Origin of the sequence: Streptomyces sp. x-19, assembly GCF_046549115.1 — a bacterium.
Classification (GTDB): Bacteria; Actinomycetota; Actinomycetes; order Streptomycetales; family Streptomycetaceae; genus Streptomyces; species Streptomyces albulus_C.
In genome coordinates this window covers 675,125-731,416 of record NZ_JAJPWK010000001.1, presented here as the reverse complement: position 1 = coordinate 731,416, position 56,292 = coordinate 675,125, and the positions used below count along the sequence as shown (strand labels likewise).

Annotated in this window: 52 protein-coding genes and 1 riboswitch (2 of these 53 only partly in view); of the genes, 20 read left to right on the top strand and 32 right to left on the bottom strand. The window is 73.8% G+C overall.

Annotated features, from left to right (window positions below; all coding sequences use genetic code 11):
* The 3 genes from ACLJT4_RS03430 to ACLJT4_RS03420 form a co-directional block, all read left to right on the top strand.
* Window positions 1–501 carry the 3' portion of a TetR/AcrR family transcriptional regulator gene (locus ACLJT4_RS03430; RefSeq protein ID WP_411120914.1) on the top strand. The gene continues 114 nt to the left of window position 1, outside the view, so only the last 501 of its 615 coding nucleotides appear in the window; the start codon falls outside the window, past its left edge; its stop codon occupies window positions 499–501.
* A gap of 358 nt (window positions 502–859) precedes the next feature.
* On the top strand, window positions 860–1,480 hold the full coding sequence (locus ACLJT4_RS03425; protein ID WP_411120913.1) for a DUF4126 domain-containing protein: 621 nt from the start codon (window positions 860–862) through the stop codon (window positions 1,478–1,480).
* An 81-nt stretch (window positions 1,481–1,561) separates the two neighbouring features.
* Entirely contained in the window at window positions 1,562–3,085 is a 1,524-nt protein-coding gene (locus tag ACLJT4_RS03420) for a phytoene desaturase family protein (RefSeq protein WP_411120912.1), read from the top strand.
* A gap of 153 nt (window positions 3,086–3,238) precedes the next feature.
* Here ACLJT4_RS03420 and ACLJT4_RS03415 read toward each other — a convergent pair whose 3' ends face one another.
* The 5 genes from ACLJT4_RS03415 to ACLJT4_RS03395 form a co-directional block, all read right to left on the bottom strand.
* A complete protein-coding gene (locus tag ACLJT4_RS03415; protein WP_411120911.1) occupies window positions 3,239–4,351 on the bottom strand; it encodes a hypothetical protein in 1,113 nt (370 codons plus the stop codon).
* Between the two features lie 36 nt (window positions 4,352–4,387).
* Window positions 4,388–5,305 (bottom strand): methylenetetrahydrofolate reductase [NAD(P)H], encoded by a 918-nt coding sequence (metF, locus tag ACLJT4_RS03410; RefSeq protein ID WP_044374950.1) that lies wholly within the window; start codon window positions 5,303–5,305, stop codon window positions 4,388–4,390.
* Window positions 5,306–5,438: 133 nt separating this feature from the next.
* Window positions 5,439–6,089: a thiamine phosphate synthase gene (thiE, locus tag ACLJT4_RS03405; RefSeq protein ID WP_411120910.1), complete on the bottom strand. Its 651-nt coding sequence runs from the start codon at window positions 6,087–6,089 to the stop codon at window positions 5,439–5,441.
* 109 nt (window positions 6,090–6,198) lie between these two features.
* Entirely contained in the window at window positions 6,199–6,564 is a 366-nt protein-coding gene (locus tag ACLJT4_RS03400; protein ID WP_016575220.1) for an Rv2175c family DNA-binding protein, read from the bottom strand.
* A gap of 101 nt (window positions 6,565–6,665) precedes the next feature.
* Window positions 6,666–7,925 carry an NAD(P)/FAD-dependent oxidoreductase gene (locus ACLJT4_RS03395; protein WP_411120909.1) on the bottom strand — a complete coding sequence of 420 codons (1,260 nt, stop codon included), beginning with the start codon at window positions 7,923–7,925 and terminating at the stop codon, window positions 6,666–6,668.
* 143 nt (window positions 7,926–8,068) lie between these two features.
* Window positions 8,069–8,181: riboswitch (TPP riboswitch) on the top strand.
* On the opposite strand from ACLJT4_RS03395, the gene thiO reads away from it, so the two are divergent.
* The 3 genes from thiO (at window position 8,179) to ACLJT4_RS03380 (ending at window position 10,528) form a co-directional block, all read left to right on the top strand.
* Complete coding sequence (thiO, locus tag ACLJT4_RS03390) at window positions 8,179–9,411, top strand: glycine oxidase ThiO (RefSeq protein ID WP_411120908.1); 1,233 nt, start codon at window positions 8,179–8,181, stop codon at window positions 9,409–9,411. It overlaps the preceding riboswitch by 3 nt.
* A 65-nt stretch (window positions 9,412–9,476) precedes the next feature.
* Entirely contained in the window at window positions 9,477–9,677 is a 201-nt protein-coding gene (gene thiS / locus ACLJT4_RS03385) for a sulfur carrier protein ThiS (protein ID WP_317623459.1), read from the top strand.
* A gap of 8 nt (window positions 9,678–9,685) precedes the next feature.
* Window positions 9,686–10,528, top strand: a complete 843-nt coding sequence (locus tag ACLJT4_RS03380; RefSeq protein ID WP_411120907.1) for a thiazole synthase — start codon at window positions 9,686–9,688, stop codon at window positions 10,526–10,528.
* On the opposite strand, the gene ACLJT4_RS03375 is transcribed toward ACLJT4_RS03380, so the two are convergent.
* Window positions 10,525–10,935 (bottom strand): MerR family transcriptional regulator, encoded by a 411-nt coding sequence (locus tag ACLJT4_RS03375; protein ID WP_411120906.1) that lies wholly within the window; start codon window positions 10,933–10,935, stop codon window positions 10,525–10,527. The genes ACLJT4_RS03380 and ACLJT4_RS03375 overlap by 4 nt on opposite strands.
* Window positions 10,936–11,126: 191 nt before the next feature.
* On the opposite strand from ACLJT4_RS03375, the gene pknB reads away from it, so the two are divergent.
* Together pknB and ACLJT4_RS03365 are read left to right on the top strand one after the other, a co-directional pair.
* Complete coding sequence (pknB, locus tag ACLJT4_RS03370) at window positions 11,127–13,100, top strand: Stk1 family PASTA domain-containing Ser/Thr kinase (protein WP_411120905.1); 1,974 nt, start codon at window positions 11,127–11,129, stop codon at window positions 13,098–13,100.
* A gap of 58 nt (window positions 13,101–13,158) precedes the next feature.
* Entirely contained in the window at window positions 13,159–14,058 is a 900-nt protein-coding gene (locus tag ACLJT4_RS03365; protein ID WP_411120904.1) for a deoxyribonuclease IV, read from the top strand.
* Window positions 14,059–14,098: 40 nt separating this feature from the next.
* Here the strand turns inward: ACLJT4_RS03365 and ACLJT4_RS03360 are convergent, their stop codons facing one another.
* Window positions 14,099–14,719 carry a sulfite oxidase-like oxidoreductase gene (locus ACLJT4_RS03360; protein ID WP_038518856.1) on the bottom strand — a complete coding sequence of 207 codons (621 nt, stop codon included), beginning with the start codon at window positions 14,717–14,719 and terminating at the stop codon, window positions 14,099–14,101.
* Window positions 14,720–14,874: 155 nt separating this feature from the next.
* On the opposite strand from ACLJT4_RS03360, the gene bfr reads away from it, so the two are divergent.
* Window positions 14,875–15,351 carry a bacterioferritin gene (gene bfr / locus ACLJT4_RS03355; RefSeq protein ID WP_016576282.1) on the top strand — a complete coding sequence of 159 codons (477 nt, stop codon included), beginning with the start codon at window positions 14,875–14,877 and terminating at the stop codon, window positions 15,349–15,351.
* A 40-nt stretch (window positions 15,352–15,391) separates the two neighbouring features.
* Here bfr and ACLJT4_RS03350 read toward each other — a convergent pair whose 3' ends face one another.
* On the bottom strand, window positions 15,392–15,700 hold the full coding sequence (locus tag ACLJT4_RS03350) for a bacterioferritin-associated ferredoxin (RefSeq protein ID WP_016576283.1): 309 nt from the start codon (window positions 15,698–15,700) through the stop codon (window positions 15,392–15,394).
* 155 nt (window positions 15,701–15,855) lie between these two features.
* The gene (locus ACLJT4_RS03345; RefSeq protein WP_174505024.1) at window positions 15,856–17,199 is read right to left on the bottom strand and encodes a class II 3-deoxy-7-phosphoheptulonate synthase; all 1,344 of its coding nucleotides are present in this window, start codon (window positions 17,197–17,199) and stop codon (window positions 15,856–15,858) included.
* 263 nt (window positions 17,200–17,462) lie between these two features.
* Here ACLJT4_RS03345 and ACLJT4_RS03340 point away from each other — a divergent pair, with 263 nt between their 5' ends.
* On the top strand, window positions 17,463–19,430 hold the full coding sequence (locus ACLJT4_RS03340) for an anthranilate synthase family protein (protein ID WP_411120903.1): 1,968 nt from the start codon (window positions 17,463–17,465) through the stop codon (window positions 19,428–19,430).
* Here ACLJT4_RS03340 and ACLJT4_RS03335 read toward each other — a convergent pair.
* The 5 genes from ACLJT4_RS03335 to ACLJT4_RS03315 all read right to left on the bottom strand — a co-directional run bounded on the left by ACLJT4_RS03335 (window position 19,396) and on the right by ACLJT4_RS03315 (window position 24,586).
* Window positions 19,396–20,412, bottom strand: coding sequence for a 2-hydroxyacid dehydrogenase (locus tag ACLJT4_RS03335; protein ID WP_411120902.1), 1,017 nt, complete (start codon window positions 20,410–20,412; stop codon window positions 19,396–19,398). The two genes, ACLJT4_RS03340 and ACLJT4_RS03335, sit on opposite strands and share 35 nt — an antisense overlap.
* 149 nt (window positions 20,413–20,561) lie before the next feature.
* Window positions 20,562–21,590 (bottom strand): 6-phosphofructokinase, encoded by a 1,029-nt coding sequence (locus tag ACLJT4_RS03330; protein ID WP_411120901.1) that lies wholly within the window; start codon window positions 21,588–21,590, stop codon window positions 20,562–20,564.
* 189 nt (window positions 21,591–21,779) lie between these two features.
* A complete protein-coding gene (locus ACLJT4_RS03325) occupies window positions 21,780–22,424 on the bottom strand; it encodes a response regulator (protein ID WP_411121071.1) in 645 nt (214 codons plus the stop codon).
* Between the two features lie 23 nt (window positions 22,425–22,447).
* On the bottom strand, window positions 22,448–23,668 hold the full coding sequence (macS, locus tag ACLJT4_RS03320; RefSeq protein WP_411121070.1) for a MacS family sensor histidine kinase: 1,221 nt from the start codon (window positions 23,666–23,668) through the stop codon (window positions 22,448–22,450).
* A 210-nt stretch (window positions 23,669–23,878) separates the two neighbouring features.
* A complete protein-coding gene (locus ACLJT4_RS03315; protein ID WP_020929482.1) occupies window positions 23,879–24,586 on the bottom strand; it encodes a lysophospholipid acyltransferase family protein in 708 nt (235 codons plus the stop codon).
* Window positions 24,587–24,829: 243 nt separating this feature from the next.
* Here ACLJT4_RS03315 and ACLJT4_RS03310 point away from each other — a divergent pair, with 243 nt between their 5' ends.
* Both ACLJT4_RS03310 and ACLJT4_RS03305 read left to right on the top strand, forming a co-directional pair.
* On the top strand, window positions 24,830–25,627 hold the full coding sequence (locus ACLJT4_RS03310; RefSeq protein WP_233661318.1) for an alpha/beta hydrolase: 798 nt from the start codon (window positions 24,830–24,832) through the stop codon (window positions 25,625–25,627).
* On the top strand, window positions 25,614–26,252 hold the full coding sequence (locus ACLJT4_RS03305) for a hypothetical protein (protein WP_411120900.1): 639 nt from the start codon (window positions 25,614–25,616) through the stop codon (window positions 26,250–26,252). Before ACLJT4_RS03310 ends, ACLJT4_RS03305 begins: the two co-directional genes overlap by 14 nt.
* 17 nt (window positions 26,253–26,269) lie before the next feature.
* Here the strand turns inward: ACLJT4_RS03305 and ACLJT4_RS03300 are convergent, their stop codons facing one another.
* From ACLJT4_RS03300 to ACLJT4_RS03275, 6 genes are all read right to left on the bottom strand, one after another.
* Entirely contained in the window at window positions 26,270–27,061 is a 792-nt protein-coding gene (locus tag ACLJT4_RS03300) for an endonuclease/exonuclease/phosphatase family protein (RefSeq protein WP_411120899.1), read from the bottom strand.
* Between the two features lie 32 nt (window positions 27,062–27,093).
* The gene (locus tag ACLJT4_RS03295; protein ID WP_411120898.1) at window positions 27,094–28,035 is read right to left on the bottom strand and encodes an ROK family glucokinase; all 942 of its coding nucleotides are present in this window, start codon (window positions 28,033–28,035) and stop codon (window positions 27,094–27,096) included.
* 123 nt (window positions 28,036–28,158) lie between these two features.
* Entirely contained in the window at window positions 28,159–28,632 is a 474-nt protein-coding gene (locus tag ACLJT4_RS03290; RefSeq protein ID WP_411120897.1) for a DUF5304 domain-containing protein, read from the bottom strand.
* Between the two features lie 137 nt (window positions 28,633–28,769).
* Window positions 28,770–29,978, bottom strand: coding sequence for an ArsA family ATPase (locus ACLJT4_RS03285; RefSeq protein ID WP_411120896.1), 1,209 nt, complete (start codon window positions 29,976–29,978; stop codon window positions 28,770–28,772).
* Window positions 29,979–29,980: 2 nt separating this feature from the next.
* Window positions 29,981–30,472: an SRPBCC family protein gene (locus tag ACLJT4_RS03280; RefSeq protein ID WP_411120895.1), complete on the bottom strand. Its 492-nt coding sequence runs from the start codon at window positions 30,470–30,472 to the stop codon at window positions 29,981–29,983.
* A 182-nt stretch (window positions 30,473–30,654) separates the two neighbouring features.
* Window positions 30,655–31,431 (bottom strand): metallophosphoesterase, encoded by a 777-nt coding sequence (locus ACLJT4_RS03275; RefSeq protein ID WP_016573912.1) that lies wholly within the window; start codon window positions 31,429–31,431, stop codon window positions 30,655–30,657.
* A 262-nt stretch (window positions 31,432–31,693) separates the two neighbouring features.
* Between ACLJT4_RS03275 and ACLJT4_RS03270 the strand changes: the two genes are divergently transcribed.
* Window positions 31,694–33,490 carry an AMP-dependent synthetase/ligase gene (locus ACLJT4_RS03270; RefSeq protein ID WP_411120894.1) on the top strand — a complete coding sequence of 599 codons (1,797 nt, stop codon included), beginning with the start codon at window positions 31,694–31,696 and terminating at the stop codon, window positions 33,488–33,490.
* Between the two features lie 90 nt (window positions 33,491–33,580).
* Here ACLJT4_RS03270 and ACLJT4_RS03265 read toward each other — a convergent pair whose 3' ends face one another.
* On the bottom strand, window positions 33,581–34,723 hold the full coding sequence (locus tag ACLJT4_RS03265; RefSeq protein WP_411120893.1) for a glycosyltransferase family 4 protein: 1,143 nt from the start codon (window positions 34,721–34,723) through the stop codon (window positions 33,581–33,583).
* A 198-nt stretch (window positions 34,724–34,921) separates the two neighbouring features.
* Here ACLJT4_RS03265 and ACLJT4_RS03260 point away from each other — a divergent pair, with 198 nt between their 5' ends.
* Window positions 34,922–36,289, top strand: coding sequence for a glycosyltransferase 87 family protein (locus ACLJT4_RS03260; RefSeq protein ID WP_411120892.1), 1,368 nt, complete (start codon window positions 34,922–34,924; stop codon window positions 36,287–36,289).
* Here ACLJT4_RS03260 and ACLJT4_RS03255 read toward each other — a convergent pair.
* From ACLJT4_RS03255 to ACLJT4_RS03235, 5 genes are all read right to left on the bottom strand, one after another.
* Window positions 36,246–37,640, bottom strand: coding sequence for a hypothetical protein (locus ACLJT4_RS03255; protein ID WP_411120891.1), 1,395 nt, complete (start codon window positions 37,638–37,640; stop codon window positions 36,246–36,248). The two genes, ACLJT4_RS03260 and ACLJT4_RS03255, sit on opposite strands and share 44 nt — an antisense overlap.
* Before the next feature lie 52 nt (window positions 37,641–37,692).
* On the bottom strand, window positions 37,693–38,781 hold the full coding sequence (locus ACLJT4_RS03250) for an NlpC/P60 family protein (RefSeq protein WP_411120890.1): 1,089 nt from the start codon (window positions 38,779–38,781) through the stop codon (window positions 37,693–37,695).
* A 236-nt stretch (window positions 38,782–39,017) separates the two neighbouring features.
* Window positions 39,018–40,043: an NlpC/P60 family protein gene (locus tag ACLJT4_RS03245; protein WP_411120889.1), complete on the bottom strand. Its 1,026-nt coding sequence runs from the start codon at window positions 40,041–40,043 to the stop codon at window positions 39,018–39,020.
* Window positions 40,044–40,349: 306 nt separating this feature from the next.
* On the bottom strand, window positions 40,350–41,723 hold the full coding sequence (locus ACLJT4_RS03240; RefSeq protein WP_411120888.1) for an NYN domain-containing protein: 1,374 nt from the start codon (window positions 41,721–41,723) through the stop codon (window positions 40,350–40,352).
* Between the two features lie 18 nt (window positions 41,724–41,741).
* A complete protein-coding gene (locus ACLJT4_RS03235) occupies window positions 41,742–41,981 on the bottom strand; it encodes a hypothetical protein (RefSeq protein WP_016573920.1) in 240 nt (79 codons plus the stop codon).
* A 203-nt stretch (window positions 41,982–42,184) separates the two neighbouring features.
* Here ACLJT4_RS03235 and ACLJT4_RS03230 point away from each other — a divergent pair, with 203 nt between their 5' ends.
* Together ACLJT4_RS03230 and ACLJT4_RS03225 are read left to right on the top strand one after the other, a co-directional pair.
* Entirely contained in the window at window positions 42,185–42,916 is a 732-nt protein-coding gene (locus ACLJT4_RS03230; RefSeq protein WP_411120887.1) for a rhomboid family intramembrane serine protease, read from the top strand.
* Window positions 42,913–43,194, top strand: coding sequence for an Lrp/AsnC family transcriptional regulator (locus ACLJT4_RS03225; RefSeq protein WP_016573922.1), 282 nt, complete (start codon window positions 42,913–42,915; stop codon window positions 43,192–43,194). Before ACLJT4_RS03230 ends, ACLJT4_RS03225 begins: the two co-directional genes overlap by 4 nt.
* Before the next feature lie 745 nt (window positions 43,195–43,939).
* Here ACLJT4_RS03225 and ACLJT4_RS03220 read toward each other — a convergent pair.
* Window positions 43,940–45,040 carry a citrate synthase 2 gene (locus ACLJT4_RS03220; protein ID WP_411120886.1) on the bottom strand — a complete coding sequence of 367 codons (1,101 nt, stop codon included), beginning with the start codon at window positions 45,038–45,040 and terminating at the stop codon, window positions 43,940–43,942.
* 473 nt (window positions 45,041–45,513) lie between these two features.
* Here ACLJT4_RS03220 and pdxH point away from each other — a divergent pair, with 473 nt between their 5' ends.
* Window positions 45,514–46,149, top strand: coding sequence for a pyridoxamine 5'-phosphate oxidase (gene pdxH / locus ACLJT4_RS03215; protein WP_411120885.1), 636 nt, complete (start codon window positions 45,514–45,516; stop codon window positions 46,147–46,149).
* A gap of 424 nt (window positions 46,150–46,573) precedes the next feature.
* A complete protein-coding gene (locus ACLJT4_RS03210; RefSeq protein ID WP_411120884.1) occupies window positions 46,574–48,100 on the top strand; it encodes a PAS domain-containing protein in 1,527 nt (508 codons plus the stop codon).
* Between the two features lie 62 nt (window positions 48,101–48,162).
* Here the strand turns inward: ACLJT4_RS03210 and ACLJT4_RS03205 are convergent, their stop codons facing one another.
* Window positions 48,163–48,930 (bottom strand): SIS domain-containing protein, encoded by a 768-nt coding sequence (locus ACLJT4_RS03205; RefSeq protein WP_411120883.1) that lies wholly within the window; start codon window positions 48,928–48,930, stop codon window positions 48,163–48,165.
* Window positions 48,931–49,186: 256 nt separating this feature from the next.
* On the opposite strand from ACLJT4_RS03205, the gene ACLJT4_RS03200 reads away from it, so the two are divergent.
* Entirely contained in the window at window positions 49,187–49,879 is a 693-nt protein-coding gene (locus tag ACLJT4_RS03200; RefSeq protein WP_016578558.1) for a metal-dependent transcriptional regulator, read from the top strand.
* A gap of 553 nt (window positions 49,880–50,432) precedes the next feature.
* Window positions 50,433–51,308, top strand: a complete 876-nt coding sequence (locus ACLJT4_RS03195) for an alpha/beta fold hydrolase (RefSeq protein WP_411120882.1) — start codon at window positions 50,433–50,435, stop codon at window positions 51,306–51,308.
* A 173-nt stretch (window positions 51,309–51,481) separates the two neighbouring features.
* Here the strand turns inward: ACLJT4_RS03195 and ACLJT4_RS03190 are convergent, their stop codons facing one another.
* From ACLJT4_RS03190 to ACLJT4_RS03175, 4 genes are all read right to left on the bottom strand, one after another.
* The gene (locus ACLJT4_RS03190; RefSeq protein WP_411120881.1) at window positions 51,482–52,126 is read right to left on the bottom strand and encodes a hypothetical protein; all 645 of its coding nucleotides are present in this window, start codon (window positions 52,124–52,126) and stop codon (window positions 51,482–51,484) included.
* Window positions 52,127–52,551: 425 nt separating this feature from the next.
* A complete protein-coding gene (locus ACLJT4_RS03185) occupies window positions 52,552–53,811 on the bottom strand; it encodes a hypothetical protein (protein WP_411120880.1) in 1,260 nt (419 codons plus the stop codon).
* Window positions 53,801–55,756 (bottom strand): hypothetical protein, encoded by a 1,956-nt coding sequence (locus ACLJT4_RS03180; RefSeq protein ID WP_411120879.1) that lies wholly within the window; start codon window positions 55,754–55,756, stop codon window positions 53,801–53,803. Before ACLJT4_RS03180 ends, ACLJT4_RS03185 begins: the two co-directional genes overlap by 11 nt.
* A 269-nt stretch (window positions 55,757–56,025) precedes the next feature.
* Window positions 56,026–56,292 carry the 3' end of a transporter gene (locus tag ACLJT4_RS03175; protein ID WP_411120878.1) on the bottom strand. The gene runs 1,356 nt beyond the window's last position, so 267 of the gene's 1,623 nt are visible here — the last part of the coding sequence; the start codon falls outside the window, past its right edge; it ends in the stop codon at window positions 56,026–56,028.

Sequence of the window (56,292 nt, the reverse complement as noted above, 5' to 3'; positions counted from 1 at the left end):
CGGGCGGGGGTCGCGAAGGGCACCGTGTACTACAACTTCGCGAGCAAGAACGTCCTCTTCGAGGAGCTGCTGCGGCACGGCATCGAGTTGCTGGCGTCCTCCCTCCAGACGGCCGCCGACGAGGTCACCGACCGGGGCGGCACCCGGGTCGACGCTCTGGACGCGATGATCCGGGCCGGCCTGGACTTCATCGCCCGCTACCCGGCCCTCACCCAGCTGTACGTGGCCGAGCTGTGGCGCACCAACCGGGCCTGGCAGTCCACGCTCATGGTGGTCCGGGAGCGGGCCATCACCGTGGTGGAGAACGTGCTGCGGGAGGCTGTCGCCGGCGGCGAGCTGAGCGAGGAGATCGACATCCCGCTGACCGCCTCGGCGCTGTTCGGGATGGTCCTGGTGGCCGCGCTGGACTGGCAGTCGTACCAGCCGGACCGGTCGATCGACGACGTGCACGCGGCCCTGTCGCGGCTCTTGCAGGGACGGGTCACCGGCCGCCCTGCCTGAAAGGGAGCGGCGGCCCGTCCCGTCCTCGGGGCGGACCCTGCGAAAAGGCTGCGGCCCCAAAAAGACATGAGCGCTGCCCTGGCACAGATCGTTCCCCCGAACCGATCCGACCAGGGCAGCGCCGCCCCCGTACTCCCCCGTCGTTCCCCCGTTCCGTCCGGGGAGCCGCACCGTTCCGCCGCCCCGTGTCGGCGGTGCGGCGCTGCTTCCCGTCCGTGGCCCCCACTCTTCCGTCCGGGCGGATCCCGGCCCATCCGCGCACCTACTCATCTCGGCGTCTGAGTACGGATACTCAAAGCTGAGCACTCCGCCCCATCGGGCGGGCGGTGGGCCCCGCGGACCGCCTACGATCGGCGGCGTGTCCGTACTTCCCCTGGTCTTCACCAGCGGCTGGGCGAGCGGGATCAACGCCTACGCCGTCGTCCTGCTCCTCGGCCTGCTCGGTGCGACCGGTGTCTCCGACGCGGTGCCCGCCGCCCTGGAGCGGCCCGACGTGCTGATCGCCGCCGGGCTGCTCTTCGTGGCCGAGGCGATCGCCGACAAGGTCCCGTACGTGGACTCCGTGTGGGACGCCGTGCACACCGTGGTCCGGCCGATCGCCGGCGGCGTGGTGGCGGCGCTGCTGGCCGGGCACGACGGATCGCTGCCCCAGCTGGCCGCCGGTGCCGTGGGCGGCTCCACCGCGCTGCTGAGCCATCTGGTCAAGGCGGGCACCCGGATCGCGGTCAACACCTCGCCCGAGCCGGCCAGCAACGTCCTGCTGAGCCTGGTGGAGGACCTGGGCGTCGCCGGGCTCGTCGCGTTCGCGCTGTTCCACCCGTGGATCGCGGCGGGCATCGCGGCGGTGCTGCTCATCGCGGGGATCGCCACGGTGGTCTTCCTGTGGTCGCGGATCCGTCGGTACCTGCGGCGACGGCGGGAGCGGCGCGCGGAGGAGCGGCTCGCGGCGGCGAGCGGCGGCGCGCCGCCGCTCGGCTGATTCCGGCCGCCCGGCGGGACGGGGGCGGGCGGGCACCGGCCGTCGGCGGCGCTGTCAGTACCGCCGGATACAGTCGCAGGCATGGCAGGAATTGCGGTGATCGGCGCCGGGATGGGCGCGATGGCGGCCGCCGCCCGGCTGGCCGTGGCGGGCCACCGGGTGACGGTGTTCGAGCGCGGGGCGACGTACGGCGGCGCACTGGGCCGGTTCGAGCGGGACGGCTTCGCCTTCGACACCGGCCCCGGACTCCTGCACCTCCCGGCGGTCTACCGCGACCTGTTCGTCAAGACCGGCCGCGAGCCGCTGGAGCGCTGCGTGGAGCTGACCCAGGTCGATCCCGCCAGCCGGCACGTCTTCCCCGACGGCAGCTCCGCGACGCTGCCGAACGCCTCGCGGGCCGGTGTCCTGACCGCCCTGGACGAGGCGCTGGGCGCGGGCGCAGGCGAGCGCTGGAGCGCCCTGCTGGTGCGCGCCCGCGAGGCGTGGGACGCCACCCGCCGGCCGCTGCTGGAGGAGCCGCTGCGGGCCGACTGGCGGGTGCTGGGGCGCGACCCGTACCCGGCGGTGCGCCGGCGCGGCTTGTTCGGACGGGGCGGCGGCAAGGGCCCGACCACCGCCACCCTCGCCGAGGTCGCCCGCCGCGAGCTGACCGACCCCCGGCTCGTCGCCCTGTTGGAGAGCCACGCCCTGGCGTACGGCTTCGACCCGCGCACCGCCCCGGCGAGCGCGACCGTGCTGCCCTACATGGAGCAGACCTTCGGCAGTTGGTACGTGACCGGCGGCATGCGCGCGCTGGCCGACGCGCTGTACGCGCGCTGCCGGGCCCGGAAGGTGGAGTTCGCCTTCGGCGCCGAGGTGACCGGGATCCTGGCGAAGGACGGGCGGACCGCGGGCGTGGAGCTGGCCGACGGCCGCGTCGCCGACGCGGAGTTCGTGGTCGCGGGTATCGATCCGGTCCGGTTGCCGGAGCTCTGCGCCGCTCGCGAGCCCTGGAGCGAGGAGGACGTCCGCCCCGCCCCGGGCCCGGGCGACCGGGCCGCCGCGCGACTGACGGTCTGTCTGGCCCTGCGCGGCGCCCGCCCGGCGGACGCGGTGCACCGCACGGTGGTCCATGCCGCGGACCGCACCGCGGAGCTCACCGGCGTCTTCGGCGACGGGCACGACCTGCGGACGCCGTGCGCCCGCCCGACGGTGACGGTCCTGCGCCCCGACGATCCCGCGGCGCGCCCCGACGACGACCACGAGGCGGTGACCCTCACCGCCTCCGTCGCCCCGCACGGTCCGGTCGACCGGCTGGACGGCGAGGCCCTGGAGCAGGACGCGGACCGGCTGGTGGCGAGCGCCGAGGCGGCCGTGCCCGGCCTGCGGGAGCGGGTGTTGTGGCGGAAGGTGCTGCCGCCCACCGACGGCGGGCCGGTGCCGGGCCCGGCGCTCGCCGGCCAGGAGGGGCGCTTTCTGCGGCCCGGCAACCGCACGCGGATACCGGGGCTGTACGTCGTCGGCGGCTGGTCCCACCCGGGCGGCGGGCTGGCGCACGCCGGGATGTCCGGGGCGATCGTCGCCGGTCTGATCGTGAACGGCGACGACTGGCACGGCTCGGAGTGAGCGTGCGGGGCGGACGGGACGGGGGCGGGTGAGCGCCGGCCGGTCCGGGCCGCCCCGCCGGCGTAGGAGCGGCCGCCTCCGAAATGGTCGCCCGACTCCTCCCGGGGCGGCGTCAGTTGGCGTCCTGCCCGGCTCACGGCCGGGCGTCGCCGCTCAGTAGGGGTACCGCTGCTCGTCGTACCCCGGCTGGTGCGGGGGCGGGTAGGCCGGCTGCTCCGCCGGATGGCCGGTGTCGCGCTGCTGCGGCACCCAGACGCCGTCGGGCGGGGTCTGCGGCGGGTGGTACTCCTGTCCGTAGCCCTGCCCTTGGTCCTGTCCGTAGTACTGCCCGTAGCCCTGTCCGGGGTCCTGCCCGTAGCCCTGTCCGGGGTCCTGCCCGTAGTGCGGTGCGGGCTGTCCGCCGAGGTCGTCGTAGTGCTGCCCGGCCTGGTACGGCGCCCGGCCGAACGGATCCGGCTCCTCGTACGGGTCGTGGTGCGCGGCGTACTGCTGGGTGCCGATGTACGGGTCGGAGTAGGGCGCCTGCCCGCCCTGGTAGGCGCCGTCGTCGTAGGCGGGATAGGGGTCGGCGTAGCCGCCCTGGCCGGCCGTCGGACCGTATCCGTCGCCGTACCCCTGGCCGTGGCCGTCGCCGTCCGGGGTGACGTTGCCGAAGACGTCGTACGAGGCGGGGGCGACCATCGGGTCGGGGCGGGCGTCGAAGCTGTAGACGCCGTAGGCCCCGGTCTCGTCCGGCAGCGGCTGCGGGGCGTAGACGGTGGGGGCGTCCGCCTGGGCGTAGGCGAAGAAGTCCTGGTGGGCGGGCGGTTCGCCGGGGCCGGGCGGGTCCGGCACCGGCTGGTAGGGGTCCGGGTTCCCGAGGCCGTCGGCGCCGTGGCCGACCGGCGCGGCCTCCCCAGCCGCGTCGGCGGCCACCGGGGCGGTCTCCTCGGCCAGTTGGGAGACCTGGAGGTTCGGCCCGTCGGCGGGGCCGCGGGAGGAGCGGGCGCGGCGCCGGCGCTTCGGCTTGGGCCGCCCGCCGATCGTCCAGCCCTCCGTGAACCCGCGGCGTACGGAGAGCGTCACGTAGGTCTGCCCGAGCGCGAAGGCGATGGCGCCCAGGGCGATCACGATGACCGACGGGATGGCCACGCCGGCCACGACGCCGAGGAAGCCGCCCAGGGCCAACGCCCGCCAGCGCAGCGGCGCCTTGTTCTGGAACAGCACCTCGCCGAGCAGCCACAGGGCGACCAGGGCGAACGCGATGTAGAGGATCGTCCAGCCCATATGCGCCCCTCTTCCGCCGGATGCCGGCCGCCGTGGTCAGGGCCGCTGGTGCAGCCCCAGGTTCTCGTAGATTTCCAGGGTCGCCGTGGAGTGGTTCAGGGTGATGAAGTGCAACCCGGGCACGTCCTCGGCCATCAAGCGCGCGCACAGGTCCGTCGCGTACTCGATGCCAATGGAGCGTACCGCCGCCGGGTCGTCCTTGACCGCGAGGATGCGCGCAGCGAGCTCGGGCGGGAAGGCGGCGTTGCTGAGCTGCGCGAAGCGCTCGATCTGACGCACGTTGGTGACCGGCATGATCTCCGGAATGATCGGCGTCGAGCAACCCGCGGCGTGCACCCGGTCCCGCAGCCGGAAGTAGTCCTCCGGGTAGAAGAACATCTGCGTGATCGCGAAGTCGGCGCCGGCGCGGCACTTGTCGACGAAGTGCCGGACGTCGGTGTCCCAGTCCGTGGAGCGCGGGTGCATCTCGGGGAAGGCGGCCACGCCGACGCAGAAGTCGCCGGACTCCTTGATCAGCTGGACCAGCTCGGCGGCGTAGCCGATGCCCTCGGGGTGCCGGATCCAGTCGCCCATGGGGTCGCCCGGCGGGTCGCCGCGCAGCGCGAGCATGTTGCGGATCCCGGCGTCGGCGTACTGGCCGATGATGTTGCGCAGCTCGGCGGTGGAGTGGTTGACCGCGGTCAGGTGGGCGACCGGGGTGAGGGTGGTGTCGGTGGCGATCCGCTCGGTGGCACGGACCGTGCCGTCGCGGGAGGTGCCACCGGCCCCGTAGGTCACGGAGACGAAGGTCGGGGCGACGGCCTCGATGCGGCGGATGGCGTTCCACAACGTCCGCTCGCCCTTCTCCGTCTTCGGGGCGGCGAACTCGAACGAGAAGGATCGCTTGCCGGAAGCAAGCAGGTCGCGCACAGTGCGTGCGCGATCAGTCCTGGTGGAAGCTGTACCTAGGGCCATACGGGCAGGTTAACCACAGGTCGGACGGACACCAACCGGCATCGACGTAATGCCTGGTTGGTGCAGTTCCTGTCCACTAGGTGGACATCCCGTGGCCATCCGGTGCTCTCCGGCCGGCGCCGACCGGAGAGCGTCAGGCGGACCAGCTCCGGACCCGCTTGGCCAGCTCGGCGGTGGCCGCGCCCGGATCGTCGGCCTCGGTGATCGCGCGGACCACCACCACTCGACGGGCGCCGGCCGCCAGCACCTCGTCGAGGTTGCCGGCGTCGATCCCGCCGATGGCGAACCAGGGGCGCTCGGGGTTCCGCGCGGCGGTGTAGCGGACGAGGTCCAGGCCGGGGGCGTGCCGGCCGGGCTTGGTCGGGGTCGGCCAGCAGGGGCCGGTGCAGAAGTAGTCCACGCCGGGCTCGGTGAGGGCGGCGTCCACCTCGGCCTCGGCGTGCGTGGAGCGGCCGATCAGCGGCTCCGGTCCGAGCAGGGCGCGGGCGGCGGGGACCGGCAGGTCGCCCTGGCCGAGGTGGAGCACCCCGGCGCCCGCGGCGTGGGCGACGTCCGCGCGGTCGTTGACCGCGAGCAGCGTGCCGTGCCGTCGGCAGGCGTCCGCGAAGACCTCCAGGTGGCGCAGCTCCGCGCCGGCCTCCATGCCCTTGTCGCGCAGCTGCACGATGTCCACGCCCGAGGAGAGCACCGCGTCCAGGAACTGCGGGAGGTCGCCCTGCCGGGTGCGCGCGTCGGTGCACAGGTAGAGCCGGGCGTCGGACAGGGCCTGTCGAACGGTGGTCATCGGGCGGCTTCCCCCTCGTCGGCGGCGTACGGACCGGCCGGAACCGGTCCGTACGCCGCGTGGATGCGGTTGCGGATGCGTGGTGCGGTTGCTGCGGGACGCGGCTGCGTCAGACGGCCAGCGCCTGGGCCCGGCGCTTGACCTCCGTGCCGCGATTCTCGCGCAGCGCCTGCGCCGGGGTACCGGGCAGGGTGTCATCGGCGGTGAAGAGCCACTCCAGCATCTCCTCGTCGGCGAAGCCGTCGTCCCGCAGGAGCGTCAGCGTCCCGACGAGTCCCTTGACGACCTTGCCGTCCTGGATGAATTCGGCGGGCACCTGAAGCACACGGTTCTCCCCGCGGCGCACCGCGATCAGCTGGCCCTCCTTCACCAGCTGCCGCACGCGGGTCACCTCGACGTCGAGTTCTTCGGCGATGTCGGGGAGGGTGAGCCAGGCGGGAACGAGTCCATCGATCTTTGCGTCAATCTCGGTCACAGGACAAGCCTGCCACCTCCCACTGACAGCCGGTACCCGGGCATCGCCGCCGGGCAACGCGTGTCCCCCGCCGGGTGGGCGGCGGGGGGCCGCGCAGCGGGTCAGCGGACCGCCGACTTCAGCGGAACGGCAGCGTCCGCCGCCCGCTCCCGGTCGAGCAGGGCGCCCCGCTCGATGAGCCGGCGCCCCTGGGCCAGATCCCGCGGGCGCCCCACGGCCAGCAGCGCGACCAGCCGTCCCGCTCCGCCGGCGCCGTCGCCGCGGAGCCAGAGGACCGACCAGGCGGCGCCGGTGGGATCACCGCGCCAGACCAGTTCGTCGGCGTCCCCGTGGTGGCCGGCGTACTGCACGAACCGGCCGAACTGCTCGGACCAGAAGTACGGCACCGGGTCGTAGACCACGCCCTCGGCTGCGCCGCGGGCGATGTTCTCGGCCACCGTGCGGGGCCCCTGGAGGGCGTTGTCCCAGTGGTGGACCAGCAGCCGGGTGTCGTAACGGGCCGACGGGAAGGAGGCGCAGTCGCCGACCGCGTAGACGTCGGGAACGGAGGTGCGCAGCCGCTCGTCGGCCTGCACCGAGCCGTCCGCGGGCGAGAGGGCGACGCCGGAACCGGCCAGCCAGCCGGTGGCGGGCCGGGCGCCGATGCCGACGACGACGGCGTCGGCGGGCAGGGCGGTGCCGTCGGCGAGGGTCACCGCGCCGGGCGCGACGGAGTCGACCCGCACGCCGGTGCGCAGATCGGCCCCGGCGTCCGCGTACCAGCCGGTCATGTGCCCGGCGACCTCGGCGGGCAGGGCGCCGGCCAGCGGGTGGTCGGCGGCCTCGACGACGGTGACCTCGCAGCCCGCCTCACGGGCGGCGGTGGCGAACTCCGCACCGATCCAGCCGGCCCCCACCACCACGATCCGGTGCTGGGCGGCGAGCACCGGGCGCAGCCGCTCGGCGTCGTCCAGGGTGCGCAGCAGGTGCACGTCGGGGCGGCCCTCGCTGCCGGGCAGCCGGATCGGTTCGGCGCCGGTCGCCAGGACCGCGTAGTCGTAGCGGACCGGGCCCCGGTCGGTCTCGACGAGGTGCTCCTCGGGGCGCAGTGCGGTGACCCGGCGGCCGAGGTGGAGGTCGATGCCGAGACTGGCGAAGTCGATGTCGAACGCGGAGCCGTCGGCCTTGCCGAGCAGCACCGCCTTGGACAGCGGGGGCCGGTCGTAGGGCTGGTGCGGCTCGTCGCCGAGGAGCGCGATCGCTCCTCGCCAGCCTTGTTCGCGCAGGGCCACGGCGGTCTGCACACCTGCCATCCCGGCGCCGACGATCACCACGCGCGGCGTGCGGTCAGGGTCCTGGGGAGACTTGCTCTGCTCGCTCACCCGCTCACTCTAGGACGGCACCCGACGCGGCCCGCAGCAGCGCGCAAGGAGATCTCTGACACAGCGTCACGCCCCGTGACGGCCGGCCCCGCTCCCCGGGCGCTCCCTTACGACGCGTCGCGACCCGTATTAGGGTGGCGGATGCACGCACTCGCGGGAGCCCGGACGGACCGGGCTGAGAGGGAGGCTGGCCGGCCTCCGACCGTACGAACCTGATCCGGGTCATGCCGGCGAAGGGAGGGGCTGGACGCCCATGCATCCATCCACCACACCAACGGACCCGTCGCGGCCCGCGGACCGGCACCCCGACGTGCTGGTCATCGGCGGCGGCATCATCGGACTGGTGACCGCCTGGCGGGCGGCCGGCCGCGGACTGCGGGTCGCGCTGGCGGACCCCGCGCCCGGCGGCGGCGCGGCGTTCGTCGCGGGCGGCATGCTGGCCGCGGTCACCGAGCTCCACTACGGCGAGGAGACCCTGCTGGGCCTCAACCTGGCCTCGGCACAGCGGTATCCGCGCTTCGCGGAAGAGCTGGAGGAGGCCAGCGGGCAGCGGATCGGCTACCGCCGGTGCGGCACCCTGGCCGTCGCGCTGGACGCCGACGACCGCGCCCACCTGAGGGAGTTGCACGCCCTCCAGGTCCGCTCGGGCCTGGACTCGCAGTGGCTGACCGGACGCGAGTGCCGGCGCCTGGAGCCGATGCTCGCCCCGGGGGTGCGCGGCGGCCTCCGGGTGGACGGTGACCATCAGGTCGATCCGCGGCGGCTGGCGGGCGCCCTGCTGGCCGCCTGCGAACGGGCCGGGGTGGTCTTCCACCGAACGGCGGCGGAGCGCCTGACGACCGCCCGGGGACGCGCCACGGGCGCCGAACTCGCCGACGGGACGCGGCTGGCGGCCGGTCAGGTCGTACTGGCCGGGGGCAGTCGCAGCGGGCTGCTGGCCGGCGTCCCGGAGGCCGTGCGGCCGCCGGTGCGGCCCGTCAAGGGGCAAGTGCTGCGGCTGCGGCTGCCGGACCGGCTCCCGGGCGGCCAGGCGTTCCTCTCCCGCACCGTGCGGGCCGTGGTCCGCGGCAACCCGCTCTACCTGGTGCCCCGGGAGAGCGGCGAACTGGTCCTCGGCGCCACCAGCGAGGAGTTGGGCTGGGACACCACGGTGACCGCGGGCGGCGTCTACGAACTGCTGCGGGACGCCCACGAACTTCTCCCGGGCCTCACCGAACTGCCGCTGGTCGAGAGCCTCGCCGGGCTGCGTCCCGGCTCCCCCGACAACGCACCGCTGCTCGGCCCGACCGGGCTGCCCGGCCTCCACCTGGCCACCGGCCACTTCCGCAACGGCGTGCTGCTGACGCCGGTCACCGGTGACGTGCTGGCCGAGGTGCTGGCCACCGGAACCGTCCCGGAAGAGGCCCGCCCCTTCTCCCCCACGCGCTTCTCCCCCACCACCGTGGGGACCGAGCGCGTCCGTGCCCTTGAGGAGCAGCCCGTATGAGCGCCCCCGGTACGCCCGGTACTCCTGCCGGCCCCGTCGCCCCCGATGCCCCTACCGGCCCCACGGTGTCCGTCTCCGTCAACGGGGAGGCCCGCCGGATCCCGGGCGGGCTGACCCTGGACCGGCTGGTCGCCACGCTGTCCCGGGCGTCGGCCGGGGTGGCCGCCGCGGTCAACGAGACCGTCGTGCCGCGCACCCAGTGGTCCACCACCGCGCTCGGCGACGGCGACCGCGTCGAAGTGCTCACCGCCGTGCAGGGAGGCTGATCACGGTCATGACCGACACCGCAGTGGAACCGGCGGACGCCGTCGCGGCGCCCGCCCCCGACGCCGACCCGCTCACCATCGCCGGCACCACGTTCCGGTCCCGGCTCATCATGGGCACCGGCGGCGCGCCCAGCCTCGGCGTCCTGGAGCGCGCCCTGCTGGCCTCCGGCACGGAGCTGACGACGGTCGCCATGCGGCGGCTGGACCCGACCGTGCAGGGCTCGGTGCTGTCCGTGCTCCAGCGCAACGGGATCCGGGTGCTGCCGAACACCGCCGGCTGCTTCACGGCGGGCGAGGCGGTGCTCACCGCCCGGCTCGCCCGGGAGGCGCTCGGCACCGACTGGGTCAAGCTGGAGGTCGTCGCCGACGAGCGGACCCTGCTGCCCGACCCGGTGGAGCTGCTGGACGCCGCCGAGACCCTCGTGGACGACGGTTTCGTCGTCCTGCCGTACACCAACGACGACCCCGTCGTCGCCCGGAAGCTGGAGGACGTGGGCTGTGCGGCGATCATGCCGCTCGGTTCGCCGATCGGTTCCGGCCTCGGCATCCGCAATCCGCACAACTTCCAGCTGATCACCGAGCGTGCGGGCGTCCCGGTCGTCCTGGACGCCGGCGCGGGCACCGCCTCGGACGCGGCGCTCGCCATGGAGCTGGGCTGTGCGGCGGTGATGCTGGCGTCGGCGGTGACCCGCGCGCAGGAGCCGGAGCTGATGGCGGCGGCGATGCGGCACGCGGTGGAGGCGGGCCGGCTGGCGCACCGCGCCGGTCGGATCCCGCGCCGCCACTTCGCGTTGGCGTCCTCGCCCACCGACGGCGTCGCGGAGCTGGACCCGGAGCGGCCGGCGTTCTAGGGCGTGTCCGCGGGCCCGGCCGCCCCGGCGGGCTGGGCCGTCAGCTCCGGCGGGGCCGCGGTGATCACCTCGTCGAGGAGGTTCCGGGAGGCCATCAGGGCGTCGATGGAGCCGGTGAGCCGGGCCCGCTCCCGATGGAGCTCGCCGACCAGCTGCGGGCAGGTGGGCACCAGCCGGCCGTCGTCGTCGCGCAGACAGGGCAGCACCTGGGCGATGGTGGCGGTGTTCAGCCCGGAGGTCAGCAGCGTCCGGATGCGACGGACCTGGTCGACGTCGGCCTCCTGGTAGACGCGGTATCCGGCGGCGGTCCGCGCGGGGCTGAGCAGCCCCTGTTCCTCGTAGTAGCGCAGCAACCGCTCGGTGGTGCCGGTCCGCCGGGCCAGCGCCCCGATCTGCAGCGTCGTCATCGGATCCCCCTGTGGTGCGGTGTGGCGTCGGGGCCGCGGGCGCCACCCCTTCGGGTGCGACCACGGCCGGGTCCGGATTATTCCGTGCCGGACCGGTTCCGGCCGCCCCCTTGTCACGGTTCCGCTGCGTTCCCCGTCGGCGGCGGCCGGGACGTCGGGGCTGTCGGCGCGGGCTCGTAGACTCGTCTGCCGTGGATACGACGTTGCAGGACCCCCTCGTGGGCCAGCTGCTCGACGGTCGCTATCGCGTCGAGGGGCGCATCGCCGCCGGAGGCATGGCCACCGTCTACCGGGCCGTGGACACCCGGCTGGACCGCGTGCTCGCGCTGAAGGTGATGCACCCGAGCCTGGCCGTGGACGGGGCGTTCGTCGACCGCTTCATCCGGGAGGCCAAGTCCGTCGCCCGGCTCTCGCACCCGAACGTGGTCGGCGTCTTCGACCAGGGCACCGACGGCACCTACGTCTACCTGGCGATGGAGTACGTCGCCGGCTGCACCCTGCGCGACGTGCTGCGCGAGCGCGGCGCCCTCCAGCCGCGGGCCGCGTTGGACATCCTGGAGCCGATCCTGGCGGCGCTGGGGGCCGCGCACCGCGCCGGCCTGGTGCACCGCGACATGAAGCCGGAGAACGTCCTGATCGGCGACGACGGCCGGGTCAAGGTCGCCGACTTCGGGCTGGTGCGCGCGGTCGACACGCACACCACCGCCTCCACCGGCTCGGTCCTGGGCACGGTCTCCTACCTCGCCCCCGAGCAGATGGAGCACGGCACCGCGGACGCCCGGGTCGACGTCTACGCCTGCGGCGTGGTGCTCTACGAGATGCTCACCGGCAGCAAGCCGCACACCGGCGGCTCCGCGGCGCAGATCCTCTACAGCCACCTGCACGACGACGTCACCCCGCCCTCCGAGCTGGTGCCGGGCCTGGCGCCCGAGCTGGACGAGCTGGTCGCGGCGGCCACCGCCCGCGCCCCCGAGCAGCGCCCGCAGGACGCGGTGGCGCTGCTCGCCCGGGCCCGCTCGGCCCGCGCCCGGCTGACCGACGCCCAGCTCGACGTGGTCCCGCCGCAGGCCAGGGAGGCGGCGGCGAGCGACGACGAGCGGACCGACGTGATACCGCGCCCGGCGGGCGTCCAGCTCGCGCTGCCGGTCGAGGCCGGGGCGGAGCTGAACCGCACCAGTCGGCTGGAGGTGCCGCCGGCGGACGCCGCACCGGACGGCCGGACCACCCGGCTGCGGCCCCCGCCCGCACCGCACGCGGCACCGACCGGCGGGCGGCTGCGGCACCGGCGGATCGCCACCATCGTGGCGGCGGTGCTGCTGGTCCTGGGCGTCGGTGGCGGCCTCTGGTACATCAACGTCGGCCAGTTCACCCACGTCCCGGCGGTGCTGGACATGACACAGGCCGAGGCGCAGAAGTCGGTGCAGGACGCGGGGCTGCGGATCAAGGTGGAGCGCGGTTTCAGCGCCAACGTCCGACGCGGCCACGTGATGGCGACGAAGCCCGGCACCGGACAGCGGATCCGCGGCAACGGCACGGTCACCCTGGTCGTCTCGCGCGGCCCGGACAAGGTCGCCGTCCCCGATCTGGCCGGCACCCCGCTCGCGGACGCCCGGCGCAAGCTGCGCGATCTGGGCCTGGTGCCGGGCACCGAGACCCGGACGTTCAGCGACGAGGTCGCCAAGGGCTCGGTGATCCGCACGGACCCGGCGGCGGGCAGCACCCGGCGGCCGGACACCGCGGTGGCGCTCACCGTCAGCCGGGGCGCGCCGGTGGACGTGCCGAACGTGGTCGGTTCGGCGCGGGAGGACGCCGCGGCGAGCCTGCGGCAGGCCGGCTTCCGGGTCCAGTTCGCCGACCAGCCGGTCTTCTCGCCGCAGGACAAGGACGCGGTGGCCCGCCAGTCGCCCGGCGCGGGCACGACGCTGGGCAAGGGCGACACGGTCACCCTGACGCTCTCCAAGGGCCCGGAGATGGTCACCGTCCCGGACGTCGGCGGCAAGAACACCGCGGACGCCACCAAGGCGCTGACCGCCCTCGGCTTCAAGGTCGAGGTGGACAAGCCGTTCCTGTTCCCGCAGGACAGCGTCGCGTCCCAGTCGGTCGCGGCCGGTGACCAGGCCGCCAAGGGCAGCACGATCACCATCCGGCTCAAGGGAGCGCTGTAGGGCCGGCTCCGCGCAGGTGCCCTGCGGACGGTCGCGGGGCACCTGGCACCCTGGGAGGGTGAGTACTCCCCTGTCCCCCGAGGGCGCCGCGCAGCGCGCCCGCGCACGCAATCCGGTCGGCGGCCACGTGCCGGTGGCCGGCGGCCTGGCCAAGGTGGGCCTGTCGTACGCCCGGCAGATCGACTGCGAGGCCGTCCAGGTCTTCGTCGCCAATCCGCGCGGCTGGGCCACGCCGCCCGGCAATCCCGAGCAGGACGCCGCGTTCCGCGAGCGCTGCGCCGAGGAGGGCGTCCCGGCCTACGTGCACGCCCCCTACCTGATCAACTTCGGCTCGCACACCACGGCGACGGTCGAGAAGTCCGTGGAGTCGCTGCGCCACTCGCTGCGCCGCGGCCGGGAGATCGGTGCGCTCGGGGTGGTCGTGCACACCGGGTCGGCGACCGGAGGCCGCGCCAGGGAGACCGCGTTGGCGCAGGTCAGGGCGGAGATGCTGCCGTTGTTGGACGAGCTGACGCGGGACGACGACCCGTGGCTGCTGCTGGAGCCCACGGCCGGGCAGGGCGCCTCGCTGTGCTCGCTGGCGGAAGACCTCGGCCCGTACTTCGACGCGCTGGACCGCCATCCGCGGCTCGGGATCTGCCTCGACACCTGCCACGCCTTCGCGGCCGGGCACGACATGGCGGCGCCGGGCGGCACGAAGGCGCTGCTGGACGAGCTGGTGGAGGTCACCGGCGAGGGCCGGCTGAAGTTGATCCACGCCAACGACTCCAAGGACGTGGTCGGCGCGCACAAGGACCGGCACGCGAACATCGGCGCCGGCCACATCGGCGCGGGGCCCTTCGCCGACTTGTTCGCGCACCCCGCGACCGACGGCGTTCCGCTGGTGATCGAGACGCCGGGCGGCGAGGAGGGCCACGCCGCGGACGTGGCGCGGTTGAAGGAGCTGCGGGCGTCCTGAGCGGACGCCGCACACCGGCCGGGCGGGCCGGCCCGGGCGCCTAGAGCTCCGGGCCCTCGCCCGGCCCCTCCTGGTAGGAGTAGCGCTGTTCCTGCCAGGGGTCGCCGAGGTTGTGGTAGCCGCGCTCCTCCCAGAAGCCGCGGCGGTCGGCCGTCATGTACTCGATGCCGCGGACCCACTTGGGGCCCTTCCACGCGTAGAGGTGCGGGACGACCAGCCGGACCGGGAAGCCGTGCTCGGCGGTGAGCAGCTCGCCGGAGCGGTGGGTGGCGAAGACGCATCCCGGGGCGTCGAAGTCGGCGAGCCGGAGGTTGGAGCTGAAGCCGTACTCGGCCCAGACCATCACGTGGGTGACGTCTGGCGCGGGCGGTGCGAGCTGAAGGATCGTCCGGGTCAGCACGCCGCCCCATTCGGCGCCGAGCATGCTGAATTTGGTGACGCAGTGCATGTCGGCGACGACGGTGCTGTACGGCAGGGCCGTGAACTCCTCGTGCGTCCAGCAGTGCTTGGCGCCGTCGGCGGTCGCGCCGAAGACCCGGAACTCCCAGCGCTCGGAGCGGAACTTCGGCACCGGGCCGTAGTGCGTGACGGGCCAGCCCCGCTGGAGCCGCTGTCCCGGAGGCAGCACGGGCTCCTCTTCGCGACTCTCCGGCTGACCCATGCCCCCATGGTGTCAGACCCCGGACGGTGCGGATGACCAGGGCGGTACGGAATCGGGCAACTCGTACTAAGTGTGAACTTACTGGACGGCCCGCGCGGCGCGGTGCGAGGATGCGCGGCACCTGCCCAGAACTCGCGTGAAAGGGGCCCGCAGCCATGCAGGGCGACCCCGAGGTCATCGAATTCCTCAACGAGCAGCTGACCGCCGAGCTGACCGCGATCAACCAGTACTTCCTGCACGCAAAGATGCAGGAGAACTTCGGCTGGACGAAGCTCGCCAAGTACACCCGCGCCGAGTCCTTCGACGAGATGAAGCACGCGGAGGTACTGACCGACCGCATCCTCTTCCTCGAAGGGCTGCCGAACTACCAGCGGCTGTTCCACGTCCGCGTCGGCCAGACCGTCACCGAGATGTTCCAGGCCGACCGGCAGGTGGAGGTGGAGGCCATCGACCGGCTCAAGCGCGGCATCGAGATCATGCGCGCCAAGGGCGACATCACCTCGGCCAACATCTTCGAGGAGATCCTGGCCGACGAGGAGCACCACATCGACTACCTCGACACCCAGCTGGAGCTGGTCGAGAAGCTCGGCGAGGCGCTCTACATCGCCCAGGTGATCGAGCAGCCGAGCTGACGGCGCGCCGCGGTGCGCACCGACCGGGCACCCCTGGGCGCTACGCGGCCGCCCGGAGGCCCGCGGGCCCCGTTGCGGCCACCTCCGCGGCCAGCGGTTCGGACGGCACGGCGGGCGCCGGGCTCCACGGCTCGGACTCCGACCGCAGCACGTCGGGCGCACCCCGGTCGATCAGCTCGCGCCGGGGGCACGCACCGCGGCCCAGCAGCGCCTGGATGCGGCGGACGCAGCTCCCGCAGTCGGTGCCGGCCTTGCAGGCGGAGGCGACCTGCCGGGGCGTGCAGGCGCCCCGGTCCGCGTGCTCGCGGACCTGCTGCTCGGTGATGCCGAAGCAGGAGCAGACGTACACGCGGGTTCACCTCCGTCGGGGCGCCTCGTCCGATCCGGATGATCGTCAGTGAGGTAACCCTTACCTTACCCGCGCCGGTGGGCGGGGAACAATGCGGGGCAACGCAGTGGGGCGCGGATCACAGGATCCGCGCCCCACTCGTCATGCCGTCGCCGTCACTGGTCGCGGTACATCTCCGCCACCAGGAAGGCCAGGTCCAGCGACTGGCTGCGGTTCAGCCGCGGGTCGCAGGCCGTCTCGTAGCGCTGGTGCAGGTCGTCGACGAAGATCTCGTCGCCGCCGCCCACGCACTCGGTGACGTCGTCACCGGTCAGCTCCACGTGGATGCCGCCCGGGTGGGTGCCGAGGGCCTTGTGGACCTCGAAGAAGCCCTTGACCTCGTCCAGCACGTCGTCGAAGCGACGGGTCTTGTGACCCGAGGCCGCCTCGAAGGTGTTGCCGTGCATCGGGTCGCAGATCCACACGACCTGCGCACCGGAGGCGGTGACCTTCTCCACCAGGTCGGGCAGCTTCTCGCGGATCTTGTCCGCGCCCATCCGGGTGATGAAGGTCAGGCGGCCCGGCTCGCGGTTCGGGTCGAGCCGGTCGATCAGGGTGAGCGCGTCCTCCACGGTCGTCGTGGGGCCGAGCTTGACGCCGATCGGGTTGCGGATGCGGGACGCGAACTCGATGTGCGCGCCGTCCAGTTGGCGGGTGCGCTCGCCGATCCAGACCATGTGGCCCGAGACGTCGTAGAGGTTCCCGGTGCGGGAGTCGACGCGGGTCAGCGCCGACTCGTAGTCCAGGATCAGCGCCTCGTGCGAGGAGTAGAACTCCACGGTCCGGAACTCCTCCGGGTCCACCCCGCAGGCGTTCATGAAGTTCATCGCCCGGTCGATCTCGCGCGCCAGCGCCTCGTACCGCTGGCCGGAGGGCGAGGACTTCACGAAGTCCTGGTTCCAGGCGTGCACCTGGCGCAGGTCGGCGTAGCCGCCGGTGGTGAAGGCGCGCACCAGGTTGAGGGTCGCGGCGGAGGCGTTGTACATCCGCTTCAGCCGCTCCGGATCGGGGATCCGGGCCGCCTCGGTGAACTCGAAGCCGTTGACGGAGTCGCCGCGGTAGGTCGGCAGGGTCACCCCGTCGCGGGTCTCGGTCGGCTTGGAACGCGGCTTGCTGTACTGGCCGGCGATCCGACCGACCTTGACCACCGGGACGGACCCGGCGTAGGTCAGCACGGCGCCCATCTGGAGGAGCGTCTTGAGCTTGTTGCGGATGTGCTCGGCGGAGACGGCGTCGAAGGCCTCCGCGCAGTCGCCGCCCTGCAGCAGGAACGCCTCGCCTCGGGCGACCGCGCCCAGACGCTCGCGCAGCTGGTCGCACTCGCCCGCGAAGACGAGCGGCGGATAGGACTCGAGCTCCGCGATCACATCGCGCAGAGCCTCTTGGTCCGGCCAGTCAGGCTGCTGCGCCGCGGGCAGGTCTCGCCAGGTGTTGCCACCGGCGTGGGTTTCAGCGTTCACGGTCACATCCCCCACATTACGGGGTCCCGCAGGGGTGTCCGTCCGGCATCCGGACTGTGAGACGCGTCGTGGACAGGAGATCCGGTAGGGTGCGCGGCATGCAGACGCGACCGATCTTGAGCACGAACTGGTGGTGGACCGCCCGACCGGCGGCCCACTGATTCGCGTACGCATCCCACAGACCGCGAAGGCCGCCCGAGGGGCGGCCTTCGGTGTTCCCGCGGCCGTTCCCTCCGACCGGAAGTCCCCCGGAAGGAACCGCCATGCACCCCGAGCCCCAGCCCCCGTCCGACGCCGCCGCGCTGGTCCGCCGGCTGCTCGACCCCGCCTGCCCGCCGTTCGCCCTGCTCCGCCGGCGCTCACCCGGCCGGGACGGCAACACCGTCGAGGTGTTGATCGGCGAGGTGACCGAGGTCGAGCGCCTGGCCGACGTCCCGCTCGGCTCGGAGGTGCCGGACGCCCCGGTGACCGACGCGCTGGCGCTGATCCCGTTCCGGCAGATCCGCGAGCGCGGCTTCCGGGCGCACGACGACGGCACCCCGTTGGCCGTACTGCGCCCCACCGCCTGCCACGAGCTGCCGCTGGCGGAGCTGCTGGCCGCGCTCCCGACGCACGACGTGCGGGTGCGAAACGGCGCCTTCGACGTGACCGACGCGGAGTACGCGGAGGTCGTCGACCGGGTGGTGCGCGAGGAGATCGGCACCGGCGAGGGCGCCAACTTCGTCATCCGCCGGACGTTCGAGGGCGAGATCACGGACTTCTCGGCGGCCGACGCGCTGGCGCTGTTCCGGCGGCTGCTGGCCGGCGAGCGCGGGGCGTACTGGACGTTCGTGGTGCACCGGCCCGGGGTGCGCACGCTGGTCGGCGCCAGCCCGGAGGTGCACGTGCGGATGACCGGCGGCACCGTCGTGATGAACCCCATCAGCGGCACCTACCGCTACCCCGTGGAGGGGCCCACCGCAGCGGGCCTGCTGGCCTTCCTCGACGACCGCAAGGAGGTCGAGGAGCTGTCCATGGTGGTGGACGAGGAACTGAAGATGATGTGCACCGTCGGTGACCAGGGCGGGGTGGTGGTCGGCCCCCGGCTCAAGGAGATGGCGCACCTCGCGCACACCGAGTACGAGCTGCGCGGCCGCTCCACCCTGGACGTGCGGGAGGTCCTCAAGGAGACGATGTTCGCGGCGACGGTCACCGGGTCGCCGGTGCAGAACGCCTGCCGGGTGATCGAGCGGCACGAGCCGGTCGGCCCGGACGGGCGCGGCCGCGGCTACTACGCGGGGGCGCTGGCGCTGATCGGCCGGGCCCCCGGTCCCGGCCGGGAGGCCGGCGCCGCGGCGCAGACGCTGGACTCCCCGATCCTCATCCGCACCGCGGACATCGCGGCCGACGGCCGGCTGCGGGTGCCGGTCGGCGCCACCCTGGTGCGCGCCTCCGACCCGCACGGCGAGGTCGCCGAGACGCACGCCAAGGCCGCCGGGGTGCTCACCGCGCTGGGGGTGCGACCGGCGCCCGCGCGGGCCGCGGCCGGGCCCGCGCCGCGGCTGGCCGACGACCCGCGGGTGCGGGCCGCGCTGGACGCCCGCCGCGCCGACCTGGCCCCGTTCTGGCTGCGGATGCAGACCACCGCGCCGGTCGCCGGACTGCACGGCCACGCCCTGGTCGTCGACGCCGAGGACACCTTCACCGCGATGCTGGCCCACCTGCTGCGCACCTCGGGGCTGACCGTCTCGGTCCGCCGCTACGACGAGCCGGGGCTGCGGGCGGCCGCCCTGGCGCACCGGGGGCCGGTGGTGCTGGGTCCCGGGCCGGGCGACCCGTCCGACACCGCCGATCCCAAGATGCGCTTCCTGCGCGCGCTCACCGCGGAGCTGGTGGCGGGCCACCGCCACGGCCTGCTCGGGGTCTGCCTCGGCCACGAACTCCTCGCCGCGGAGCTGGGGTTGGAGATCGTCCGCAAGGACGTCCCGTTCCAGGGCGCCCAGGAGCGGATCGACTTCTTCGGCCGGACCGAGACGGTGGGCTTCTACAACACGTTCACGGCCCGCTGCGACGACCGGACCGCGGCCGAACTCGCCATGCACCGCGTCGAACTGAGCCGGGACGAGGCCACCGGCGAGGTGCACGCGCTGCGCGGCCCGGGCTTCGCCGGGGTGCAGTTCCACCCCGAGTCGGTGCTGACCCTGGACGGCGCCGCGGTCACCGCACAGCTGCTGGCAGCTGTCCTCGTGTGACCAGCATGTGCCCGTTGGTGCGGCCGGCCAGATGGTCTTCCACGTTGACCACCGTGGTCTCGACGATCTGGCCGACCGCCTCGCGGGTGAAGTACGCCTGGTGCGAGGTGACCAGGACGTTGGCGAAGGTCATCAGCCGGGCCAGGGTGTCGTCGCTGATGACGTCCAGGGACTTGTCGTAGAAGAACAGCCCGGCCTCCTCCTCGTAGACGTCCAGGCCGACACCGGTGAGCCGGCCGGCCTTGAGCGCCGCGACCAGGGCGGCGGTGTCGATCAGCCCGCCGCGGCTGGAGTTCACCAGGATCGCGTCGTCCTTCATGGCGGCCAGCGCGGCGGCGTCCACCAGGTGCCGGGTGTCGTCGGTGAGCGGGACGTGCAGGCTGATCAGGTCGGCCTCGGCGAAGAGCCGTTCCCGGGGGACGTAGCGCATGCCCAGCGCCGCGCACTGCGGGTTCTCGACGAGGTCCCAGCCCAGCAGCTCCATCCCGAAGCCGTGGGCGATCCGGGCGAACGCGGTGCCGATCTTGCCGGTGCCGAGCACCCCGGCCGTCCGGCCGTGCAGATCGCGGCCCATCAGGCCGTCCAGCCGGAAGTCGAAGTTCCGGGTGCGGTTGGCGGCCGGCACCAGCCGCCGGTTCACCGCCAGCGCCAGCAGCCAGGCGAACTCCGCGACCGCGTACGGCGAGTACGCGGAGACCCGGCCGATGGTCAGGCCGAGGTCCGCCGCGGCCTCCAGGTCGATGTTGTTGAAGCCGGTGGAGCGCTGGGCGACCATCTTGGTGCCGCCGGCGGCGAGGGTCTGCAGCACCTCGGCGGTCAGCTCGTCGTTGACGCTGGTGGAGACGACCTCATAGCCGTGCGCGATGGGGGCGGTGTCGCGGTTGAGGAAGACGTCCAGGGCGCGGACCTGGTGGCGGCCGGCGAACGCCCGCTCCAGGATCGGCCGCTCGTCCGTCTGCACGCCGAAAGCGACGATCTCCACGTTCCCTCCCGGTTGTCCGTCGCCGGTGGCCGTCGCACGGCGGCGCCCGCCGGCGGCGCCGCGCAGAAGCAATGGGCCGGATATGTCGCGTCATGGCGAATATACGACCCATTGCGTGGCGGTGCCGCCCGGAGGACGGGCGGCACGGTTCAGCCGAAGAACACCCCGACCTCGGCGTAGAGCGCCGGATCGACGGTCTTCAGCTTGGCGGTCGCCTCGGAGAGCGGCACCCGGACGATGTCGGTGCCGCGCAGCGCGACCATCGTGCCGTAGTCGGCGTCCCGCACCGCGTCGATGGCGTGCAGCCCGAAGCGGGTGGCCAGCCAGCGGTCGAAGGCGCTGGGGGTGCCGCCGCGCTGGGTGTGGCCGAGGACGGTGGTCCGGGCCTCCTTGCCGGTGCGCCCCTCGATCTCCTTGGCCAGCCACTCGCCCACGCCGGACAGCCGGACGTGCCCGAAGGAGTCGGTGCTGCCGTCCTTGAGCACCATTTCGCCGTCCTTGGGCATGGCGCCCTCGGCGACCACCACGATCGGCGCGTAGCTGGCCTTGAAGCGGGACTCGATCCAACGGCAGACCTGGTCGACGTCGAAGCGCTGCTCCGGGATGAGGATGACGTTGGCGCCGCCGGCCAGGCCGGAGTGGAGCGCGATCCAGCCGGCGTGCCGGCCCATCACCTCGACGACCAGCACCCGCATGTGGGACTCGGCGGTGGTGTGCAGCCGGTCGATGGCCTCGGTGGCGACCCCGACCGCGGTGTCGAAGCCGAAGGTGTAGTCGGTGGCCGACAGGTCGTTGTCGATGGTCTTGGGCACGCCCACGCAGGGAATGCCGTACTCCGCGAAGAGCCGGGAGGCGACGCCGAGGGTGTCCTCGCCGCCGATCGCGACCAGCGCCTCGACCTCGTGCTTGGCGAGCGTCTCCTTGATCCGGCGGACCCCGTCCTGCTCCTTGAAGGGGTTGGTCCGCGACGAGCCGAGGATGGTGCCGCCGCGCGGCAGGATGCCGCGCACCGCCGGGATGTCCAGCCGCACACTGCGGCCCTCCAACGGGCCCCGCCAGCCGTCCCGGAAACCGACGAAGTCGTATCCGTACTCCTGGGTGCCCTTGCGGACGATGCCCCTGATCACCGCGTTCAGACCCGGGCAGTCGCCGCCGCCGGTCAGTACTCCGACCCGCATCGCTTCACCTTCATCCCGTCCGTGGCCGCGTAACGGCCGTGCGTGAGCGTAACGCCGGTCACGCTAATGGTGACCTGGGTCACTCCGGGATGGGGCGCGCACCGATCCCCGTCCCCCGCACGGGAGTTGACGCACGGCCTTCACCCGTACGAGCGGACGGGCAGGACGCCGACGGGACGGCGGACGGCTTCAGGCGCCGTCGAGGCCGCGCTCGATCGCGTACCGCACCAGCTCGACGCGGTTGTGCAACTGGAGCTTTCCGAGGGTGTTCTGGACGTGGTTCTGCACCGTGCGGTGCGAGATGACCAGCCGCTCGGCGATCTGCTTGTACGAAAGGCCCTTGGCGACCAGGCGCAGCACCTCGGTCTCGCGCTCCGTCAGCCGGGGGGCGCCGGGCTCGTCGGCGGTCGCCGGGGCCGGTTCGGTCGCCAGCCGGCGGTACTCGCCGAGGACCAGTCCGGCCAGGCCCGGGGTGAACACCGGCTCGCCGGCGGCGGTGCGCCGCACCGCGTCGAGCAGTTCCTCGGTGCTGGCCGACTTCAACAGGTAGCCGGTGGCACCGGACTTCACGGCCTCCAGGACGTCGACGTGCTCGCCGCTCGCGGAGAGCACCAGCACCCGCGGCGACGCGTCCGCGCCGACCAACTGCCGGCACACCTGCACGCCGGGCAGGCCGGGCAGGTTGAGGTCCAGCACCAGCACGTCGGGCGCCACGGCCTGGGCCCGGCGCACCGCCTGGAGTCCGTCCCCGGCCGTCGCCACCACGTCGAACCCGGCCTCCGTCAGGTCCCGGGCGACCGCGTCCCGCCACATCGGGTGGTCGTCGACCACCATCACCCGCAGGCCCGTCCCGTCACTCACGCGCGCGCTCTCCCCCGTCGTCCGCCCTCGGGCGCGGTGCCCTTGGGAACCTTCAGCTCCACTTCGGTGCCCTGGCCGGGGACCGAGATCCACTCGGCGCCGCCGCCCAACTCCCGCAGCCGGCCGCGGATCGACAGCGCCACCCCCAGGCGCCCCTCGCGCTCGGCCGCGGCCAACCGGCCCTCGGGGATGCCGGGGCCCTCGTCGCGCACCGTCACGAGCACCGCGTCCGGTTCGTCCTCCACCAGGATCCACGCGCGGGCGTCGGCCCCCACGTGCACCCGCACATTGTCCAGTGCCGCACCGACGGCGGCGACCAGTTCCGCCGCGGCGGCGGCCGGCAGCGCGACCGGGGAGCACGGTCCGGAGAGCGTCACCCCGGCGCCGACGTGCGGGGCGAGCAGCGCCATCAGGTCGCAGGGGCCGGCGGGCAGCGGCGGGTCGGAATCCGCCGGGCCGGCCGCGGGGGCGCCGTCGGTCGCGGCGGCCGGCACGGCCCGCTGCCGGGGCACCAACCCGCCGGCGACCAGCGTGCGCAGCGCCACCTCCTGCTCGCCCGCCATCCGGCCCAGTTCGGCGGCCTCGCCGCCGATCGCGGTGCCGCGCCGCTGCACCATGGCCAGCACCTGGAGCACGCTGTCGTGGATGTCGCGGGCCAGCCGCTCCCGTTCGCGGGTGGCGGCCTCGATCTGGAGGGCCCGGGCCAGGGTGCGCTCACTGGCCCGGGCCACCTCGACCACGTAGCCGATGGCGACGCTGGCCACCCACACCAGCACCACGTTGTGGACGGTGTCCCGGGCCAGCTCCTGGCGCTCGACGAGGTTGGCCACGGCCACGATGGTGGAGGCCACCGCGGCCCACCGCCAGCCGCCCTTGATGGCGAAGCCCAGGACGGCGCCGGCGGTCCAGATGGACGGCAGCGTCGCGGCGCCGTCCATGATCCGCGCCTGGGTGTCGATCACGGAGGTGAGCAGGATGCCGCCGACCGCGACGCCGAGGTCGGCGACCAGGAACCGCCGGGTGCAGCGCTCGGCGGACGCGGTGCGGCGCCAGGTCACCGCCGTCCAGGCGGTGAGCGCGACCATGTAGGCGGCGGCGCCCAGCGGATGCGCGTAGTGCGGATAGGCGACCACGAACAGGCCCAGCACGTAGACCAGGGTCAGGACCCGGTAGCCGGTGAGCGCCCGCCACAGCGGCAGCTCGACCGACATCCGCATCGCCTTCTGCCGCCCGCCGGGCGACGCGCCCCGGTCGTCGCGGGCCGCACCGTCCGTGCCGTCCGTGGTTCGTGCGTCGTCTCTGTCGGCATCCGTCATGCCGGCCCCACCCCTCACCGGGGATCGCCGCCCCGGTCTCGGCTCGTCCGTCCCGTCGCGTCCGGCGGTGCCCCGACCGGCCGGAGCCGGCCTGCGCCGGCCCGCGCCGTCCTACGCCTCTGCCTTCTTCTGCGCCTCCGCGGCCTTGGCCGCCTCGGCGATCTGCCGCTTGGCCGCGGTCGCGTAGATGTCGACGTACTCCTGGCCCGAGAGCTTCATGATCTCGTACATCACCTCGTCGGTGATCGAGCGCAGGATGTAGCGGTCGCCCTCCATGCCCTGGTAGCGGCTGAAGTCCAGCGGCTTGCCGATGCGGATGCCGGGCCGGACCATCTTCGGCAGGACCTTGCCGGGCGGCTGCACCTTCTCGGTGTCGATCATCGCCACCGGGATGACCGGGGCGCCGGTGGCCAGCGCCACCCGTGCCAGGCCGCCCGGCTTGCCGCGGTAGAGCCGGCCGTCCGGGGAGCGGGTGCCCTCCGGGTAGATGCCGAACAGCTCGCCGCGCTCCAGCACCTCGATGCCGCTCTTGATCGCCGCCTCGCCCGCGCCGCGGGCGCCCGAGCGGTCGACCGGGAGTTGCCCGACGCCCTTGAAGAACGCCGCGGTCAACTTGCCCTTCACGCCCGGGGAGGTGAAGTACTCGGCCTTCGCGATGAAGGTGACCTTGCGGTCCAGCACCGCGGGCAGGAAGAAGGAGTCCGAGAAGGACAGGTGGTTGCTCGCGAGGATCGCCGGGCCCTCGGCGGGGACGTTCTCGATGCCTTCCACCCAGGGACGGAACGCGAGCCTCAGCGGACCGCCGATGGAAAACTTCATTGCGCCGTAGATCAACCGACTGCCTCCTGTGTCTGACGCACTGACCTTAACCCCCGTGCGGCACGCCGGGGGCCCCGGCGGGCCACGAGACCGCGCGCGGGCCCGCCGCGGGCCGCGCACGGGTCCGGTCCGCGACGGTTCGCGCCCCCGCGCCGCCCCGGACGGCCGCGGCCCTACCCCGCCGCGGTCACTTTGCGTACCCTGAAGTAACTCGCCAGCCCACTCACCGATCGGAGTCCCCCGGTGCCGCTCCTCCCCGGAGCCGAGCCGTTCCGCCGTGACGGCGGAGACGTCGGCGTCCTCGTCTGCCACGGCTTCACCGGCTCCCCGCAGTCCGTCCGCCCCTGGGCCGAGCACCTCGCCGACCGGGGCCTGAGCGTCTCCGTTCCCCTGCTGCCCGGCCACGGCACGCGCTGGGAGGACATGCAGCTCACCACCTGGCAGGACTGGTACGCCGAAGTCGACCGCGAACTGCGTGCGCTGGCCGAGCGCTGCACCAAGGTCTTCGTCTGCGGCCTGTCCATGGGCGGCGCGCTGGCGCTGCGACTGGCCGCCCGGCACGGCGACGCGATCAGCGGCGTGGCCGTGGTCAACCCCGGCAACAAGGTCCACGACGCCGCCGCGCCGCTGCTGCCCGTGCTCCGGCACGTCGTCCGCTCGACCAAGGGCATCGCCAGCGACATCGCCAGGCCCGGTGCCGTCGAGGTGGGCTACGACCGGGTGCCGCTGCACGCCGCGCACTCGCTGCGGCGGTTCTTCCAACTGGTCGACGACGAACTCCCGCGCGTCACGCAGCCGTTGCTGGTGCTGACCAGCCGGCAGGACCACGTCGTCCCGCCCGTCGACTCCGAGCGGATCCTCAGCCGGGTCTCGTCCACCGACGTCCGGCAGGTGCCGCTGGAGCGCAGCTACCACGTCGCCACCCTCGACCACGACGCCCCGCTGATCTTCGAGGACAGCTACGCCTTCATCACCCGGCTCGCCCCGGAGGCCCGACCGGACGCGGTCCAGGAGGGAACGGCGGCCAGTGGCGGAGCGTAGCCCCCGCGACCCCCGGGACCCGCTCGACGAGGAAGCCGCCTGGGCCGAGATCGTCGCGGGCTACGGCGAGCGGCCGGAGTTCCCGTCCACCGCCGACCGGCCGGACCGGGCCCCGGCACCCGACGCTGCGGCGGCCGACGGCGCGCGCACGGACGGCACCGTGCAGGACGGCGCGCGGACGGACGGCGCGGCGAAGGACGGCGCGGCGAAGGACGGTGACGCCCCGGACTCCGGCGCACCCGGGCCGGCCGACGCCGTGCCCGGCGACGGCTCCCCGGCCCGCCCCGGCAGCTTCGTGGTCTTCGCACCCGGTGTGGGTCCGCGCAACTGGACCCCCGCCGAGCCCTCCGACGACGACTTCGACGAGACCGACGAGGGCCATTTCACGCCGCCCGAGCCGCCGCCGCTGCCGAGCGCCGACACCACCGCCAAGTTCGCCTGGATCGCGGTGCTCGGCGGCCCGTTGCTGCTGCTCGTCACGGTCATCCTCCAGCAGCCGGTCACCTGGTGGATCACGGTGCTGGGGATCGGCGGCTTCGTGGGCGGACTGGGCACCCTCTTCGCCCGGATGGGCAACGACCGGGAGGACGACGAGGAGCCGCCGGGCGGCGGCGCGGTGGTCTAGCGCGTGGCGGCCGGCGGTCAGCCGTCGGCCGGCACCCGCAGTGCGCTGAGGACGGGCAGGTGGTCCGAAGCCGCCCGCAGGTCCTCCGCGCGCACGCCCGGCAGCCCCTGCGGCACCCCGCAGCCGAGGAACTCCACGCCCCCCGTGCCGAACACCGCGTCGATCCGCTGCCGCGGCCGGTGCGGCGTGGAGGTGAACTCGCCGCCCCACGGCGCGACCGCCCAGCCGTCGTCGAGGGTCGCCGCGATCCGGCGGAAACTGCGGCCGTCCGGCCGGTCGTTGAGGTCACCGCCGACCACCGCGTGCGGCACGCCCAGGGCCGCGACCCGCTCCAACAGCAGCCCGGCCTGGCCGTAGCGCTCCCGCGGGTCGAGGCTGAGGTGGCAGCTGACCACGCCGAGGCGGGCCGAGGCGAAGCGCACCACGGCGGTGGCCAGCCCGCGCTGGTGCAGCCCGGGGGTGCGGGGCAGCAGGACGTCCTCGGTGCGCTCCACGTGCGCGCGGAGGTGGGCGAGGACCAGCGGGCCGGCGGTGGTGGCTCCGCCGGTGACGTACACCAGGCCGCTGGCCCGGGCGAGGCGCTCGGCGGCCTTGCGCCAGCGGAAGAACCGCGGCGCCTCCTGGACGAGGACGAGATCGGGGGCGCAGGCCCGGATGACCCGGGCCAGCGCCGCCTGATCGTCGCGCATCGAGCGGATGTTGTAGCTGAGCACCCTGACGACCGCGGAGCCGTCCGCCTCGGTGGCGGAGGCCGGGAGTCCGGTGGTCGCCGCGCCGGGGCCGCCGGCCGGGACCACGGTGTCGGACACGGGTCGTCCCGCGCGCTCGGCCGCCATCCGCGTCAGCCCTGGCGCGCCAGGTCGGCCGCGCCGACCAGTCCGGCCTCGCCGCCGAGTTGGGCGCCGAGCACCTGGGCGTGCGGGCGCCACTGGCTGCCGACCAGCCAGCGGCGGAACGACTTGCGGATCGGGTCGAGGACCAGCTCGCCCTCGTCCGAGACCCCGCCGCCGACGATGAACGCGGACGGGTCGAAGAGCGAGGCCAGGTCGGCGAGGCCGGCGCCGGCCCAGCGGGCCAGTTCGCGGAACGAGTCGACGGCGACCGGGTCGCCCTGGCGGGCCGCCGCGCTGATGTGCTTGCCCTGGATCCCCTCGGGGGTGCCGTCGCCGAGCGAGAGCAGCACCGTGGCGTTCTCGGGGGTGGCGAAGGCGCGCTGCCGGGCGTAGCGCAGCAGGGCGCGGCCGGAGGCGTACTGCTCCCAGCAGCCCTGGCTGCCGCAGCCGCACAGCAGACCGTCCGGGACGACCCGGATGTGGCCGAACTCGGCGGCGACACCGAACCGGCCGCGGCGCAGCTTGTTGCCGATGATGATGCCGCCGCCCAGGCCGGTGCCGAGGGTGATGCAGATGACGTCGCTGTGGCCCTGGCCGGCGCCGAAGCGGTACTCGCCCCAGGCCGCGGCGTTGGCGTCGTTCTCGACCACGACGGGCAGGCCGACGCGCTGTTCGACCTTGTCCTTGAGCGGCTCGTGGCGCCAGTCGATGTTCGGGGCGAAGAGGACCGTGGCCCGCTTCTCGTCGACGTAGCCGGCGGCGCCGATGCCGACGGCCTCGACGTGGTGGCCGGCGCCGACCGTGCGGACGGCGTCCGCGATCGCCTCGGTCAGCGCGTCGGTGGCCCGCGGGGTCGGCACCTTGCACGTTTCGAGGATCGACCCCTCCTCGTCCACCACGCCGGCCGCGATCTTCGTGCCGCCGATGTCGACGCCGATGGTGAGTCCCATGTGTCCCTCAGTTTCCGCTCGAACCCCGCCGAGATCCACCGTACCGGAGGCAGGGGCGGCGTTCCCGCCGCTCACGGCGGCGGAGGTGGGGTCGTTCGCCCGCCGGGCGGCGGCGGGCGGGGATCAGTCGAGGTCGATCCGCTCGGGGCCGGCGGGACCGTCGTCGCGCGGGTCGCCGGACGGGCCCTGGGCGTGGTCGTCGGCGGTGGCGTCGCGGGTCCAGCGGGTCTCGCTGCCCTCCACCACCGAGCGGTAGGCGGCGAGGAGTTCGGAGCCGGCCGCCGCGAGGTGGTCGAAGACGTCGGGGTTGCGCTCGATGACCGGCTCCACGGCGGCCTTGGCCTGCTTCAGCAGCTGGTTCACCGCGCTGCTGGCGGCCATCCCGCCCAGCGCACCGGGCAGCTGGATGGCGGAGAGCCGGTCGGTCACCGCCTCGGCGAGCCGGCGCAGTTCCTCGGCCGCGCTGCCCGGCTGGGGGCCGTACTCGGTCCGGCGGCGGGACTGCTCCGCGGCGAGGTCCTCGGCGCAGGCCGTCTCCCAGGCGTCGGCGTCGGGCTCGACGCGGCGGTCGGCGGGGCGCTCGGTGGCATCACTCATGGCGGACTCCGTGGACTCCTGCGGGCGGTACGGACCGGACGGTGCCGCCGCGCGGTGCCGCCCGGCACGGCGGCCGGACACCTGCACGGCGGTGGCGTCCTACGTCTTACGACGTTACCCGAACGGGGGTGTCCGGATCAGTCGCTCGGCGCGGTCCTCGGCCACAGTCCCGGATCCGGGGTGAAGCGGATCTCCAGGGCGCCGTCGCGCAGTGCGGCACCGGAGACGGTGCAGCGGCGCAGCGCCGAGGGCAGGGTGCGGATCCGCCGGAAGCGGCCGACGGTCACCACGATCTCGTCGCCGCGGCGCACCAGCCCGAGGCCGTCCCGTTGGGCACCGGGCAGCGGCACCCGCCAGACGAGGATGCCGTCGGACGCCAGGTGGTCCTCGACGGTCCAGGGGTCGGCGGCGGGCGGTTGCGGTGCGGTCAGCACGGCGGTGGGGCCGTCGAGCAGCGCGCCGAGGTCGTCGATGCCCTGGGGGTCGCGGCCCAGGTGCGCCACTTCGTGCACGGGGAGGTCGGGGCAGTCCGCGCGCAGCGCCTTCAGGGCGGCCTGTTGGCTGCCGGAGAGCCCGGCCAGGAAGGGGTCGGCGGAGCCGGTCGGCAGCAGCCGGTTGACCAGCACGGCGTCGGTGCGGCGGCCGTGCAGGGCGAGGCCGGCGCGCAGGGTGCGCAAGGAGGCGCCCGCGACCGGTCCGGCGTCGGTGACCAGCAGCACGGAGGTGTCGGGGGCGTCCACCACCCGCTGGACGGCGGCGAGTTCGCGCTCCCAGCCCTCGGCGGCCTCGTACAGCTTCTGGGCCGGCATGGGGACGCCGGCGAGTTGGGCGAGCACCGGGCGCAGCGCGCGGGCCGCCTGGCGCTCGGGCGGCAGCAGGCGACGCAGGTAGCGGCGGACCTGGGCGGGCAGGGCGAGCAACCGGATCGTTTCGGCAGCCGGTGGCATGTCGACGACCAGCAGGTCCCAGGTGTTCGCGGCGTGTGCGGCGCGCAGCGCGTGGAGCAGCGCGAAGGACTCGGAGCCGGGGAGTTCGGTGAGTTCGTCCTCGTCGAGGGGGGCCGCACCGAGCAGGTCGAAGGCGGCGCCGGCGCGCTCCTGGAAGGCGAGGAACTCCCGGCGGAACCGGTCGGCGGGGTCGATCCGGCGCACGTGCAGGCCGGGGGCCGCGGCTATCGCGGAGGGTTGGGCGACGCCGGGGCGGACGCCGAGGACCGCCTCCGGGGCGCTGCCCTGGGTCGTGAGCAGCAGGGTCCGGGCGCCCTGCCGGGCACCGGCCAGGGCGGTCGCGGCGGCGAGCGTGGTGCGGCCCGCGCCGCCGGGGCCGGTGACGAGGACGGTGCGCACGGTCAGTGCTTCTCGGCCTCGTCGGAGGGGGTGCCCGCGGCGCCGGACGCCGTGGGGCCGCCCTCGACCCGCTTCTTCAACCCGGCCAGTGCCCGGTCGATGATGACCTTCTCGGCCTTGCGCTTGATCATCCCGAGCATCGGGATCTTCACGTCGACGGTGAGCCGGTAGGTGACCTCGGTGCGGACGCCGCCGTCCAGCGAGGCGAGCCGGTACGAGCCGTCCAGGACGCGCAGCATCTGCGACTTGACCAGCGACCAGCTGACCTCGTCCTCGCCGGTCCAGGTGTAGGCGAGGGTGTGGTCGTCCTTGATGGCGCCGGCGTCCAGCACCAGGCGCACCTTCTCCGCGCGGCCGCGGTCGTCGGTGGCCAGGATCTCGGCCTCCTTGACCTCTCCGGTCCACTCCGGATAGCGGGCGAAGTCGGCGATCACTCCCATCACCTCGGCCGGTGCCGCCTCGATCGTGATGTTCGAGCTGGTGTGTTCGGCCATCGCCGTGACTCCTCCATGCCGATTCGTGCCGGTCCGCCGACCCTTCCCCAGCTCGCCACTCTGGTGGCGCGGGGGAGACCCCATGACGCGGTGTCTGTGCTGCTGAAGGCTACCGCGCGGGGGAACCCGGACCGACACCAGCGGGCCCGCCGGACGGCCCGGCCGCCCGGCGGCCGCCGGCCTCACCACTCCAGCACGTAGGGCCGGCCGGTCGCGTTGAAGTGCCCGACATTGACGCATTCCGTGCCGCCGATCCGGACCCGGCGGACCAGCGGCTGGTGGACGTGTCCGAAGAGGGCGTAGCGCGGCCGGGTGGTGCGGATGGCGTGCAGCAGGGCGGCGCTGCCCCGTTCGAAGCGGCGGGCGACGGTGTCGTAGCAGAGGTCGGGGACGTCCGGCGGGATGTGGCTGCACAGCACGTCCACGTCGCCGAGCGCCTCGACCTTGGCGGCGTACTCGTCGTCGCTGATCTCGTACGGCGTCTTCATCGGGGTGGTCAGGCCGCCGCCGACGAAGCCGAAGACCCGGCCGCCGATCTCGATCCGCTGTCCGTCGAGGACGGTGGTGCCGGCCCCGGCGTACTCGGGCCACAACCGCGGCATGTCGACGTTGCCGTAGGTGGCGTAGGTGGGGGTGGGGAAGGCGGCGAAGAGGTCGGCGTACTGGCGGCGGACCGCGGCCTCGATGACCGCCTCCCGGCTGACGCCGGTGCGGTCGAGCTCGGCCCAGAGCCGGCGGCCCAGCGCGCGGGCCTCGTCGTAGCGGCGGGCGGTGCGCAGCTCGACGAGGGCGTCGGCGTTGGCGACGCCGAAGAGGTCGGGGAAGATGCCGCGCGAGTGGTCCGCGTAATCGAGGAAGAGGACGAGGTCGCCGAGGCAGACCAGGGCGTCGGCCCCGTCCCCGGCCGCCGCCAGGTCCCGGCTGTTGCCATGGACGTCACTGACCACATGCACGCGCATGGCGTCACCCTAGATCGCTGCGGGCGGCGGCGGGAGGCCCGTTGGTTACTTTCGGGTCACCTCGGCGCTGGTCTAGTCTGCGCGTGCAGTCCCCATGACGTGTCCGCAGCATGTGACGCATCGAACATCTGGCCGCAACCCCCTATCCCAATAGCAATACCGATGGGTAACGTCCGGCCCGTCCAATCCCCCCGCATGATCATGGACCGCAGCCGGTGCGCACACAGCGTCGTGGTGCCGGCGCTTTCGAGGAGCAGCAGTCTTGCGCGAGTTCAGCCTTCCGGCCCTGTACGAGGTCCCCGCGGACGGCAATCTGACGGACCTGATCCGCCGCAACGCCGCACAGTACCCGGACGTCGCGGTCCTGGGACGGAAGGTGAACGGCACCTGGCAGGACGTCACCGCCGCGACCTTCCTCGCCGAGGTCCGGGCCGCCGCCAAGGGGCTGATGGCCGCCGGGATCCAGCCGGGCGACCGGGTCGGTCTGATGTCGCGCACCCGTTACGAGTGGACGCTGCTGGACTTCGCCATCTGGAGCGCGGGCGCGATCACCGTCCCCGTCTACGAGACCAGCTCCGCCGAGCAGATCCAGTGGATCCTCGGCGACTCCGGCGCGGTGGCCGTCCTGGTGGAGAGCCCCGCCCACGAGGCGACGGTGGAGTCGGTCCGCGACCGGCTGCCGGACCTGGCGAACATCTGGCAGATCGAGCGGGACGCGATCGCCCGGCTGCGCGCGGCCGGTGACGACATCACCGACAAGGCGGTCGACGAGCGCAGCGCGCTGGCCGACGCGGACTCCCCCGCCACCATCGTCTACACCTCCGGCACCACCGGCCGCCCCAAGGGCTGCGTGCTCAGCCACCGCAGCTTCTTCGCCGAGTGCGGCAACGTCGTCGAGCGACTGCGCCCGCTGTTCCGCACCGGTGACTCCTCGGTCCTGCTCTTCCTGCCGGTGGCGCACGTCTTCGGCCGGCTGGTGGAGGTCGCCTCGGTGATGGCGCCCATCAAGCTGGGCCACGCGCCGGACATCAAGAACCTCACCGACGACCTGGCCTCCTTCCGGCCGACGATGATCCTGGGCGTCCCCCGGGTCTTCGAGAAGGTCTACAACTCCGCGCGGGCCAAGGCGCAGGCCGACGGCAAGGGCAAGATCTTCGACAAGGCGGCGGAGACCGCGATCGCCTACAGCCGGGCGCTCGACGCCCCCGGCGGGCCGTCCTTCGGGCTGAAGCTCAAGTACAAGGTCTTCGACCGGCTGGTCTACGGCAAGCTGCGGGCGGTGCTCGGCGGCCGGGCCACGCACGCCATCTCCGGCGGCGCCCCGCTCGGCGAGCGGCTGGGCCACTTCTACCGCGGCATCGGCTTCACCGCCCTGGAGGGCTACGGCCTGACCGAGTCCTGTGCGGCCACCGCGTTCAACCCCTGGGACCGGCAGAAGATCGGCACGGTCGGGCAGCCGCTGCCCGGCTCGGTGGTCCGGATCGCCGACGACGGCGAGGTGCTGCTGCACGGCGAGCACCTGTTCACGGAGTACTGGAACAACCCGACGGCCACCGCGGAGGCGCTCTCCGACGGCTGGTTCCACACCGGTGACCTCGGCACCCTCGACGAGGACGGCTACCTGGCCATCACCGGCCGCAAGAAGGAGATACTCGTCACCGCGGGCGGCAAGAACGTCGCGCCTGCCGTCATCGAGGACCGGATCCGCGCGCACGCGCTGATCGCGGAGTGCATGGTGGTCGGCGACGGCCGCCCCTTCATCGGCGCGCTGATCACCCTCGACGAGGAGTTCCTGCCCCGCTGGGCCGAGGAGCACGGCCACCCGGCCGACGTGACGCCCGCCCGGCTCGCCGCCGACCCCGAGCTGTTGGCCGCCGTCCAGCGCGCGGTCGACGACGGCAACGCGGCGGTCTCCAAGGCCGAGTCGGTCCGCAAGTTCCGCATCCTGCCGACCCAGTTCACCGAGGAGTCGGGGCACGTGACGCCGTCGCTGAAGCTCAAGCGGAACGTGGTCGCCAAGGACTTCGCCGAGGAGATCGAGGCGCTCTACCGCGGCTGACGGCGCACCCGCCGGCCGGTGCCCCGCACACCGTCAAGGGGTGCGGGGCACCGTACTTGCGGCCCGGGGGAAGAGCTCACCGCACGGGGCCTACAGCAACTCCCGCAGCCGCTCCGCCAACAGGTCCCAGCGCCACTTCTCCTCCACCCAGGCGCGGCCCCGCGCGCCCATGGTGCGGCGCAGCTCGGGATCCTTGAGCAGGGCGACGATGCGCTCCGCGGCGGCCGTCGGGGACCCCCCGGGGACCACCCAGCCGGTCTCGCCGTCCAGGACCGCGTCGGGCGCACCGCCCGAATCCCCGGCCACCACCGGCAGTCCGGTCGCCGACGCCTCCAGGTAGACGATGCCCAGGCCCTCGACGTCCAGCCCACCGCGGCGGGTGCGGCAGGGCATCGCGAAGACGTCACCGGCGCCGTAGTGGGCGGGCAGTTCCTCCCACGGGACGGCACCGGTGAAGCGGACCGCGTCGGCGACGCCCTTCTCCATGGCCAGCGCGTGCAGGTGCTCCTCGTACGGCCCGCCGCCGACCACCAGCAGCACCGCGTCCGGCACCGCCGCCCGGATCGCCGGCATCGCCTCGATGAGGGTGTCCTGCCCCTTGCGCGGGACGAGCCGGGAGACGCAGACCACGACCGGGCGGTCGGCGAGCCCGAGCCGGGCCCGTACCGCCGCGCCGCCCGAACCCGGGTGGAAGGTCTTCTCGTCGACGCCGGGCGGCAGTTGGACCATCCGGGCGGCGGCGTCCGGGGTGAGCGCGGCGGCGATCCGCGAGCGGGTGTACTCGCCGAGGTAGGTGAGGGTGTCGGTGCCCTCGCCGATCCGGCGCAGCAGCTGCCGGGCCGCGGGCAGCTGCGCCCAACCGGCCTCGTGGCCGTGGGTGGTCGCCACGATCCGGCGGGCGCCCGCCGCGCGGAGCGCCGGCCCCATCAGCCCCAGCGGCGCGGCGGCCCCGAACCACACCGAGGAGCAGTCGTGTTCGCGCAGCAGGGAGACCGCCCGCCGGGTCACCCGCGGTGTCGGCAGCAGCATCGTGGTGGCGTCCCGGACCACCGGGAACGGCTGCTCGGCGTCGAACGCGGCGGTGGCCGCGCGGCCCTCCGCGCTCCGCTTCCAGGTGGAGGCGTAGACGACGACCCGGTCCGGGTCCAGCCGCAGCGCCATGCTGTGCAGGAACGCCTGGATTCCACCGGGCCGGGGCGGGAAGTCGTTGGTGACGATGAGGGTCTTGTGCACGGTGGTCTCTCGGCGCTCGGTGGTCTCTCGATGGGCGCGCTCGCACGACGCACGCGGCGCGGAGCGGCCCGGGCGGTCCTGGGCCGACAGTACCGGGTGGCCGGACCGGACCGGGCGGGGCGCCCCGCCACGCCCGCACCGGGCTGCCCGACCGCGGCCCGGCCCGCCCGGCATCATGCAGGCACGACGACCGACGGGATGACGATGACCAGCACCGACAGCAGGACGGGCGGGGCAAAGGACGCCGCGCGGCACACCGCGGCGGGCCACCCCGCCCGGAGTTCCCGGGCCGCCCGCACCGCCCGGTCGACGGCGGCGGCCTGGGCGGTCTGGGCCACCACCCGGGCGCTGCTCCTGCTGTGCGTCTTCCGGGTGCTGGTGCTGCCCGGCCCGGACGTCACCACCGACGTCGCCGGGATCTACCGGGGCTGGGCGGAGGTCCTGCGGTCCGGCACCTTCCCCTTGGGCGACGTCACCTGGCAGTACCCGCCGGCCGCCGCACTGCCCGTCCTCGCCCCCGACCTGCTGCCGTTCCTCCCCTACGCCACCGCTTTCTTCGTCCTGGTGCTGGCCGTGGACGCGGCGGCGCTGGGCCTCTTCCTACGGGCCGGTCGCGCACCGGGGCACCGCCGGACCGGGGCCTGGGCGTGGATCGCCGGCGTCGCCCTGCTCGGCCCGACCTCCTACGCCCGCTACGACCTGATGGTGGCGGCGGTGGCCGCGGCCGCGCTGTTCGCGGCCGCCCGCCGGCCGCGCACCGCGGGCGCGCTGATCGCCTGCGGCGCGCTGCTGAAGGTCTGGCCGGTCCTGCTGCTGACCGGGGCACCCCTGCGCGGGAGCCGGGCCCGCGCCCTGTGGTCGCACGCGGCGGCCTGGGCCGCGGGGCTGACGCTGGTCGCGGTCCTGGCGGCGCCCGGCGCGCTCTCCTTCCTCACCTTCCAACGCGACCGCGGCACGGAGGTCGAGTCGCTCGGCGCCCTGGTCCTCCATGTCGCCCGGCACGCCGGCTGGCCCGGCGAGGTGCAACTCCACTACGGCTCGCTGGAGTTCCTCGGCCCCGGCGTCCCCCTGGTGAGCGCCCTGGCGCTGGCGCTGACCGGTGCCGCGCTGGCCTGGCTGGTCCACTGGCGGCTGCGCGCCGGCCCGCTCGCCCACGCCGGCCCCGCGGTGCTCTGCGACGCCGCCTTCACCGCCGTGCTGCTCTTCACCACCACCAGCCGGGTCATCAGCCCGCAGTACCTGCTGTGGCTGGTCGGGCTGGCCGCGGTCTGCCTGACCGTGCGGGCGAGCCGGCAGGGCCTCCCGGCCGTGCTGGTGCTGCTGGCCACCGGGGTGACCCTGCTGGAGTTCCCGGTCTCCTTCGCGGACGTGGTGGCCAGCAACGCCCGGGGCATCGCGCTGCTGGCGCTGCGCAACGGCCTGCTGGTGGCCGCCTGCCTGCTCGCCTGCCGCCGGCTGCGCACCGCCACCGGCCGCGGCCGGACCACGGGGCCGACCGGGCTGCCCGGCGCCCGCGCCTCGCTCAGCGCAGCTCGCGCCGCACGTACGCGCGCCACATCGCGGTGAACTCGCTCAGCCCGACGCCGAGTTGTTCGCGCATCGCGCGCTCGACCAGTCCGCTGCGCCCGGTCGACCGGGCGCTGCCGCCGCCCACCGTCGTCGGGGCCGGGGCGGTGGGGACCGCGGGAGCGGCGGTCCGGGCCTCCATCGGTGCCGTCACCGGGCCGGCCGCGGCGGAGCGCAGCCCGCGCCGCCCGGTGTCCCGGTAGAACGCGATCAGTCGGTCGTCGCCCCACTTCCCGGCGATCAACCGGCAGGCCAACCAGCCGCCCTCGTACGCCTTGGCCAGCCGCTCCGCACCGGCCCGGAAACCGAAGTCGGCGTCGCCCGGCAGCCGCGCGGGCAGTTGGCCGGCCGCGACCGCGCGGGAGAGTTCCGGCGCGGTGGTGGTCGGCCGGCGGTGCACCTCCCGATAGGCGACCCAGTCCGCGAACCCCTCGGAGAGCCACAGCGGGGTGGCGGGCGTGGTGAGCGCACGGGTGGCGACGTGGGTGGTCTCGTGGGTGAGGACGACCGTGCGGCCCAGGTCGTTGAGTTCCTCGTACGCGTCCGGATTGACGATCACCCGGTCCGCGGGGGCCGCGGTCGACGCGCCCGCCTCCCCGGTGGTGACCGCCGCGATCCCGGCATACCCGGACGGATCATCACCGCCCATCAACTGCGCCATCCCCTCGACGGTGTCGGGCGCCTCCACCACCACCTTCCCCGCCCACTTGCCCTTCCAGACCGCGGAGACCGCCGGCACCGCCGCGTCCACCCGCTTCGCCAGGTCGTGCAGCCGCGCCTGGTCCCCGGCCCCGCCCAGGACCAGGCTGTGCCGACCGCGGACCAGCCGGACCGGCCCCTGGTCCCACAGCTGACGGGTGCCGCCCTTGCCGTCGGCCGCACCGTCGGAGTCGGAGCTGACCAGCCAGCGCCCGTCGCGTTCGGTGAGGGTGAGGTACTGGAAGCTGGTGACCGGCGCGGTGTCGAAGCCCTTCAGGCGGTAGCGCAGCCGGACCTGCGCCGCCAGCCGCCGGCCGCCGCCCATCGGGAGCGGGAAGGCGCCGGTGGACACCAGGTCGTAGCGCCAGTCGGCGAGCGGCACGGCGGCCAGGTGGTCGAGGACCGCGCGCTGGCGGCTCCGGAAGCCGGTCGCCTGTGGGTCGACGGAGGCCAGGAAGGCCGCGGTGTCGTGCCGGCGGACGGCGTCGGCCCGCGCGTCGAGCATCTGCTGGGCACCCGGGTACTGGTCGGTGGGCCCGTCCGCCGGGGCGCAGCCGGTGAGCTGGACCAGCAGGGCCAACAGCGGCACCGCGCAGCCCGCCGCCCGTGCGGCCCGCCACGGCCGCCTGCCTCGCGCCCTGTGCTCCGCCATGCGGCCGATCGTAAGGGCGCCCCGGCCGGGGCAACACCGCAGGGGGCGCGGCTCAGGGGCGGGTGATCGCCGAGATCGGCATCATGCCGACCGGGTCGTAGCGCACCCGGGCGCCCGGATAGGGCGCGTGCACGACCTGCCCGTTGCCGACGTACATCCCGACGTGACTGGCGTCCGAGCGGTAGATGACCAGGTCGCCGGGGCGGGCCTCGGACAGCGGGATGCGGGCGCCGGCGCCGCGCTGCGCCTGGGAGGTGCGCGGCAGCGAGACCCCGGCCTGGTTGTAGGCCCATTGGGTGAGCCCGGAGCAGTCGAAGGCCGAGGGGCCGGTGCTGCCCCAGGCGTAGGGGGCGCCGACCGCGGCGCGCGCCGCGGCGACCGCCGCCGCGGCCCGGCCCGAGCCCGCCAGGACCCCGGACAGGTCGGGGATGATCTCGTCCCGACCGTCGCTGCGGGAGGCCCGCTCGTAGGCGGACCGGGCGCCCGAGGGCAGGGCGTTGAGCAGCCGCCGGGCGGTCGCCAGCTTCCGCTGGACGTCCTTCTTGTGGTGGGCCACCTCGGCCCGGCCGATCTCCAACTGGGCCAGCTTGCGGGCCGCCTCCCGGCGCTGCTGCTCCAGCTCCCGGGTCGCGGCCTGGAGCCGGTGCAGTTCGTGCGCCTGGGCGCCGCTCAGCCGGTCCAGCGCGGACGCCTTCTCCAGGTAGCCCTCGGGCCGCTCGGAGAGCAGCAACCGGACGGTCGGGTCGAGCCCGCCGGACCGGTACTGGGCGGCGGCCACCGCACCGAGCCGGGCCCGCAGCCGGTTGACCCACTCCTGGGTGCGGGCCGCGCGGTCCTGGAGGGCCGACACCTGGTCGCGCAGCTCCTTGGTGCGGGCGTTGGCCCCGTTGAACTTCTCGGTGGCCCGCTCGGCCTCCTCGTAGAGCTTGCCGACCCGGGCGGTCGCGCCCTCCCGGTCGGTCGCGTCGGCGCTGTGCCCGGCGACGGCCGCTCCGGTGGCGCCGGCGCGGGCTCCGGACGGGTCGGCGCTGGCCGGCTGGGCCGACAGCGCTGCGGCCGCGGTCGCCAGGGCGGCGGACAGCACGGTGACCGAGGCGAGGGTGGTCTGGCCGCGCTGCGAGGTACGGCGATGGGACACCACGAGGGCCGCAACTCCTTCCGTGTGCAGCCCCTGTCCGTCCGGGCGGGACGGTCGGTGATCCGGCAGCTGCGAGGGCAGACAGTAACCGCGCCGCGGCACCCCGGCCAAAGCCCGGTTCGGGCCCGCAAAAAGCCGCTCCGCCGGTGACTTCGCAGGTCACCGGCGGAGCGGCAGGTCAGCGGCACAGGCCGCAATTCGCCCGATCGGGCGGCAGGTTGCAGGTGTTGTGAGGCTTGTCAGACCCGCACGCCGAACTGGAACGGCATGTTGTTGATCGACTCGTAGCGCACCGCGGCACCCGGCTTCGGGGCGTGCAGCACGGTGCCGTTGCCGGCGTAGAGGCCGATGTGGTGCAGGTCGCCGTAGAAGAGCACGAGGTCGCCCGGCTTGAGGCCGCTCTCCGAGTAGATGCGGCTACCGGCGTTGGCCTGCTCCTGCGAGGTGCGCGGCAGCGACTGGCCGGCCTGCGCGTACGCCCAGGACGTCAGGCCCGAGCAGTCGAAGGAGGACGGGCCGGTCGCGCCCCAGACGTACGGGGACCCTATCTTCGACTGGGCGGCGGACAGGGCGGCCGCACCGCGCTGCGAGGCGGGCACGTCGTCGCCGAGGTTGACCCGGTCGTTGCTGCGGTTGGCCCGGTCGTCCGCGGCCTGCATGGCCGCGCGCTCCTTGGCGGTGAGCGTGTTGAGCAGCTCCTGCGCCTTGGCGAGCTTGCCCTTGATCTCGTCCTTCTTGTCCCCGAGCGACTTGCGGGTCTCGGAGAGGTCCTGGATCTTGCTCGCGGCCTCGGCGCGCTCCTGGGCGAGCTGGCGCTGCTTGTCCGCGATGGTCTTGAGCTGCTCGGCCTGCTTGCCGCTCAACTGGTCGAGGGTGGCGGCCTTCTCAAGGTACGTGTCCGGGTCGCCGGAGAGGAACAGCTGGACCGACGGGTCGATGCTGCCGCTGCGGTACTGGCCGGAGGCGATCGCGCCCAGGCCCTTGCGGAGCTGGTTCAGGTCGCCCTGGCCGCGGGCGACCTTGTCCTGGAGGTCGTCGACCTCTTTTTGGAGCTTGTTCTGCTGCTCCTTGACGCCGTTGTACTTCTCGGTGGCCTGCTCCGCCTCGTTGTAGAGCTTGTCGACCTCGGACTTGACGTCCTTCTTCGACTGGCTCGGGTCGGCGTGCGCCGCCTGGGACGAGAGGGCGACGGCCGCGGCTGCGGTCGCGGTGAGCACGGTCACGCGAGTACGGCTCGGCTGCTTGGGTCGACGGTGGGACGCCACGGGGGCGAGCTCCTTCTTCCTCCAGCCGCCTACCGGGAGTGGGGGGAGCTAAGGCCCCGGCTCCGCGCGAACACCACGGACTCGGCGGTACCTCCACTGACCATCCCGGTTGGATAATCACCTGTATGAAGGTTCGAGGCCCGACCTTAGTAACCGAGTTGTGATCGCTTCAAATCCTCCCGGGGAAAAACTGCACCGGGAGCCCCATCTTTTACCAACATCACACGGCCTGTAAGCGGCATTTGACGCTCCGATACGAAGCGCAACCGGTTTCCCCGGACGCCATTCCGGTCAACGGTGGAAATGTCAGGTTCGCGCAAGTCGCTTGAGCAGCAGCACCGATGCGACCGGCCGGGCACCGGCCTTGGCGACCCCGTCGGCCACCTCCCGATCCGAGGAGACCACCACCACCGGGCGGCCCGACGGCTCCGCGCGAACCAGCTGACGAATCAACTCGTCGGCCGTCACGCCCGCCTTGCTGAACAGCACCCGCACCCCGCGCGGCGGCGCCAACAGCACCGGCGCGGCCAACTCCGCCCCGTCGAAGACGCAGGTCATCTCCGCACCGGTCTGGGCCGCCAGCACCGCCAACCCGCCCAGCAGCCGCAGCCGCTGCTTCTCCAGAGGCATCGTCGGGTAACCGGTCTTGGTGACGTTGTAGCCGTCCACCACCATGTGCGCCTGCGGCAGCGCCAACAACTGGTCCAACAGCGCCGGATCGGTCTCCGACAGCGCACGGGTCGCGATGTCCTTGGGCGTCATCCGGCCCGGCGCGACCGCGTCCACGGTGTCCGCCGGCCGGCCCGCGGCGGGCGGCAGCGCCAACTCGCGACGCAGCCCCTGGGCCGCGTCCAGCACGGTGTCCAACAGCAACCGCAGGCGCATGTCCTCGACGCTGCGGCCCTCGCGGGAAGACCGGCGACTGGCCTCCAGGGCCGCCTCGACCTCCGCGATCCGCGCCTTGAGCCGGCGCAGTTCACTGTCGGCCGCGGCCTTCTCGACCACCGCCCGCTCCCGGACCTCGCCCAACGCCGCCTCGGCCTTGCGGACCGCCGCCTCCCCGCGCCGCACGTCGCTGAGGGCGCTGCGCAGCTTCCGCTGGAGCGACTCGGTCTCCCTGCGGGACGCCTCCAGGTCCGCCCGGACCCGGTCCGCCTCCGTACGGGCCTCGCCGCGCGCCTGCGCCAACTCCTCGCGCAGCCGAGCCAACTCCCGCTCGGCCTCCTGGCCGGCCCGCTCGGCGCGCGCCCGCTGCGCCTCCTCGCCGGCCGCCGCCACCAACTTGACCCAGCCCTCGGGACGCAGCACGTACGCCGCGGCCGCCACGTCCAGCGGATCGGCCGCCGCCGGCGGGGTCCCCTGCTCCAGCGCCTCGGCCAGCTCCGGCTGGGCCTCCCGGAACTTGCCCGCGATCCGCTGCCGGAAAAGCGCGTCGCCCTCCAGCGCCGCGGCCATCGCGTTCCCCGCGAACTTGGCCCGACGGGTCGGGGTGAAACGGGCGTACTGCCGCAGCGGAGGCGGCAGTTCGGCGACCGTCAACGCCCCGAACCACTCCGCGGTGAGCGCCACCACACGGCGCCGCACGCCCTCGGGCAGTGGCTGGTCGAGCACCTCGTCGGCCACCCCTCCGGGCGCGTCCGCACGCTCCGCCCCCGGATCCCCTTCTGGACGTTCCACCACGGCTGCATCGCTCCGATCTCAGGCGCTCGCGCCCGGACGGTCCACCAGCTCGATCTGGTCAACCGCGTTGCACCAGCGGCAGCGCACCGACTCGACGGTCTCGCTGACGACCTCGCGCTCCTCCACCGACGGCTCACCGGCCAGATCCAGGTGCACGTACTCCACCACCTTGGACCGGCGGGTCACGTCGAACCGGGTGAGGTTGCCACAGAGCGTGCAGCGCCACCGGGTCGTCGCAGTCGGCAGGGGAACAGCCATCGTGTCGTCCTCTTTCGTGCTCGTCGTGCTCGTCGTGCTCGGCCAGCGGTGCGGTTCACGCGGTACGCCGTCGGACTGCGGAAATACGCAACGTACTGCCTGTAACCCTACGGCCTGACAGCGGGCCGGCGCGGGCCCGCCCGACTGCCGGGACGCGGCGAGGCGCTCTGTCCCGTGTGCCCGCATTGCGCCATGATCACTTCATGACGGCGCCGGCCCACCCCGCCCGCTCGCTACGCGCGGTGTTCTCACGGATGACGAACGTGCTGATCGGACTGTGCTGCGCACTCTTCGTGCTCGGCCCGGTCTCCGGCCTGAACCACACGTACGGCACCGGAGACGCACTGCTCCACGCCCAGAACAGCTACTTCGCGCACTGGGGCGTGATTCCGCTCGATCTGTGGAGCGGCGCACCGCGGGCCCTGCTCACCCCGCTCACCGCACTGTTCGTGCACGGCAGCTGGCTGCACCTGCTCGGCAACGTCCTGTTCCTGTACGTCTTCGGCAGCATGACCGAAGCCCGAATGGGACGCCTGCCCTTCACCACCTTCTACCTGACCGTCGGCTACCTCGCGCTGCTGGGCTACGCGGCCGCGCACGCCAGCTCCGACCAGACCCTGGTCGGCGCCTCCGGATCGATCTCCGGCGTGCTCGGCGCCTTCCTCTTCCTCTTCCCCCGGGCCCGCGTCACCAGCCTCTTCCCGTTCCTGTTCTTCCTGCCGCTGCGCTTCCCGGCCTGGATCGTCCTGCTGTTCTGGTTCTCCCTCCAGTGGCACGCCGCCCGCCACGACCCGGCCGGCCCGGGCGTCGCCTACCTCGCCCACGTCGTCGGCTTCGCCCTCGGCTTCCTCTACGCATGGGCCCGCTACGGGCGGGATACTGTGGGTGCCACCAGGGACAACGGAGTGTCGGCCGAGGGAGAGAGCCAGCCGTGATCACGTCGATCGTGCTCATCAAGACCAGCGTGGACCAGATCCCGGAGATCGCCGAGCAGATCGCCGCACTGGAAGGCGTCAGCGAGGTCTACTCCGTCACCGGCCAGCACGACCTGATCGCGATGGTGCGCGTCGCCAACCACGACGACCTCGCCGACGTCATCCCCGGCCGAATCAGCAAGGTCCCCGGCGTCGCCTCCACCGAAACGCACATCGCGTTCCGCACATACTCCCAGCACGACCTGGAAGCGGCGTTCTCTATTGGCCTCGATGCGTAGGCGCTGCGCTGGGCTTCGTCGAACGTAGTCGGCGTGCCCGCCGTGGGGGTTGTTGTTTGCGCCTGCGGCGCGGGGCGTTGTCCGCTGCGCGGGGCGTTGTCCGCTGCGCGGGGCGTTGTCCGCTGCGCGGGGCTTGTGTGGTGCGGTGCCGGGTTGGCGGGTGGTGGGGTGCCCGGACTGCTGCGCTTTACGTCCGGGCACCCCACCACCCGCCAACCCGTCCCCTCCCGTGAGTGGGTGGAAAGGGGTGGGTTGGGGCTTGTGTTGGTGGGTTGCTGCGGCTTCGTGGGTGGATTCACATGCATGGGCGTACCCAGGGGTTTCACGTGTGTGAGCGTGTCCAGGGTGGTGGCCAGCACTGACCCGCCGGGCCTCGGCCCCGCACCCACCCGTCTTTTAACCCACCCTCAACGGGAGGGGGCGGGCCGGAGGGGGTGGTGTGCAGGACGTAAAGCGCAGCAGTCCTGCACACCACCCCCGCAGGCCCGTCACCGGCACCCAACAGCCCCGCGCAGCGGACAACGCCCGCGCCGCAGGCGCAACGGCGAGACGCCCCACGGCGGGAAAGCCGACAACGTGGGAAGAAGCCCCGCGCAGCGGACAACGCGCCGCAGGCGCAACGGCGAAAACCCCCACGGCGGGAACGCCGACAACGCCCGCGCCGCCAGGCGCAAACGGCAACCCCCACGGCGGGACAGCCGACAACGCACGACGAAGCCCGCCGCAGGCGACAACGTGGGGGGAATCAACCCCCCGTCGGCGAGAAGCCGTCGATGGACTGGGGGCTGCGGGCCGCAGGCCCCACGTAGCGGGCGGAGGGGCGGACCAGGCGTCCGGTTCGCTTCTGTTCGAGGATGTGGGCGCTCCAGCCGGCGGTGCGGGCGCAGGTGAACATGGACGTGAACATGTGCGCCGGGACCTCCGCGAAGTCCAGCACGATGGCGGCCCAGAACTCGACGTTGGTGGCCAGGACCCGGTCGGGGCGGCGGTTGTGGAGTTCTTCCAGGGCGGCCTTCTCCAGGGCCTCGGCGACCTCGAAGCGGGGCGCGGCGAGTTCCTTGGCGGTGCGTCGCAGGACGCGTGCCCGCGGGTCCTCGGCGCGGTACACGCGGTGGCCGAAGCCCATCAGCCGTTCGCCGCGGTCCAGGGCCTGTCGGACGTAGGCGCCGGCGTCCCCGGTGCGCTCGATCTCCTCGATCATGCCGAGGACGCGGGAGGGCGCGCCGCCGTGCAGGGGGCCGGACATGGCGCCGACCGCGCCGGAGAGCGCCGCGGCGACGTCGGCGCCGGTGGAGGCGATGACGCGGGCGGTGAAGGTGGAGGCGTTCATGCCGTGTTCGGCGGCCGAGGTCCAGTAGGCGTCGACGGCCTTGACGTGCTTGGGGTCGGGTTCTCCGCGCCAGCGCTTCATGAAGCGTTCGACGACCGTCTCGGCCTTGTCGATCTCCTTCTGCGGCACCATCGGCAGGCCCTGCCCGCGCGCCGACTGGGCGACGTAGGACAGTGCCATCACGGCGGCCCGGGCGAGGTTGTCGCGGGCGGTCCGCTCGTCGATGTCGAGCAGGGGTTTCAGGCCCCATACGGGCGCCAGCATGGCGAGCGCGGACTGCACGTCGACTCGGATGTCACCCGAGTGCACCGGGATCGGGAACGGCTCGGCGGGCGGCAGGCCCGGCTTGAACGCGCCGTCGACCAGCAGCCCCCAGACGTTCTCGAAGGAGACGTGTCCGACGAGGTCCTCGATGTCCACCCCGCGGTAGCGGAGCGCGCCGCCTTCTTTGTCGGGTTCGGCGATCTCCGTCTCGAACGCGACGACTCCCTCAAGCCCGGGAACGAAGTCGGACATCAGGCGGCTCCTCAAGATGGGGACGGCAGCCGGCCGGTGACCGGTCGCCGTGCGGTCGAGTCAGTTGCGGTGCCGGTGCGGTTACGCGGCTGCGCCGGGCAGCTCGCGGTCCGTACCGGTCACCCCGGTGATGCCCCGCCGTGGCAGGGGCCACGCGGCGGTTCCGCCCGCAAGTGGTCGGCCCGCGGGCGCGGGCCGCCACGCGTGGTGCTCCGCGGCGGCCTGAAGACGGACACGATAGCTTCCGGTGTCCGAGGCCCACAGTGGGCCGGGCCATGATTTTGGCGGGTTCATCAGCAGCGGGGAAGCGTGACGTCCGGCACACTGGGCGATTTGCCGACGGGAGGGTTACGTCCTGGCGACGGGGGGCAGACTTCCGGCCCACCGGGCTGCCCGGTGCGGGGGCGATGCTGCAAGATGAGGCCGTGCATCCCGCCGATATGCCTTCCGCCGAGACCCCCGACCCTTCGTCCATGCGCGCGCATTACCGTGCCGAGGGAATCGCCGAGTCCGACCTTGCCGCGAGCCCCTACGACCAGTTCGGACGCTGGTTCAAGGACGCGGCGGTGGCCGGTCTGCACGAGCCGAACGCGATGGTCGTCTCGACGGCGGACGCCGCCGGCCGGCCCAGTTCAAGGACTGTGCTGCTGAAGGCATTCGACGAGCGCGGGTTCGTGTTCTTCACCAACTACTCCAGCCGCAAGGGCCGCGACCTGGCGGAGAACCCGCACGTCTCGCTGCTCTTCCCCTGGCACCCGTTGGCCCGTCAGGTCATCGTGGCCGGCACCGCCGAGCGCATCGGCCGGGACGAGACCGCCGCGTACTTCCGCACCCGCCCGCACGGCTCCCAGTTGGGTGCCTGGGCCAGCGACCAGTCCGCGCCGATCGGCTCCCGCGAGGAACTGGAGCGTTCCTACGCGGAGTTGGCGGCCCGTTATCCGGAGGGTGAGCAGGTGCCGGCGCCTCCGCACTGGGGCGGTTACCGCATCACGGCGGAGGCGGTCGAGTTCTGGCAGGGCCGGCTCAACCGCCTGCACGACCGGCTGCGGTACGTCCGCGAGGGCGCGGCCGGGGCCGGCCGGTGGCGGGTGGAGCGGCTGGCGCCCTGACGCCGCGGGGCGCACGGGGCGGCGGTGCGGGGGCCGCGCACGCAGACGACCCGCGGGCCTTCTCCTTCGCGCCGGTGGCGCGAAGGGCCGGTCGGACGAACCGGCAGCCCGCGGGTCGGGTGACTGCTTGGGATTGGGCCGGCTGCGCATCTGCAGTATGCGCGGATCCGGCGCTGCACTTCGGTGAAGCGACGGGCTGCTAGCCCGCAGCCACCTCACGCGTCCGGTGCGAAATCATCTGCCGAACCACCTCCCTTCTCGTGTACCCCACACGTTAGGAAGCGGCCCGGCGCCGCACAACCGGTTTTTCCCGGAGCCCGGACCCACCCGTGGGGGATTTCGGCGAATCGGGTGTGTTCCACGTCACGTTCCAGTTGAATGACCCCACGTGGAGCACGTGCGGCCGCGTTCGTAAGGGGTGCCAGTGACTGCCTCGTCAGCTTCTTCTGCCTCGTCGGCCTCGTCGTCGCAGCAGCCTGCCTCCGCCGGCCCGGCCAACGGGCCCGGAGCGGCGGCCTCCGGGGCCCCGCCGACGCCCGCGGGCGATCCCGACCGCCCTCCGGACACCGACGACTCCGGACTGCTCGCCGCCCTCCTGGACGGCATGGACGCCGCCCTGATGGCCTTCGCCGCGGACGGGACGGTCACGCACTGGAACCACGAGGCCGAACGCATCCTGGGCTGGACCGCCGAGGAAGCGGTCGGCCGCCGCGGCCTGACCGGCTGGGCGGTCCGCACCGAGGACGCCGAGGGCGTGCAGTCCGCCGTGGTGGCCGCGATGCGCGCCCCGGGCCGCCAGGTGCACGACTTCGCGCTGCTGGCCAAGGACGGCCACCGCGTCCTGGTCCGCACCCAGTCCTCCGCGGTCCGCACCCCCGACGGGCGGGTCGCCGGGGCCTACTGCGCCTTCGGCGAGTCGCACACCCAGCTCGACCTGGAACGGGCGGTGGCGCTCAGCGAGGCGCTCTTCGAGGACGCCACCTGGGGCGTGGTGCTGATCGACGCCGACCTGCGGCCCGCGGTGGTCAACGCGCACGCCGCCCGGACCTTCGGGACGAGCCGCACCGCGCTGCTGGGCCGCCCGCTGGGCGACCTCCTGGGGCAGGGCGTCGAGGAGTTGGAGGGCGCCCTCCAGCACGTCCTGGCCGAGGGCCCGCCGCCGACCGTCGGCGAACTGTGGGTGACGCCGCGGGACGGGGAGGCCGAACTCCCGCGCCGGTGCTGGCGCAGCGGCTTCGTCCGGCTGGCCTCGCCGCTCGCGGAGGAACCCGTTCCGCTCGGTGTCGCCTGGCTGTTCCAGGACGTCACCGACGCCAAGCGGGCCGAACAGGACGGCTCCCTGCTGCGCTTCAGGGCGCACCAGCTGCACCGGGCCGGCCGGGCCGCCGCCGAGTGCCCGGACCCGGCCGAGGCCGCCGCCGTCCACCTCGACTTCGCCCTGGCGGGCTTCGCCGACCACGCCCTGGTGGACCTCGCCGGCACCCCGGCCCCGGCCCCCTACGGTGCGGTGGACGCGGACGCCGAGTGGGACGCGGATCCGACGCCCCCCGGCGACGGGGCCGGCGCACCGGCCCGGGCGCCCCGCCTGGTGCGGGCGCTGGCCTCCCCGGCGGGCGTGCCCGGCCCCTCGGAGGCGGTGCCGGCGACCGGCATCCCGGTGGCCTACGCACCGGGCCACCCGGCGCTCCAGGCGTACGCGCGGCGCGGCTCGGTGCGGGCCAGCGCCGGCCAGGCCCCCGCCGGGGGCTGGGCGGCCGCCCGGAACTGGCCGGACGGCACGGTGCACGGGCTGTGCGTGGTGCTGCGCAGCCGGGGCCGCACCCTCGGGGTCCTCACCTTCCTGCGGACGCCGGCCCGCCGCCCCTTCGACCGGGCGGACGCCGACTACGCCGAGGAGGTCGCCGCCCGGATCGCCGCCGCCCTCGACCTCGCGGGCGCGGCCGGGGCGTGAACCGGCGCGGGGCGGTCCGGCGGGCGGGGCCCCGGCCCCGTCGCGCCGTCGGGCGCGCCCGCTCAGTGCCGGTAGAAGATCCGGTCCGCGTACTCCCGCATCACCCGGCCGTTCCACTCGTGCCCGCCGTCCACGTTGCCCGAGCGCAGCAGCGGCGGCTGCGACCCCCGCTCGGCGAGCGCACCGGCCGCCGTCGCCACGACGGCCTGCATGACGGCGCTGGTGACGACCGTCGAGGCGGGCGCGAACGGGGCCTCGATGCCGGGCAGCGTCAGCTCCGCGTCGCCGACCGGGATCCGGCTGTCCAGCACGATGTCGCAGTGGTCCTTGAGGTACGTCCCGGAGCTGTGCCGGGACTTGGTCGCGTCCGCGTAGGCCACCGAGGTCAGGCCGATGACCTTGATGCCGAGCGCCCGCGCGTTGATGGCCATCTCCACCGGCAGGGCGTTGCGCCCGGAGAGCGAGATGATCACCAGCACGTCACCGCGCTCCAGCGGGCTGGTGTCCAGCACCGCCCCGGCCAGCCCGTCGACCCGCTCCAGTGCGCTGCCGAGCGTCGCCGGCCGGACGTCCACCCCGACGACCCCGGGGACGGCCAGCAGGTTCATGATCGCCAGGCCGCCGGCCCGGTACACGGTGTCCTGCGCCGGCAACGAGGAGTGCCCGGCCCCGAAGGAGAAGACCCGGCCGCCGGCCTCGACGGTGTCCGCGATCAGCTGCCCGGCTGCGGTGATCCGGTCCCCCTCCGCATCGCGGACCTGCCGCAGCAGGTCGATCGCGGCGTCGAAGTACCGTCCGGCCAGCCCCTCGCTCCGGTCGCTCTCAGCCATTGCCGCGGGCCCCTCTCATCGCGTCTGGGTGGGATCGGCGGCGGGCCGACGACGGTGCGTCGGCGCCCGGCGGCCGCCGGGTGGATCAGTGGCCCGGATCACGTTGCGGTCTGGACCAGTGCGCTGTCAATACGCCGGTCAACGCACCCGTTGAACCGGCCGCGGGCGTCCGCTGCGCGGACGACGACGCACCGTTGTCGGTGGGATGCGTCAGAATTGAATCCAGGGCCACCGCACGACACATCGAGGGGCACGCATGTCCGGACTGATCGACACCACGGAGATGTATCTCCGCACCATCCTCGAACTGGAAGAGGAGGGTGTGGTCCCCATGCGCGCCCGCATCGCGGAGCGGCTCGAACAGAGCGGCCCGACGGTCAGCCAGACCGTGGCGCGCATGGAGCGAGACGGCCTGCTGACGGTGGCCGGCGACCGGCACCTGGAGATGACGGAGGAGGGCCGCCGGCTGGCGACGCGGGTGATGCGCAAGCACCGCCTCGCCGAGTGCCTGCTCGTCGACGTCATCGGCCTGGAGTGGGAGCAGGTGCACGCCGAGGCGTGCCGCTGGGAGCACGTGATGAGCGAGGCGGTCGAGCGCCGCGTCGTGGAGCTGCTGCGCCATCCCACCGAGTCCCCGTACGGCAACCCCATCCCGGGCCTGGAGGAGCTGGGGGAGAAGGCCGAGGCCGACCCGTTCCTGGACGCCGGCATGGTGAGCCTGATGGACCTGGACGCCGGCTCCGACGGCAAGACGGCGGTGGTGCGCCGGATCGGCGAGCCCATCCAGGCCGACGCCCAGCTGATGTACACGCTGCGGCGGGCCGGGGTGCAGCCGGGCGCGGTGGTCAGCGTGACCGAGTCCCCGGCCGGCGTACTGGTCGGCAGCAGCGGTGAGGCCGCCGAGTTGGACGCCGAGATCGCCAGTCACGTCTTCGTCGCCAAGCGCTGAGCCGCGGCGCGGTGGACGACGCGCCGTCGGCACGGCGCTGACCGCCGCCCGCCCTCCCTCCCCGTAGAAACCCCTCACGAGCCCGTTGAGCTGCGCCGATGCGCAAGCCGACGGGCTCGTCAACTTTCGGTGTGATGAACGGTCTTGTGCGAATCCGTGCGGATCGGCCGGTCTCGTGTCACTCTGGCGCTGACGCATGGCCATGCGTCGTCACTCCCGCGTGATGCGCTGACGGCCTAGGGGGCTCGGATGCGTCCACTGACTCGGATCGAGGACGGTCAGGGCCCCGGCGCTGCGAGCTGCCGGGGCCCTGCCTCCCCATGTCCCCCCACCACGACCCGGAGCCCCGAGCTCTCAGGGTCGTTCCCCACGGGCCCCCTTCCCGGTGGAGCCCGCCTCCCGGCAGATGTCTCCCCGTGGTGGGCGTGGCCAATCCCGCCACAAGGTCACTCGAAAGTGGGGTGTTGGGCGCGGCAGCGATCCATTCGAATACAAGTTCGATAATGTGGGGCGTGCGGGGCCGGTCAGGGGACGATTGGGGGTGCCAGGGCACATGGTGCGGCGTATCGATGTGACGGGATCCGGCGGCGTGCGGCTCGCGGCCTGGGAATTCACCGACCCGCCCAAGCGCGGCGGCGGGGCGGGTGACGGCGGGCGGCGGCCCGGGGTGCTGTTGCTCCACGGGCTGATGGGGCGCGCCTCCCACTGGGCGGACACCGCCCGTCGGCTGAGCGGGGTGCACCGCCCGATCGCCCTCGACCAGCGCGGTCACGGCCGCAGCGAGAAGCCCGCCGAGGGGCCGCTCGACCGCGCCGCGTACGTCGAGGACGCCATCGCCGCCATCGAGCAGTTGGAGCTGGCCCCGGCCGCCCTCGTCGGGCACGCGATGGGTGCGCTGACGGCCTGGCAGGTGGCGGCCCGGCGCCCGGACCTGGTCAGTGCGCTGGTGATCTGCGACATGCGGGCGTCGGCGCTCGGGTCGGCCTCGCAGCGTGAGTGGACGGAGTGGTTCCGTTCCTGGCCGGTGCCGTTCGCCACCCTGGCGGACGTCCGCAAGTGGTTCGGGGAGGACGATCCGACCCTGGAGCGCCCCCGGCCGGCCCGCGGGGAGTTCTTCGCCGAGGTGATGGCCGAGCGCGCCGACGGCTGGCGCCCGGTCTTCTCCCGCCGTCAGATGCTCAGCGCCCGCGAGACCTGGGTGCACGACGCCCACTGGGAGGAGCTCGCCCAGGTCGACTGCCCCGCCCTCGTCGTCCGTGGCCTCGACGCCGAACTCGGCCGCGCCGAGGCCCAGGAGATGGTCCGGGTGCTGCCCCGCGGCACCTACGCCGAGATTCCCGACGCCGGCCACCTGCTGCCCTGGGAGCAGCCCGACGCCTGGTGCCGGGTCATCGAGCCGTTCCTCGGCGCACTGGCCGCCCACACCTGACGCCGCCGCACCGCCCCGGACCGCGCGACGCCTCCAGTGGAGCGCCGCGCGGAGACCGGATTTCCGGCAATGTGGCGGAGCGGGAGTCAAAGTGACGGTATGTCAGTTGAGTTTGGTGAGGGAGCACCTCGGCGCGGCGCATGGTCGGACGGGTGCGGCTGTTGTGGTGCGCCTCAGCCGGTGGGGGTGAACTTCCAGACGAGCGGGGCGGCGGCGCCGTCGGCGGTCCACCGCACCTCCAGGGACTTGGCGCCCTTCGGGATCATGTACGTCTGGCAGATGACATGGCTCTCGCCGACCCGCCAGTCGTCGATGTCGACCGGGTCCTCGCAGCCGGGGAGGTTCCCCGGCGTGCCGATGAGGAGGCCGCCGCGTTGGCCGTCCGCGTAGAACGCGGCGCCGTTGGCCACCTTCGCCAGGCCCGTGACGACGCCGGGGCCCTTGTTCGTGTACTTCACGTATGCGGTCGCCGCGACCAGGCCATTGGCGTTCTTGGGGTCCTGGACCATTTCCTCCGCATCGGCCTCGGTGCCGACGCGGACCTTCTGCGCGGCGACCTCGTAGGTTATTTTCCCGGATTCTTCCCGGTACGGTCCGGTGCCGCTCTGGCCGGACGCCAACGCACCGTCGCCGCCCTCCGGTCCGGTCGGCTCCGCCCCGGTCTTCGCCGCGGCCTCCGCGGAGGTCCGCTCGCCGTCCGTTGCGGAACCGGTGGTGGAGACCGCGGCGTCTTGCTTCGGGCCGCAGGCGGTCAGCGAAAGCGCCAGTACGGCGACCGGTGCGGCGGCGCGCAGCCATGGGGTCCTCGTGTGCAGCAAAACGTTCTCCCGGTCCTTGCTCTCCCCCGTCGCACAACACCGTTGCCCAGTGCGCGCGAACGGCCGTGCAGGGGAGCATAGGAGCGCGCTTTCACCCGTGTCGAAACGCGGAATGCACGCGTCCGACGCCTTCCGTTCGGGCGTGGTGGGAGCGACCCCGGTCGAGGTACCGCAATTCCTGCAAAGCGGCCGGCGGATTCCGGCGCCACCGCTGCCCAATTCTGGCTGAATTCAGCGACATTGCCGTCCCGCCGGCCTCGCCGGGTAATGCCCGGACAAAATCTGTCCGGGCATGCGCGGCGGGCGGACGGGCCGACCTGCGCCGATGCGGTGGACGGCGGGCGCCCCGACGGTCCGCGCCGCAGCGCCGACGGTGCCGGACGACGTCAGACTGCGGGCACGACGGGTCGGTGGCGACGCCCCTATCAGGCCAACGTGCGGGTGAAGTCGCCCCGTTGCACCCGCCCGGCGAGCGAGTCGCCGGCCAGCAGCGAGCCGTAGCCGGTGGCGGCCCAGAGGCTCTGGTCGGCCGGGACCTCGAAGTACGGGACGGGACGGCCGTCCAGACGGTCCGTGAGGACCTCCGGTGCACGGCGGGCGCGGACCGCACGGATGCAGGTGTCGCAGGCGGCGATCCGCAGTTGCTCCCGGCGGCCCACCGGGCGCCAGGGGACGCGGCGGGCGGCGGGGCCGTGCAGCGGGTGGAAGAAGCACAGCGGCAGCGTGGCCGGAGCGGGGGACAGTGCCGCCCGTCCCTCGGCCACCAGCGCGAACACGCCGGCCAGGTCCGGTACGCCGCGTGCGCGGTCCAGCACCGTGCCGGCCGCGGCGTAGGCGTCCAGGGCGCGCTCGATGGCCGCCGGGTCCCCGGTGGCGGCACGTGCCTCCTCGCCGAGCCGGACCACCTCCGCACCGGCCCGCTCGCGCACCCCGTCCTCGTTGGCCCGGTGCGCGGCGGCGAACACGGACCGGGGCATCGCGAACGGCGTCCCGAAGTCCCGCAGCCGCGAGCGGCGCCGCAGCAGCAGCCAGGCCGCGCCGAGCACCAGCACCGGGCCGGCGACCAGCGCCACGCTCCGCGCGACCGGGGAGGACGCCCGCCCCGCGGGCTCCTTCGGCTTGCTGCCGCCCGAGGTGTCGAGGTGGGCGGTGAGGCTTTGGTAGACCTCGTCGCCGTCGCCTGCCTTGATGATGTCGATCGCCCGGGATATGCGCTTGGTGAGCCCGGCGCCCTTCATCGAATCGTCGAAGAAGACCGAGGCGGTGGCGTTCTCCGCCTGGTGGGAGTGGGTGGGCCAGGCGTGGGCCTCGATGTTGTCGGGGTAGTCCCCGGGGGTGATGAGGATGGCCGGGCCGCCGCCCATCCGGTCGTGCACCACGTCGCTGAGCTGCTCGGGCTTCCCGCCCCAGTCGTCCCCCTCCACCAGCGGCACCAGCACCACCCGGATCGGCAGTTGGGACTGCCGGATCTGCTGCACCAGGGCGCGCTGGTCGTCCGGTCCGACCGCGGACGCGAGAGAGGGATCGACGTACACCGGCGAGGTGCGCAGTGCGTCGGCGATCTTCTGCCCGGGGCTCGGCGCGGCGGTGGCGGACCCCGCAGCGGCACCGAGCAGTGCGATGGAGGCCGCGCCCACGGCGAGGACGGACCGCAGCGAACGGCGGCGACGAAGGTCAGTTGACACCGAAGGACTCCCGTACCTCGCGGGTGAGTTGATCTATGCCGGTCCCCTTGGCGAGCGTCGCCAACGGACCGGGGTGCCCCGGGTAGGGGCTGTGGCCCCGGCGCCCGGACGCGTCCGGCCCCGGGAGCCGCAGCATCTCGCCGGGTGTCTCCCGGCATGCCGCGCACACCGGCCGCGGCGCCGCTCCGCGAACACCGGCCGGACGCTTGCCCGCCGGGCCGGTGGCCGCGCCGTGCAGCGGATTGCGGTGGCAGACGTGGGTCGCGGCGGACGGCTCCCCGGCCGCGGTCCGGCCGACCCGCGCCAGCACGATCGCACAGGCGAGGCTGGCGGGGGTGGCGTCGTCGTCGATCAGGCCGTCGCTGTCGCCGTCGATCAGGAGCGCGGCGGCGTCCAGACACTCCCACGCCCGGCGACGCGCCGCCTCCGACAGCCCCGTGGCCGGCTCCAACGCGACCGTCAGGGCGGCCAGTTCTTCCCGTGCGGTGCGCCGCAGCCACGCCGGTCGGGGTTCGACCGGTGCCGCCGCGGCAGCCGCGGCCCGGGCGCCCCGCCGGCCCAGTGCCCGCAGGATCGCTCCCACGGCCACCACCAGCCCGAAGAGCAACAGCGCCGCGAGCGCGCCGATGAACAGCCCGGGGTGGAAGTCCCCGGTGAACAGGCCGGGCAGCTTCCGCTGGGCGACCGGGTCCTCCACGGGGGACGGCGGGAGCGGCGCGCCGGCCGTCTCGGTCTTCGGGGCCTTGGCGACGGAGGCGAGGAGTTTGTCCAGGCGCGGGCCGAGGGTGCTGAGGTCGCGCCCGCCGGCCGCGGGATCGCGGGACGCGTCGTAGAGCGCGCTGGTGTCCACGTGGGTGCCGTAGTTGGCGACCGAGACGTAGCCGCTGGGCAGCTCGGCCGTCACGAACAGGGCGTCGCGGTGCAGCCGGTCGTGCAGGGCCGCGGCCAGCCGGTCCTGGTCGCCGCCGGACTCGTCGTCCATCGAACTGGGCAGGGCGACGACCAGGACCGGGACGGGCAGGGCCGCCAGCCGCTCGCGCAACTCGGCGCGCTCGGCGGCGCCCAGGGGCGACGGGCTCTCGGGGTCGACGTACAGCGGGTCGTGCCGCAGTCCCGCGCTGACCCGGTCGATCCGGGCCCGCAGGTCGGCGGCGGTCGGCACCGAGCCGTCCCCCGTGCTGGTGTCGGAGAAGACCTGCGAGGCGGCCAGGGCCAGCAGTCCGGCCAGCACCACCGCACCGATCGGCAGCGGCCAACCGCGGCGCAGGACGGACCCGGGGCGGCGCCGGCGCCGGCCCCGCGTGTGGTGCGTGATCAGCAGTGCGCTCAGCGGCACCCCGGCCACGAGGGTGCCGGTGAGGAAGCTCTGGTTCTCCCGGTCGGTCTGCGTGGTGTGCAGCGCGGGCGGTTCGTGGCTGTTGTCCGCACCGCCGTACGCGGCGCGGGCGGCCTCGGCGCGCTGGTGGGCCTGCCCGGAGGTGAGCAGGTCGACGAAGTGCCGGAACACCTCGCGGGGCGTGGCGTCGTAGGGCAGTTCGTACAGCGTCGCGGTCTTCGCGTCAGCGGCGCCCGGGACGCTCACGCCGTAGCTCTGCACCTCGGACAGGCCCGTCTCGGAGACGGCGACGTAGAGCCCCTTGCGCCCCAGGTGGTCGTGGATCGCGGCGAGCAGGCCGGAGCCCGAACCGGAGGAGGTGAACGGCAGGACGACGACGTACGTCGGGACGCGCAGCCGCTTCGCCTCCGCGGCGAAGGCGGGGGCCGTCGACCGCGGCACCACGCGCGGCATCTGATCGCTGACGTAGACCGGGGCGTGCCGGAGCTGCTCGGCGAGATAGGCGGGCTGGCTCGGGGTGTCCGCTGCCGCGGGCGCGGCCCGCACCGCACCGGCGGTGAACAGCACCGCCAACCACCCCAGTACCAGCACGATTCCGGCGCGCCGCACCACTGCCACCACCCCCCGTTCGCTCTCGACGCCATGACGCTACCGCTCCGGCGGGCCGGTCGGGGAAGCCTGTGGATAACGTCCCGGCAAAGCCGTTGGGGGTGGTGATCTGGGGTTTTGCCGGGTGGGGCGGCCTCGTTGCGGCGCGTTCGTCGTAGCGGCCCGGGCGGCGGACGGCGGGCAGGGGAACTCCTGGGGGAGAAACGCGTCGGGGCGTCGACCGGTGCACCGGTCGACACCCCGCGAGGTCGGGCCCGAGGGCCGTCGCGTCACCCCTTGCTGACCGCCGCCAGGATCTCCGGCAGCCGGGCCGCCACCCGGGGAGCCGCCAGCCTCAGCCCCAGCGTCGCGATGCCCAGCGCGTACGCCGCGCCGACCGGCAGCAGCACCCACAACAGGCCCTGGAGGCCCGCCACATGGAGCCAGACGGTCAGCGCCAGCAGCGGCGAGGCCAGCACCGAGGCCACCAGGAACCCGCCGAACAGGCTGATCCAGGCGATCCCCGCCTGACCGGGCGCCACGCTCTTGTTGCCGTC

Excerpts from the sequence above, each read along its gene's own strand:
- ACLJT4_RS03340 (WP_411120903.1), top strand. The coding sequence starts at position 17,463 with ATGCACCCCGAGCCCCAGCCCCCGTCCGACGCCGCCGCGCTGGTCCGC.
- ACLJT4_RS03230 (WP_411120887.1), top strand. The coding sequence starts at position 42,185 with ATGACGGCGCCGGCCCACCCCGCCCGCTCGCTACGCGCGGTGTTCTCA.
- ACLJT4_RS03220 (WP_411120886.1), bottom strand. The coding sequence starts at position 45,040 with ATGTCCGACTTCGTTCCCGGGCTTGAGGGAGTCGTCGCGTTCGAGACG.
- ACLJT4_RS03235 (WP_016573920.1), bottom strand. The coding sequence starts at position 41,981 with ATGGCTGTTCCCCTGCCGACTGCGACGACCCGGTGGCGCTGCACGCTC.
- bfr (WP_016576282.1), top strand. The coding sequence starts at position 14,875 with ATGCAGGGCGACCCCGAGGTCATCGAATTCCTCAACGAGCAGCTGACC.
- metF (WP_044374950.1), bottom strand. The coding sequence starts at position 5,305 with ATGGCCCTAGGTACAGCTTCCACCAGGACTGATCGCGCACGCACTGTG.
- ACLJT4_RS03280 (WP_411120895.1), bottom strand. The coding sequence starts at position 30,472 with ATGGCCGAACACACCAGCTCGAACATCACGATCGAGGCGGCACCGGCC.
- ACLJT4_RS03375 (WP_411120906.1), bottom strand. The coding sequence starts at position 10,935 with ATGACGACGCTGCAGATCGGGGCGCTGGCCCGGCGGACCGGCACCACC.
- ACLJT4_RS03415 (WP_411120911.1), bottom strand. The coding sequence starts at position 4,351 with ATGGGCTGGACGATCCTCTACATCGCGTTCGCCCTGGTCGCCCTGTGG.
- pdxH (WP_411120885.1), top strand. The coding sequence starts at position 45,514 with ATGCGCGCGCATTACCGTGCCGAGGGAATCGCCGAGTCCGACCTTGCC.
- ACLJT4_RS03325 (WP_411121071.1), bottom strand. The coding sequence starts at position 22,424 with ATGGTGGTCGACGACCACCCGATGTGGCGGGACGCGGTCGCCCGGGAC.
- ACLJT4_RS03420 (WP_411120912.1), top strand. The coding sequence starts at position 1,562 with ATGGCAGGAATTGCGGTGATCGGCGCCGGGATGGGCGCGATGGCGGCC.
- ACLJT4_RS03380 (WP_411120907.1), top strand. The coding sequence starts at position 9,686 with ATGACCGACACCGCAGTGGAACCGGCGGACGCCGTCGCGGCGCCCGCC.
- ACLJT4_RS03275 (WP_016573912.1), bottom strand. The coding sequence starts at position 31,431 with ATGCGCGTGCATGTGGTCAGTGACGTCCATGGCAACAGCCGGGACCTG.
- ACLJT4_RS03295 (WP_411120898.1), bottom strand. The coding sequence starts at position 28,035 with ATGGGACTCACCATCGGCGTCGACATCGGCGGCACGAAGATCGCGGCC.
- thiO (WP_411120908.1), top strand. The coding sequence starts at position 8,179 with ATGCATCCATCCACCACACCAACGGACCCGTCGCGGCCCGCGGACCGG.
- ACLJT4_RS03260 (WP_411120892.1), top strand. The coding sequence starts at position 34,922 with ATGACGATGACCAGCACCGACAGCAGGACGGGCGGGGCAAAGGACGCC.
- ACLJT4_RS03360 (WP_038518856.1), bottom strand. The coding sequence starts at position 14,719 with ATGGGTCAGCCGGAGAGTCGCGAAGAGGAGCCCGTGCTGCCTCCGGGA.
- ACLJT4_RS03315 (WP_020929482.1), bottom strand. The coding sequence starts at position 24,586 with ATGAAGTTTTCCATCGGCGGTCCGCTGAGGCTCGCGTTCCGTCCCTGG.
- thiE (WP_411120910.1), bottom strand. The coding sequence starts at position 6,089 with ATGACCACCGTTCGACAGGCCCTGTCCGACGCCCGGCTCTACCTGTGC.
- ACLJT4_RS03255 (WP_411120891.1), bottom strand. The coding sequence starts at position 37,640 with ATGGCGGAGCACAGGGCGCGAGGCAGGCGGCCGTGGCGGGCCGCACGG.
- ACLJT4_RS03290 (WP_411120897.1), bottom strand. The coding sequence starts at position 28,632 with ATGAGTGATGCCACCGAGCGCCCCGCCGACCGCCGCGTCGAGCCCGAC.
- ACLJT4_RS03200 (WP_016578558.1), top strand. The coding sequence starts at position 49,187 with ATGTCCGGACTGATCGACACCACGGAGATGTATCTCCGCACCATCCTC.
- ACLJT4_RS03195 (WP_411120882.1), top strand. The coding sequence starts at position 50,433 with ATGGTGCGGCGTATCGATGTGACGGGATCCGGCGGCGTGCGGCTCGCG.
- macS (WP_411121070.1), bottom strand. The coding sequence starts at position 23,668 with ATGCGGATGTCGGTCGAGCTGCCGCTGTGGCGGGCGCTCACCGGCTAC.
- ACLJT4_RS03330 (WP_411120901.1), bottom strand. The coding sequence starts at position 21,590 with ATGCGGGTCGGAGTACTGACCGGCGGCGGCGACTGCCCGGGTCTGAAC.
- ACLJT4_RS03205 (WP_411120883.1), bottom strand. The coding sequence starts at position 48,930 with ATGGCTGAGAGCGACCGGAGCGAGGGGCTGGCCGGACGGTACTTCGAC.